General features: G+C 71.4%; 52 protein-coding genes and 1 pseudogene (2 of these 53 only partly in view). 33 read left to right on the top strand and 20 right to left on the bottom strand.

Annotated elements, in window-relative coordinates; genetic code table 11:
• From murJ to FLX07_RS20940, 6 genes are all read left to right on the top strand, one after another.
• Positions 1-135, top strand: the 3' portion of a protein-coding gene (gene murJ, locus FLX07_RS20965; protein WP_142572506.1) for a murein biosynthesis integral membrane protein MurJ. The gene continues 1,548 nt to the left of window position 1, outside the view; the window shows 135 of its 1,683 coding nt (coding positions 1,549-1,683); its start codon lies beyond the left edge, outside the window; it ends in the stop codon at positions 133-135.
• 91 nt (positions 136-226) lie between these two features.
• Entirely contained in the window at positions 227-1,399 is a 1,173-nt protein-coding gene (locus FLX07_RS20960; protein ID WP_142572505.1) for a glycosyltransferase family 4 protein, read from the top strand.
• A 344-nt stretch (positions 1,400-1,743) separates the two neighbouring features.
• Positions 1,744-2,742, top strand: coding sequence for a TerC family protein (locus FLX07_RS20955; RefSeq protein WP_167748334.1), 999 nt, complete (start codon positions 1,744-1,746; stop codon positions 2,740-2,742).
• A gap of 138 nt (positions 2,743-2,880) precedes the next feature.
• Positions 2,881-3,540 (top strand): phosphatidylserine decarboxylase, encoded by a 660-nt coding sequence (locus tag FLX07_RS20950; protein WP_142572546.1) that lies wholly within the window; start codon positions 2,881-2,883, stop codon positions 3,538-3,540.
• A complete protein-coding gene (gene pssA / locus FLX07_RS20945; RefSeq protein WP_142572503.1) occupies positions 3,527-4,366 on the top strand; it encodes a CDP-diacylglycerol--serine O-phosphatidyltransferase in 840 nt (279 codons plus the stop codon). Before FLX07_RS20950 ends, pssA begins: the two co-directional genes overlap by 14 nt.
• Before the next feature lie 100 nt (positions 4,367-4,466).
• The gene (locus FLX07_RS20940; RefSeq protein WP_030507339.1) at positions 4,467-4,763 is read left to right on the top strand and encodes a hypothetical protein; all 297 of its coding nucleotides are present in this window, start codon (positions 4,467-4,469) and stop codon (positions 4,761-4,763) included.
• Positions 4,764-4,867: 104 nt separating this feature from the next.
• Here FLX07_RS20940 and menC read toward each other — a convergent pair whose 3' ends face one another.
• From menC to FLX07_RS20920, 4 genes and pseudogenes are all read right to left on the bottom strand, one after another.
• Entirely contained in the window at positions 4,868-5,968 is a 1,101-nt protein-coding gene (menC, locus tag FLX07_RS20935; protein WP_142572502.1) for an o-succinylbenzoate synthase, read from the bottom strand.
• A 67-nt stretch (positions 5,969-6,035) separates the two neighbouring features.
• Positions 6,036-7,441 (bottom strand): annotated as a pseudogene (locus FLX07_RS20930) (GntT/GntP/DsdX family permease).
• A gap of 121 nt (positions 7,442-7,562) precedes the next feature.
• The gene (locus FLX07_RS20925; RefSeq protein WP_142572501.1) at positions 7,563-8,207 is read right to left on the bottom strand and encodes an MBL fold metallo-hydrolase; all 645 of its coding nucleotides are present in this window, start codon (positions 8,205-8,207) and stop codon (positions 7,563-7,565) included.
• 12 nt (positions 8,208-8,219) lie between these two features.
• Positions 8,220-9,020, bottom strand: a complete 801-nt coding sequence (locus tag FLX07_RS20920) for a maleylpyruvate isomerase family mycothiol-dependent enzyme (RefSeq protein ID WP_142572500.1) — start codon at positions 9,018-9,020, stop codon at positions 8,220-8,222.
• Between the two features lie 271 nt (positions 9,021-9,291).
• On the opposite strand from FLX07_RS20920, the gene uvrA reads away from it, so the two are divergent.
• From uvrA to FLX07_RS20860, 12 genes are all read left to right on the top strand, one after another.
• Positions 9,292-12,132 carry an excinuclease ABC subunit UvrA gene (gene uvrA, locus FLX07_RS20915; RefSeq protein WP_142572499.1) on the top strand — a complete coding sequence of 947 codons (2,841 nt, stop codon included), beginning with the start codon at positions 9,292-9,294 and terminating at the stop codon, positions 12,130-12,132.
• 165 nt (positions 12,133-12,297) lie between these two features.
• Complete coding sequence (locus FLX07_RS20910; protein ID WP_142572498.1) at positions 12,298-12,729, top strand: Rieske (2Fe-2S) protein; 432 nt, start codon at positions 12,298-12,300, stop codon at positions 12,727-12,729.
• A 57-nt stretch (positions 12,730-12,786) separates the two neighbouring features.
• Complete coding sequence (locus tag FLX07_RS20905) at positions 12,787-12,984, top strand: hypothetical protein (protein WP_142572497.1); 198 nt, start codon at positions 12,787-12,789, stop codon at positions 12,982-12,984.
• On the top strand, positions 12,965-15,046 hold the full coding sequence (uvrC, locus tag FLX07_RS20900; protein WP_167748328.1) for an excinuclease ABC subunit UvrC: 2,082 nt from the start codon (positions 12,965-12,967) through the stop codon (positions 15,044-15,046). The genes FLX07_RS20905 and uvrC overlap by 20 nt, the downstream gene beginning before the upstream one ends.
• 241 nt (positions 15,047-15,287) lie before the next feature.
• Entirely contained in the window at positions 15,288-16,157 is an 870-nt protein-coding gene (gene rapZ, locus FLX07_RS20895) for an RNase adapter RapZ (protein ID WP_142572495.1), read from the top strand.
• A 219-nt stretch (positions 16,158-16,376) separates the two neighbouring features.
• On the top strand, positions 16,377-17,336 hold the full coding sequence (locus FLX07_RS20890; protein WP_142572545.1) for a gluconeogenesis factor YvcK family protein: 960 nt from the start codon (positions 16,377-16,379) through the stop codon (positions 17,334-17,336).
• A 63-nt stretch (positions 17,337-17,399) separates the two neighbouring features.
• Positions 17,400-18,380 carry a DNA-binding protein WhiA gene (gene whiA, locus FLX07_RS20885; RefSeq protein ID WP_142572494.1) on the top strand — a complete coding sequence of 327 codons (981 nt, stop codon included), beginning with the start codon at positions 17,400-17,402 and terminating at the stop codon, positions 18,378-18,380.
• Positions 18,381-18,644: 264 nt separating this feature from the next.
• Entirely contained in the window at positions 18,645-19,649 is a 1,005-nt protein-coding gene (gap, locus tag FLX07_RS20880; protein ID WP_142572493.1) for a type I glyceraldehyde-3-phosphate dehydrogenase, read from the top strand.
• Complete coding sequence (locus FLX07_RS37870) at positions 19,649-20,836, top strand: phosphoglycerate kinase (protein WP_142572492.1); 1,188 nt, start codon at positions 19,649-19,651, stop codon at positions 20,834-20,836. Before gap ends, FLX07_RS37870 begins: the two co-directional genes overlap by 1 nt.
• The gene (tpiA, locus tag FLX07_RS37865) at positions 20,837-21,616 is read left to right on the top strand and encodes a triose-phosphate isomerase (protein ID WP_142572491.1); all 780 of its coding nucleotides are present in this window, start codon (positions 20,837-20,839) and stop codon (positions 21,614-21,616) included.
• Between the two features lie 124 nt (positions 21,617-21,740).
• On the top strand, positions 21,741-21,971 hold the full coding sequence (secG, locus tag FLX07_RS20865) for a preprotein translocase subunit SecG (protein WP_142572490.1): 231 nt from the start codon (positions 21,741-21,743) through the stop codon (positions 21,969-21,971).
• A gap of 75 nt (positions 21,972-22,046) precedes the next feature.
• Positions 22,047-22,394, top strand: a complete 348-nt coding sequence (locus FLX07_RS20860; protein ID WP_076441469.1) for an RNA polymerase-binding protein RbpA — start codon at positions 22,047-22,049, stop codon at positions 22,392-22,394.
• Positions 22,395-22,461: 67 nt separating this feature from the next.
• Here FLX07_RS20860 and FLX07_RS20855 read toward each other — a convergent pair whose 3' ends face one another.
• Positions 22,462-23,349, bottom strand: coding sequence for a LysR family transcriptional regulator (locus tag FLX07_RS20855; RefSeq protein WP_142572489.1), 888 nt, complete (start codon positions 23,347-23,349; stop codon positions 22,462-22,464).
• Between the two features lie 116 nt (positions 23,350-23,465).
• On the opposite strand from FLX07_RS20855, the gene FLX07_RS20850 reads away from it, so the two are divergent.
• Entirely contained in the window at positions 23,466-24,359 is an 894-nt protein-coding gene (locus tag FLX07_RS20850) for an MBL fold metallo-hydrolase (RefSeq protein WP_142572488.1), read from the top strand.
• Between the two features lie 54 nt (positions 24,360-24,413).
• Here FLX07_RS20850 and FLX07_RS20845 read toward each other — a convergent pair whose 3' ends face one another.
• Both FLX07_RS20845 and FLX07_RS20840 read right to left on the bottom strand, forming a co-directional pair.
• Complete coding sequence (locus FLX07_RS20845; protein ID WP_142572487.1) at positions 24,414-26,021, bottom strand: amidohydrolase; 1,608 nt, start codon at positions 26,019-26,021, stop codon at positions 24,414-24,416.
• 11 nt (positions 26,022-26,032) lie between these two features.
• Positions 26,033-27,448: an NAD(P)/FAD-dependent oxidoreductase gene (locus FLX07_RS20840; RefSeq protein WP_142572486.1), complete on the bottom strand. Its 1,416-nt coding sequence runs from the start codon at positions 27,446-27,448 to the stop codon at positions 26,033-26,035.
• Between the two features lie 196 nt (positions 27,449-27,644).
• Between FLX07_RS20840 and FLX07_RS20835 the strand changes: the two genes are divergently transcribed.
• Entirely contained in the window at positions 27,645-28,721 is a 1,077-nt protein-coding gene (locus tag FLX07_RS20835; protein ID WP_142572485.1) for a GNAT family N-acetyltransferase, read from the top strand.
• A gap of 84 nt (positions 28,722-28,805) precedes the next feature.
• On the opposite strand, the gene FLX07_RS20830 is transcribed toward FLX07_RS20835, so the two are convergent.
• A complete protein-coding gene (locus FLX07_RS20830; RefSeq protein WP_142572484.1) occupies positions 28,806-29,354 on the bottom strand; it encodes a YciI family protein in 549 nt (182 codons plus the stop codon).
• A 16-nt stretch (positions 29,355-29,370) separates the two neighbouring features.
• On the opposite strand from FLX07_RS20830, the gene FLX07_RS20825 reads away from it, so the two are divergent.
• Positions 29,371-30,345 carry a hypothetical protein gene (locus tag FLX07_RS20825; protein ID WP_142572483.1) on the top strand — a complete coding sequence of 325 codons (975 nt, stop codon included), beginning with the start codon at positions 29,371-29,373 and terminating at the stop codon, positions 30,343-30,345.
• A 310-nt stretch (positions 30,346-30,655) separates the two neighbouring features.
• Here the strand turns inward: FLX07_RS20825 and pgl are convergent, their stop codons facing one another.
• From pgl to tkt, 6 genes are all read right to left on the bottom strand, one after another.
• Entirely contained in the window at positions 30,656-31,435 is a 780-nt protein-coding gene (gene pgl / locus FLX07_RS20820; protein ID WP_142572482.1) for a 6-phosphogluconolactonase, read from the bottom strand.
• Entirely contained in the window at positions 31,432-32,355 is a 924-nt protein-coding gene (locus FLX07_RS20815) for a glucose-6-phosphate dehydrogenase assembly protein OpcA (RefSeq protein ID WP_142572481.1), read from the bottom strand. Before FLX07_RS20815 ends, pgl begins: the two co-directional genes overlap by 4 nt.
• A gap of 49 nt (positions 32,356-32,404) precedes the next feature.
• Positions 32,405-33,925, bottom strand: coding sequence for a glucose-6-phosphate dehydrogenase (gene zwf / locus FLX07_RS20810; RefSeq protein WP_142572544.1), 1,521 nt, complete (start codon positions 33,923-33,925; stop codon positions 32,405-32,407).
• A gap of 205 nt (positions 33,926-34,130) precedes the next feature.
• Entirely contained in the window at positions 34,131-35,756 is a 1,626-nt protein-coding gene (locus FLX07_RS20805) for a glucose-6-phosphate isomerase (RefSeq protein WP_142572480.1), read from the bottom strand.
• A gap of 7 nt (positions 35,757-35,763) precedes the next feature.
• Positions 35,764-36,867 (bottom strand): transaldolase, encoded by a 1,104-nt coding sequence (gene tal / locus FLX07_RS20800; protein ID WP_142572479.1) that lies wholly within the window; start codon positions 36,865-36,867, stop codon positions 35,764-35,766.
• 10 nt (positions 36,868-36,877) lie between these two features.
• On the bottom strand, positions 36,878-38,980 hold the full coding sequence (gene tkt, locus FLX07_RS20795) for a transketolase (RefSeq protein WP_223853908.1): 2,103 nt from the start codon (positions 38,978-38,980) through the stop codon (positions 36,878-36,880).
• A 253-nt stretch (positions 38,981-39,233) separates the two neighbouring features.
• Here tkt and FLX07_RS20790 point away from each other — a divergent pair, with 253 nt between their 5' ends.
• Positions 39,234-40,187: a heme o synthase gene (locus FLX07_RS20790; protein ID WP_189105026.1), complete on the top strand. Its 954-nt coding sequence runs from the start codon at positions 39,234-39,236 to the stop codon at positions 40,185-40,187.
• A 134-nt stretch (positions 40,188-40,321) separates the two neighbouring features.
• Here FLX07_RS20790 and FLX07_RS20785 read toward each other — a convergent pair whose 3' ends face one another.
• Positions 40,322-41,872: a N,N-dimethylformamidase beta subunit family domain-containing protein gene (locus FLX07_RS20785; RefSeq protein WP_142572478.1), complete on the bottom strand. Its 1,551-nt coding sequence runs from the start codon at positions 41,870-41,872 to the stop codon at positions 40,322-40,324.
• A 139-nt stretch (positions 41,873-42,011) separates the two neighbouring features.
• Here FLX07_RS20785 and FLX07_RS20780 point away from each other — a divergent pair, with 139 nt between their 5' ends.
• Complete coding sequence (locus FLX07_RS20780; protein ID WP_142572477.1) at positions 42,012-43,370, top strand: PrsW family intramembrane metalloprotease; 1,359 nt, start codon at positions 42,012-42,014, stop codon at positions 43,368-43,370.
• Between the two features lie 370 nt (positions 43,371-43,740).
• Complete coding sequence (locus FLX07_RS20775) at positions 43,741-44,838, top strand: lytic polysaccharide monooxygenase auxiliary activity family 9 protein (protein WP_142572476.1); 1,098 nt, start codon at positions 43,741-43,743, stop codon at positions 44,836-44,838.
• Between the two features lie 259 nt (positions 44,839-45,097).
• On the opposite strand, the gene FLX07_RS20770 is transcribed toward FLX07_RS20775, so the two are convergent.
• Positions 45,098-45,850, bottom strand: coding sequence for a SanA/YdcF family protein (locus tag FLX07_RS20770; RefSeq protein WP_189105027.1), 753 nt, complete (start codon positions 45,848-45,850; stop codon positions 45,098-45,100).
• A 57-nt stretch (positions 45,851-45,907) separates the two neighbouring features.
• Entirely contained in the window at positions 45,908-46,906 is a 999-nt protein-coding gene (locus FLX07_RS20765; protein ID WP_373292590.1) for a COX15/CtaA family protein, read from the bottom strand.
• Between the two features lie 169 nt (positions 46,907-47,075).
• On the opposite strand from FLX07_RS20765, the gene FLX07_RS20760 reads away from it, so the two are divergent.
• Positions 47,076-47,762 carry a GntR family transcriptional regulator gene (locus tag FLX07_RS20760; protein WP_229689842.1) on the top strand — a complete coding sequence of 229 codons (687 nt, stop codon included), beginning with the start codon at positions 47,076-47,078 and terminating at the stop codon, positions 47,760-47,762.
• Positions 47,763-47,847: 85 nt separating this feature from the next.
• Here the strand turns inward: FLX07_RS20760 and FLX07_RS20755 are convergent, their stop codons facing one another.
• The 3 genes from FLX07_RS20755 to FLX07_RS20745 all read right to left on the bottom strand — a co-directional run bounded on the left by FLX07_RS20755 (position 47,848) and on the right by FLX07_RS20745 (position 50,647).
• On the bottom strand, positions 47,848-48,756 hold the full coding sequence (locus FLX07_RS20755; protein WP_142572472.1) for an EamA family transporter: 909 nt from the start codon (positions 48,754-48,756) through the stop codon (positions 47,848-47,850).
• A gap of 161 nt (positions 48,757-48,917) precedes the next feature.
• Entirely contained in the window at positions 48,918-49,634 is a 717-nt protein-coding gene (locus FLX07_RS20750) for an ABC transporter permease (protein ID WP_142572541.1), read from the bottom strand.
• 56 nt (positions 49,635-49,690) lie between these two features.
• Positions 49,691-50,647, bottom strand: a complete 957-nt coding sequence (locus FLX07_RS20745) for an ABC transporter ATP-binding protein (protein ID WP_229689843.1) — start codon at positions 50,645-50,647, stop codon at positions 49,691-49,693.
• A 338-nt stretch (positions 50,648-50,985) separates the two neighbouring features.
• Here FLX07_RS20745 and FLX07_RS20740 point away from each other — a divergent pair, with 338 nt between their 5' ends.
• The 8 genes from FLX07_RS20740 to FLX07_RS20705 form a co-directional block, all read left to right on the top strand.
• On the top strand, positions 50,986-51,762 hold the full coding sequence (locus tag FLX07_RS20740) for a helix-turn-helix transcriptional regulator (protein WP_142572540.1): 777 nt from the start codon (positions 50,986-50,988) through the stop codon (positions 51,760-51,762).
• Positions 51,759-53,171: a Fe-S cluster assembly protein SufB gene (sufB, locus tag FLX07_RS20735; protein WP_142572470.1), complete on the top strand. Its 1,413-nt coding sequence runs from the start codon at positions 51,759-51,761 to the stop codon at positions 53,169-53,171. The genes FLX07_RS20740 and sufB overlap by 4 nt, the downstream gene beginning before the upstream one ends.
• Positions 53,171-54,295, top strand: a complete 1,125-nt coding sequence (gene sufD, locus FLX07_RS20730) for a Fe-S cluster assembly protein SufD (RefSeq protein ID WP_142572469.1) — start codon at positions 53,171-53,173, stop codon at positions 54,293-54,295. The genes sufB and sufD overlap by 1 nt, the downstream gene beginning before the upstream one ends.
• Positions 54,292-54,621, top strand: coding sequence for a non-heme iron oxygenase ferredoxin subunit (locus tag FLX07_RS20725; protein WP_142572468.1), 330 nt, complete (start codon positions 54,292-54,294; stop codon positions 54,619-54,621). The genes sufD and FLX07_RS20725 overlap by 4 nt, the downstream gene beginning before the upstream one ends.
• A 6-nt stretch (positions 54,622-54,627) precedes the next feature.
• Positions 54,628-55,377: a Fe-S cluster assembly ATPase SufC gene (gene sufC, locus FLX07_RS20720; RefSeq protein ID WP_142572467.1), complete on the top strand. Its 750-nt coding sequence runs from the start codon at positions 54,628-54,630 to the stop codon at positions 55,375-55,377.
• Positions 55,377-56,639: a cysteine desulfurase gene (locus tag FLX07_RS20715; protein ID WP_142572466.1), complete on the top strand. Its 1,263-nt coding sequence runs from the start codon at positions 55,377-55,379 to the stop codon at positions 56,637-56,639. Before sufC ends, FLX07_RS20715 begins: the two co-directional genes overlap by 1 nt.
• A gap of 3 nt (positions 56,640-56,642) precedes the next feature.
• Positions 56,643-57,080 (top strand): Fe-S cluster assembly sulfur transfer protein SufU, encoded by a 438-nt coding sequence (sufU, locus tag FLX07_RS20710; RefSeq protein ID WP_142572465.1) that lies wholly within the window; start codon positions 56,643-56,645, stop codon positions 57,078-57,080.
• A 67-nt stretch (positions 57,081-57,147) separates the two neighbouring features.
• A protein-coding gene (locus FLX07_RS20705; protein WP_142572464.1) for a metal-sulfur cluster assembly factor crosses the window boundary here: on the top strand, positions 57,148-57,491 show its 5' portion. 46 nt of this gene lie beyond the right edge of the window; 344 of the gene's 390 nt are visible here — the first part of the coding sequence; the start codon lies at positions 57,148-57,150; its stop codon lies beyond the right edge, outside the window.

Below are 57,491 nucleotides of genomic sequence, written 5' to 3'. Positions count from 1 at the left end.
GGTCTGGCGGCCCTGGTCGCGGGGGTCCTCGTCGCCGCACTCGTGGACCGTGGGGACCTGGCCGCCGCCCTGTCAGGAGTGCGGCGGGGGAGAGGCGCGAGCCCGGCGGACCCGCCGGCCGAGGAGGCGGTATGAGCGAGCGGATCGGTAGGCACTGCGGCTGGAGCGGCGCCGGATCGCCTGCCTCCGGCACAGCCGGACGCCGAGCCGGTGGCGAGGAGCAGGCATGAGTCGAATCGTGCTCGTGCTGGGGTCGAGCATGGGGGGCGTGGCGCGGCACGTGCGGATGCTCGCCGGCGGGCTCGTCACGCGGGGACACCGCGTGCTGGTCGCGGGTCCCGGCGGCACCGAGGAGGCTTTCTCCTTCACCGGCACCGGCGCGGGCTTCTCCGAGGTCGAGATCGCCGACCGGCCGCACCCCTCGCACGACCTGCGGACCGCACTGCGCCTGCGCGGGCTCGCCCGCGGCGCGGACGTCGTCCACGCCCACGGCCTGCGAGCCGGCGCGCTGGCCGCGCTCGCTCTCACGGGGTCGCGGGGCTGGCCGCGCCTCGTGGTCACCCTGCACAACGCGGTCACGGCGGGCGGCGCGATCGGCGTGGTCTACCGGCTGCTGGAGCGGATCGTCGCCCGGCGCGCGGACCGTGTCCTGGCCATCTCGCCGGATGTCGCGCAGCGCATGCGGGGCAGGGGCGCCCGGCGGGTGGACCTCGCGGTGGTGCCCGCGCCGCCGCTCGCGGAACCCGCCCGCCCGGCCGAGGACGTACGGGCCGAGATCGCCACGCGGCTGTCCGGCACGGGGTGGTCCGGCGCGGGGTTGTCCAGCACGGGGTTGTCCAGCACGGGGTTGTCCGGCACGGGACACGCGCCGCAGGCCGCGCAGGAGCGGCCGATCCTGCTCACGGTCGCCCGGCTGGCCCAGCAGAAGGGCCTGGAGACGCTGCTCGACGCGGCGGCCGGGCCCTACAAGGGGGATCCGGTCTTCGTGATCGCGGGCGACGGGCCACTGCGCGAGGAGCTTCAGGCGCGCGTCGACGCCGAGGAACTGCCCGTGGTCCTGTACGGCTGGGCCGAGCCGGCCGACCTGCTCCAGGTCGCGACGGCGGTGATCGTGCCCAGCAGATGGGAAGGGCAGCCGCTGAGCGTCCAGGAGGCGCTGCGGGCGGGCAGGCCGATCATCGCGACCCGGGTGGGCGGCGTGCCCGCGATGGTAGGCGAGGCGGCCCTGCTGGTGCCGCCGCAGGATCCCGGCGCGCTGAGCCGGGAGATCGGCCGTCTGCTCGGCGAGCCCGCCCTGGCCGCCCGCCTGGCGCAGGCGTCCGAACGCCGGGGCCGTGAGCTGCCTGACGAGGACGCGGCGCTGCGGGCGGTGCTCGCGGCGTACGGGCTGGCGTCCTAGCGGCGCCCGGGGAGTGGCGGCGACAGGGAGCGGCGGCGACAGGGGGTGGCGGCGACAGGGGTGGCGGGAGGGTGCGACTCCCCTCCCGAGCCGGTGACACAAGGCCGTCGGGCCGGTGAGCCGTCGCCTGTTCTCGCCGATCAGCGCCGACGTTCCGGCAAGGATTAGGTGAGGCTAAGTCTGATCCATATACTGGACGGGTTGGGGGGGAGTATCCCTTCGCGGCGGTTCCGTCATCACGGTGTCAGCACCCGGGGCCGTCGGTCCGCCGTGCGCGTACGGGCGGGAGAGACCTCCGGCAGTGTGTTCAGCGCGCGCCGGAGGTAGTCGTGGTACATGCACCCTTGTGGTTGTGGGCCCTGGTCATCGTGGGTCTCGTCGTTGTGGTCGCCATCGACCTGTTGATCGTCGATCGTGGTGAACCACGCGAGTTCTCCATGCGGCAGGCAGGCATCTGGGTGGGCTTCTACGTCTGCCTGGCCGTGTTGTTCGGCATCGGGTTAACGGTCTGGGCCGGTGCCGGAACAGGTGGCGAGTTCTTCGCGGGCTATCTGACGGAATACAGCCTCAGCGTCGACAACCTGTTCATCTTCTACATCATCATGACCCGCTTCGGGGTGCCCCGGATCTACCAGCACAAGGTCCTGCTGGTCGGTATCGTCCTCGCGCTCGTCATGCGCGGGATCTTCATCGCGATCGGGGCCGCCGCGCTGAGCCGCTTCGGCTGGCTGCTGTACGCGTTCGGGGCCTTCCTGGTCTACACGGCGTACACGCTGGTGCGGGACCACAACAGGCAGGACGAGGAGTTCAACGAGAACATCCTCCTGCGCTGGGCCCGGCGGGTCTTCCCGACCACTCCCGACTACGTCGGCTCCCGGGTGACCGTTCGGGTGGACGGCAAGCGCATGGTGACGCCCATGCTGATCGTGATGATCGCGATCGGCACCACGGATCTGCTGTTCGCCCTCGATTCGATCCCGGCCATCTTCGGCCTCACGAAGGCGGCCTTCATCGTGTTCTCCGCCAACGCGTTCGCCCTGATGGGGCTGCGTCAGCTCTACTTCCTGCTCGGCGGACTGCTGCAGCGGCTGGTCTACATCAGCTACGGATTGGCGTTCATCCTCGGTTTCATCGGGGTTAAGCTGATTCTTGAAGCACTTCATGAGAACGAGGTCTCCTGGGCCCCTCAGATCCCCATCTGGGTGTCGCTGGCGGTCATCGGCGTGACCATGGCCGTGACCACCGTCGCCAGTCTCATCAAAGCTCGTCGCGACGAGAGAACCATTAGTCCGGTGGAACCCTCCCAGACGGAGGCGTCTCAGGCCGAAGCCCCCCAGGGCTAGCAAAACGGGAACTCACCCTGTTTGCTTGTTCTCGTTGTGCCACGCATTGACTGCCGGATCGGTAATATCGATCGTTAGCTCGCATGCCGCTCCATAGTCGCCCGAAGAGTACAAAGGTCATCTGTGTCCAACGAATCGTTGCCCCGCGGCCCCGAATCCGGGCTCGCGGGAAGTGCCCGGGGCCGAGTCAGGCTCGCACGCGGCGTGTCCCCGTGGCTGGCTCCGACCGCCGCGGCGGCAGCCGCCACCGCCGTTCTCACCCGCAGGTCGCCCCGTTGGGCGCTGGCCGCGGCGCCGCTCGCCGCCCTCACCGGCGGGATGCTGTGGTTCTTCCGCGACCCCGAGCGGACGCTCGGCGAGGGCAGGCTCATCTCGCCCGCCGACGGTGTCGTGCAGAGCATCGACCCGTGGCCGGACGGCCGCACCCGGGTCGCGATCTTCATGAGTCCGCTGAACGTGCACGTCAACCGGGCGCCCGCGGCCGGCACGGTCACCGCGGTCGAGCACGTGCCCGGCGGCTTCGTGCCCGCGTTCAACAAGGACAGCGACAAGAACGAGCGCGTCGTGTGGCATTTCGACACCGCGCTCGGGGACATCGAGATGGTGCAGATCGCCGGCGCCGTCGCGCGCCGCATCGTGCCGTACCTGTTCGCGGGCGCGAAGGTCGTCCAGGGCGAGCGGGTGGGACTGATCCGTTTCGGCTCCCGGGTGGACGTCTACCTGCCCGAGGGCATCAGGCCGGCGGTCACCGTCGGCACCCGGACCGTCGCGGGGGTGACACGCCTTGACCACATCTGACCTCGGCGCCGAAGCCGCCTGGCCGGTGGAGGAGGTGGATGAGGAACCACGCGGGCCCGTCGGCAAGGCGTTCCGCCTGTCGGCCGCCGACTCCCTCTCGCTGGGCAACGCCCTCAGCGGCTTCCTCGCCGTCTGCGTGCTCGCCTGGTCGGCGATCAGCGACCTGCAGGCCAGCGGTAAGTTCGCCCCCGACCCGCGCTTCTTCGGCACGGCCGTGGTGCTGCTGCTCATCGGTGCGACCTGCGACCTGTTCGACGGCCTGGTGGCCAGGAAGTTCCGCGCGTCCGCGATGGGCGCCGAGCTGGACAACCTCGCCGACGTGATCAGCTTCGGCTTCGCGCCCGCCTTCATGGTGGTGATCTGGGCCGGCTTCTCCGGCAAGCTCCCGCTGTGGCTGGTGCTGTGCGCGGCCGGGTCCGTGCTGCTCGCCGGCGTCGTACGGCTGGCCCGGTTCGCCTGCGTGAAGACCAAGAGCGGCGACTTCATGGGCCTGCCGATCCCCATGGGCGCGATGACCGTGGTGTCGATCGTGCTGCTCTTCCAGCCGAACTACGTCACGCTCGCCGCCGTCTTCGCCGTGGCCTGGCTCATGGTCAGCCGGATCGAATACCCCAAGCCCAAGGGCAACCTGGCTGCCGTCGTGCTGGGCTGGATGCTGATCAACGTGGCCTGCCTGACGATCTGGGCGGCCGGTCTCGCGGGCGGTGACCAGCTCATCAAGGTGGGCGCCACGATGCAGATCGCGATCGTGTCCGCGATTCCGCTTCGCGTTCTCATGTTCAAAAAGCAGCAGCGCAGGGAACGACGCTCGGAGAACGCGGGCTGACGTCGTCGAACGGACAGGGCCCCGGTCGGCTGGGGCCCGTCATCTTGGGCCTGGCCAATGACGTGGAGAAAACGCCTAGTCCAATGGAGCCCTGGTCGCCATGCCTCGTGAGCACACCCGGACGTACTTCCTCGGCAAACTCGCCCGGGAGCTTGAGCTACGAGGGTTGGAGGCGTCCCTGCGCCCCGACCCGCCGTCGCTGAAGGTCCGCGACCCGGACGCGGCGCTGTTCACCGAGACCGTGGACTGCGTCGCGATGTCGGACGGCTGGTTCTACCGGTGGTCCTGGGGCGATGTGGTGGAGAGCGCGGAGGAGCCCGCTCTCGCGGCCGACCGCATCGTGAAGGTCTTCACCACCGGCGAGCCCCGGCCGCACCCTGCACTCGGCGACGCCTGACGGGTCGCACCCTGCACTCGGCGACGCCTGACGGGTCGCACCCTGCACTTGGCGACGCCTGACGCGTCGCACCTGCTCTCAGCGCCGTCTGACCGGTTCGGGTGTCACAGCCGGATCCACTCCGTCGCCGTGGTGACCTCGTCCAGAACGTCCGGGAGGGGATCCACGCCCAGCCCCGGGCCGTCCGGCACGTCGAGGTGCCCGCCGTCCAGTTCGAACGGCGGGGTCACGTCGGTGTGGAAGTAGCGCCGGGAGGCGGAGGTGTCGCCCGGCAGCGTGAAGCCGGGCAGCGCGGCCAGCGCGACGTTGGCCGCCCGGCCGATCCCGGTCTCCAGCATGCCGCCGCACCACACCGCGACGCCGTGGGCGCGGCACAGGTCGTGGATGCGCCGGGCCTCCAGATAACCGCCCACCCGCCCCGGCTTGATGTTGATCACGGAGCACGCGCCGAGGCTGATCGCCGCCGCCGCGTGGGCGGCCGACTCGATCGACTCGTCGAGGCAGATCGGCGTGCGGATCGACCGGGCGAGCCGGGCGTGCTGCACGAGGTCGTCGTCGGCGAGCGGCTGCTCGATCAGCAGCAGGTCGAAGTCGTCCAGCCGGGCCAGATGACGGGCGTCCGCGAGGGTGTAGGCCGCGTTGGCGTCCACCTGGAGCAGCAGGTCCTCCCCGAACCGCTCCCGGACCGCGCGCACCGGCGTCACGTCCCACCCCGGTCCGATCTTCAGCTTGACCCGTACGTACCCCTCCTCGACGTACGCCCCGACCGTGTCGAGCAGCTCGGCCACCGAGCCCATGATGCCGACCGAGACGCCGCAGGGGACGCGGTCGCGGGTGGCGCCGAGGTATCGGGCGAAGGACTCGCCGGTGGTCCGGAGTGACGCGTCGAGCACCGCGGCCTCCAACGCCGCCTTCGCCATCCGGTGGCCCTTGAACGGCGCGAGGGCGGGACCGACGGCCTGCGGGTTCGGCTCGCGGGGCAGCGCGGGGATCAGGAAGCGCCGCAGCACGTCGGCCGCCGCGTCCACGTACTCGGAGGAGTACAGCGGCTCGGCCATCGCCACGCACTCGCCCCAGCCCTCGGCCTGCGGCGTCACCACCCGCACCAGCAGGACGTCGCGGGTGGTCTCGGTGCCGAACGACGTCCGGAACGGCGCGACGAGCGGCATCGCGATCCGGCGCAGTTCGATTCCAGTGATCTCCATGAGGTGCCAGGGCTCCAGGGGAAGGACGATGTGCGCCGACCACTATACGGACGCGGTGCCGCGGTCCTCAGACCACCAGCCCGAGCAGGAGCACGCAGCAGAACGACACCACCGAGATGATCGCCTCCATGACCGACCAGCTCCTGATCGTCTCGCCGACGGACATCCCGAGATACTCCTTGACCAGCCAGAACCCGGCGTCGTTCACGTGGGAGAAGAACAGCGACCCGGCGCCGATGGCGAGCACGAGCAGGGCGACGTGGGCGGGGGAGAGCCCGGCCGCCAGCGGCGCGGCGATCCCGGCGGCGGAGATCGTGGCCACCGTGGCGGAACCGGTGGCCAGCCGGATCCCGACGGCGATCAGCCAGCCGAGCACCAGCACGGGCACGTTCGCGCCCTGCGCGGCCTCGCCGATGACCTTCCCGACGCCCGAGTCGACCAGGGTCTGCTTGAATCCGCCGCCCGCGCCCACGATGAGCAGGATGCCGGCGATCGGCGGCAGCGAGTCGGCGATCGCCGAGGAGATCCGGGCCCGGCCGAAGCCCGCGGCGCGGCCCAGGGTGAACATCGCCACGATCACGCCGATCAGCAGGGCGATCAGGGGCGTGCCGAGGACCTCGAACGCGGTGCGCACCGCGTGGCCCTCGGCAGGACGATCTCCGCGACGGCCCGGCCCAGCATCAGCACGACCGGCAGCAGGATCGTGGCCACCGTGACGCCGAACCCCGGCCTGGGGTGGTCAGCGTCCCCCGGTTCCGCGTTCTCGGACTCTGGGGTCTGCTCGCGTTCGAGCCGCTCCGGCGGCGCCGGCCGCACCCAGCGGGCGGCGAACCGGGCGAACAGCGGGCCGGACACGATCACGGTCGGGATGGCCACCAGCAGGCCCAGCCCGAGCGTGAGCCCGAGGTCCGCCTTGAGCGTGTCGATCGCGACCAGCGGCCCGGGATGCGGGGGCACCAGGCCGTGCAGGACGGACAGTCCCGCCAGTGCGGGGATGGCGATCAGCAGCAGCGGACGGCCGCCGCGCCGGGCCACCAGCAGGATGACGGGGATCAGCAGGACCAGCCCGATCTCGAAGAACATCGGCAGTCCGATGAGCACCGCGATGAGCGTCATCGCCCATGGCAGGGCCCGGTCGCCGCTGCGGCGCAGGATGCCGTCCACGATCTCCTCGGCCCCGCCCGAGTCGGCCAGCAGCTTGCCCAGCATCGCCCCGAGGGCGATGAGCACGCCGACGCCGGCCACGGTCGAGCCGAGCCCGGCGGAGAAGCTGTCGATCAGCTTCTCGGGGGCCATGCCGGCCCCCAGGCCGAGCACGCCCGAGCCGAGCGCGAGGGCGAGGAACGGGTGGGTCCGCAGCTTCGTGATCAGCAGCACGATGACCGCGATGCCGGCCAGGGCGGCCACGATGAGGCGGGTGTCGTGGCCGCTCCACGCGGCCGTGCTCGCGAGGTGGGTCACGAGGGGGGTCATTCGGGGCTCCTCCGACGGTCCGTGCGGTAGCCGCTGCCCGGCAGGAGCTCCCCGAATCACGTACGCCCGCCCACCGGATTAATCGCCCGGGGGGCGGGACACCGTCCGGGCGTGCGTCACGTCACCAGCCGCGGGCCTTCCACTCGGGCAGGTGCGGCCGCTCGGCGCCGAGCGTGGTGTCACCGCCGTGACCGGGATAGACCCACGTCTCGTCGGGAAGACGGTCGAAGATCCGTTCCACCACGTCCGTGAACAGCTGCTCGAACCGCGCCGGGTCCTTCTGGGTGTTGCCGACGCCGCCGGGAAACAGGGAGTCACCGGTGAACAGGTGGCGGTCCTGATAGAGCAGCGCGATCGAGCCGGGGGTGTGGCCGCGCAGGTGGATGACGTCCAGCGTCACCACGCCGACCGTCACCCGGTCGCCGTGCCCGACCTCCCGTGTGATCGTCACCGGCAGCTCGGGGGCGTCGAGGGGATGGGCGAGGGTCTGCGCGCCGGTGGCGCGGGCGACTTCCACCAGAGCCCCCCAGTGGTCGCGGTGCCGGTGGGTGGTCACGATCGAGCTGATCGGCATGTCGCCGATGAGATCGAGGAGCCGCTCGGGCTCGGCCGCCGCGTCGATCAGCAGCCCGTCGCCGGTCTCGGTGCAGCGGAGCAGGTAGGCGTTGTTGCCGAAGTCGCCGACCTCGATCTTCGAGATCGTCAAGCCCGGGACCTCGCGTACGTCGGCGGGCCCGCCCTTGGCGACGTTTCCGGTGTAGGTCATGATCGTTCCTCTCTAGTTGTCGGCGGGCGGCCAGGACGAGGGTGGTTCGGCGGGCAGCCCCGCCGGGGACGGCTTCGGCCAGGGCGGCGGGGACGGCAGTGTCCCGGCCTGCTGGAGGTGGCCCCGTGGGGAGGTGAGGCGCAGGCCCGCGCCGTCGGTCCTGCCCGCGAGCCAGGCGACCAGCTCGCGCGGAGTGCCCTCCACGACCGGGCCGTCGCCGAGGCCGGTCCACGTCCTCAGGACCCGGCCGGTGCCCGGGTCGAGCGCGACGACCTCGCCCACCGGGCACTCGTCGCCGAGCCAGAGCATCGTGTCGTACAGCTCTCGTCTCACGTACGTCTCGGGCCAGTCGGCCCATCCGTAGCCTGCCCCGAGGTCGGCGTGGTGCACCTCGACCTCCCTGAGCCGGCGGATCGGAACGTACCAGGCGGGGTGGTCGGGCGGGTTCATCCCCGAGACCGGCGCGGTCCACGCCTCGGCGGGCATCCGCCCGGCCGCCGCCGCGAACCGCTCCGCACTGTCGCGCAGGTCGGCGAGCTGTTCGCCCGGCCGGCGGCCGGCGCCCGCCTCGATGCCGGCCTCGCGGGCCCGTGCCGACGCGTACTGCGGGGTGCGCACCCCCGTACGCGCCCAGGTCAGCAGGTTGACGTAGCTGTCGGCGTTGCGGGCGACGTGCGCGAGCACGTGTCCCCTCGTCCACCCCGGCAGCAGGGACGGCGCGCGGAGATCCTCGTCGGTGAGGCGGGCGGCGGTCGCCAGCAGGCGCTCGGTCGCCTCGGCCAGCTCCCGCTCGATCTCGTCGATGAAGGGCATGGGAAGAATCATGGACCCTGAAGGCCCCGGCCGGCGTCCCCGTCACCCCGTGGGAAGAGGACGGCTCCCCCGGCGGTTGTATGAGCAGGGGTTTCGCACGGATGCCGGGCGCGGGTTTGACGAAGCTCATACTCTGGTTCACGGAGCGTGTCCCACGATGCACGCGGGGCCGCCCTCTCCGGCCGCCGGACGATGCCCCCCGAAATTGTCGGTGGCTCTGGATAGCCTGCCCGTGCACCTCCATTCACCTCATCGACCTATCGGGACCACCGTGGCTGACCGCCTGATCGTGCGTGGCGCACGCGAACACAACCTCAAGGACGTCTCGCTCGACCTACCGCGAGACGCTCTGATCGTTTTCACCGGGCTCTCGGGCTCCGGCAAGTCCAGCCTGGCCTTCGACACGATCTTCGCCGAGGGACAGCGGCGATACGTGGAGTCCCTGTCCGCGTACGCCCGGCAGTTCCTGGGTCAGATGGACAAGCCCGACGTGGACTTCATCGAGGGCCTTTCCCCGGCCGTCTCCATCGACCAGAAGTCCACCAGCCGCAACCCCCGTTCGACCGTCGGCACGATCACCGAGGTCTACGACTACCTGCGTCTGCTCTGGGCGCGTATCGGCAAGCCGCACTGCCCGCAGTGCGATCGCCCGATCGCCCGCCAGACACCGCAGCAGATCGTGGACCGTGTGCTCGAACTTGAGGAGGGCACCCGCTTCCAGGTGCTCGCCCCGATCATCCGCGGCCGCAAGGGCGAGTACGCCGAGCTGTTCCGCGAGCTGCAGACCAAGGGATACGCCCGCGCCCGGGTGGACGGCACGATCGTGCGCCTGGAGGAGCCGCCCACCCTCAAGAAGTACGAGAAGCACGACATCGAGGTGATCGTCGACCGGCTGTCGGTCAAGGAGGGCGCGCGGCGCAGGCTCACCGACTCGGTGGAGACCGCGCTGCAGCTGTCCGGCGGCACGATCACGCTCGACTTCGTCGACCTTCCCGACGACGACCCCAACCGTGAGCGCTTCTACTCCGAGCACCTCTACTGCCCCTACGACGACCTGTCGTTCGAGGAGCTGGAGCCCCGGTCGTTCTCGTTCAACTCGCCCTTCGGGGCCTGCCCCGAGTGCACCGGCCTCGGCACCCGCATGGAGGTCGACCCCGACCTCCTCGTGCCCGACCCCGAGCGCACGCTGGGCGACGGCGCGATCAGTCCGTGGGCGAACGGCCACACCAGCGACTACTTCGTGCGGCTGCTGGAGGCGCTGGGCAACGCGCTCGGCTTCGACCTCGACACCCCGTGGGAGCGGCTGCCGAAGAAGGCGCAGAAGGCGATCCTGCACGGCCACGACGAGCAGGTCCACATCCGCTACAGCAACCGGTACGGCAGGCAGCGGTCCTACTACACCGAGTTCGAGGGTGTGATCCCCTGGGTCCAGCGCCGGCACGCCGAGTCGGAGAGCGACGCCAGCAGGGAGCGGTTCGAGGGCTTCATGCGCGAGGTGCCCTGCCCGGCCTGCAAGGGCCGCCGCCTCAAGCCGGTCTCGCTGGCCGTGACCGTCGGAGACGCCTCGATCGCCGAAATCTCGGGCATGTCGATCGCCGACTGCGCGAAGTTCCTGTCCGGCCTGCGGCTGTCCGAGCGGGACATGCACATCGCCGAGCGGGTGGTCAAGGAGATCAACGCCCGGCTGGGCTTCCTGCTCGACGTCGGCCTCGACTACCTCACGCTCGACCGCGCCGCCGGCACGCTGGCGGGCGGTGAGGCGCAGCGGATCCGGCTGGCCACCCAGATCGGCTCCGGCCTGGTCGGAGTGCTCTACGTGCTGGACGAGCCGTCCATCGGCCTGCACCAGCGCGACAACCAGCGCCTGCTGGAGACGCTGGTCCGGCTGCGCGACATGGGCAACACGCTGATCGTGGTCGAGCACGACGAGGACACGATCGCCGCCGCCGACTGGGTGGTCGACATCGGCCCCGGCGCGGGCGAGCACGGCGGCCAGGTCGTCGTGTCCGGCACCGTGCAGGACCTGCTCGCCAGCGAGGAGTCGCTGACCGGCGCGTACCTGTCGGGCCGCAAGGCGATCACCGCGCCGGAGGTCCGGCGCCCGCGGGACAAGAAGCGGCAGCTCGTCGTCAAGGGCGCCCGTGAGCACAACCTCAAGGGAGTGGACGTCGAGTTCCCGCTCGGCGTCTTCACGGCGGTCACCGGCGTTTCGGGGTCCGGCAAGTCGACGCTGGTCAACGACATCCTGTACGCCGCGCTGGCCAAGGAACTGAACGGCGCGAAGACCGTGCCCGGACGGCACTCCCGGGTCGTCGGCACGGACCTGGTGGACAAGGTCGTCCACGTCGACCAGTCGCCGATCGGTCGCACGCCGAGGTCCAACCCCGCGACGTACACGGGCGTCTTCGACCATGTGCGCAAGTTGTTCGCCGCCACGGCCGAGGCGAAGGTCCGCGGTTACCTGCAGGGCCGGTTCAGCTTCAACGTCAAGGGCGGGCGCTGCGAGGCGTGCTCCGGCGACGGCACCATCAAGATCGAGATGAACTTCCTCCCGGACGTCTACGTCCCCTGTGAGGTCTGCCACGGCGCCCGATACAACCGGGAGACGCTGGAGGTCCACTACAAGGGCAAGACGATCGCCGAGGTCCTCGACATGCCGATCGAGGAGGCGCTGGAGTTCTTCGAGGCGATCCCCGCCATCCGCCGTCACCTGCAGACCCTCAACGACGTCGGCCTCGGCTACGTACGGCTCGGCCAGCCCGCGACCACGCTGTCCGGCGGCGAGGCGCAGCGGGTGAAGCTCGCCTCCGAGCTGCAGCGGCGCTCGACCGGCCGCACCGTGTACGTGCTGGACGAGCCCACCACCGGCCTGCACTTCGAGGACATCAGGAGGCTTCTCGGCGTGCTCAACCGGCTCGTGGACGCAGGCAACACGGTGATCGTGATCGAGCACAACCTCGACGTCGTCAAGACCGCCGACTGGATCGTCGACATGGGGCCCGAGGGCGGGTCCGGAGGTGGCAGGGTCATCGCCACCGGCACGCCCGAGCAGGTCGCCCGGGTCGAGGAGAGCCACACCGGCGCGTTCCTGCGCAAGATCTTGGGTGTATGAGTATTCGTCTCATTATTTCTCCCTACTCTTCTGCTTCCGACCGCGTCACCCCCCACCGGCCACGGGGTGATGGCCGTACCTGAGGACACACAGGGTGACGCGTCGCGCAGGGGAAGGACCCGGGACCGTGGACGTCCCGGGCCGTCGCATCAGGGAAGGATGAGCATGACGGATACGACACGCCGGGCCGTGATCTTCAGCGCGGGAGGCGCCGGGCTGGCGGCGGCGCTGAGCGCGTGCGGCGCCTCCGGGGGGGACGACACGACGGCGTCGGCGGACCAGGGCGGCCAGTCCCAGGGGGCACAGGGCGAGGGCGAGCTCGCGAAGACCTCCGACATCCCCGAGGGCGGCGGCAAGGTCTTCAAGGACCAGGACGTCGTCGTCACGCAGCCGGCGGCCGGCGAGTTCAAGGCGTTCAGCGCGACCTGCACCCACCAGGGCTGCCCGGTCGGCAGCGTCTCGAACAACGAGATCGTCTGCCCGTGTCACGGCAGCAGGTTCAGTGCGAAGGACGGCTCCGTGGTCAACGGCCCGGCGGCCAGGCCGCTCGCCGAGAAGAAGATCACGGTGAGCGGCGAGAGCATCACCCTCGCCTGACGGCGGCTGCCGGGTCCGGCGCCGGCTCGGGCTCGATGGCTGGTGGCCGTGGCGGTGATGTCCACGGCCGCTGGCGGGCGAGCCCCCGCGCCTGAGGGGTGGCACGAGGCGCCGCCGCCCTACATCGCGTGCGAGCCCGGCGCGATGGCGGGCGGCCCGCCCGGCGGCGAGGCGCTGGCGGCTCTCGCCGTCGCCGGGTCCGCCGGGTCCGCCGGGGACGGCGGGGACGGCGGGAATGTCGGCGGGGGCCAGTAGTCTTTTGAACGTGGCGGATCCGGCAACTTATCGACCGGCGCCCGGATCGATTCCCGAGTCGCCAGGCGTCTATCGCTTCCGCGACCCGGGCGGCCGGGTGATCTACGTGGGCAAGGCGAAGAGCCTGCGGCAGCGGCTCAACTCGTACTTCGCGGACTTCGCCGGTCTGCACCCGCGGACGCAGACCATGCTGACGACCGCGGCGTCCGTGGACTGGACGGTGGTCGGCACCGAGGTCGAGGCGCTCCAGCTCGAATACTCCTGGATCAAGGAGTTCGACCCCCGGTTCAACGTCAAGTACCGCGACGACAAGTCGTATCCGTACCTGGCCGTGACCATGGGGGAGGACTTCCCCCGGGTGCAGGTGATGCGGGGGGCCAAGCGGAAGGGCACGCGTTACTTCGGCCCCTACTCGCACGCCTGGGCCATCCGGGAGACCGTCGACCTGCTGCTGCGCGTCTTCCCCGTGCGGACGTGCTCGGCGGGGGTCTTCAGGCGGGCAGGCCAGATCGGGCGGCCCTGCCTGCTGGGATACATCGACAAGTGCTCCGCGCCCTGCGTCGGCCGGGTCACCCCCGAGGAGCATCGCGCCCTCGCCGAGGACTTCTGCGACTTCGTGGCCGGCAACACCGGCCGCTTCATCAAGCGGCTGGAGCGCGAGATGCGCGAGGCGGCGGCCGTGGAGGAGTACGAGCGGGCCGCGCGACTGCGCGACGACGTCCAGGCGCTGCAACGGGCCCTTGAGAAGCAGACGGTCGTGCTCGGCGACGACACCGACTGCGACGTGATCGCCCTCGCCGAGGACCCGCTTGAGGCGGCGGTCCAGGTCTTCTATGTGCGCGGCGGCAGGATCCGCGGGCAGCGTGGCTGGGTGGTCGACAAGGTCGAGGAGGCCGGCCCCGGCGAGCTGGTGGAGCAGTTCCTGCTCCAGATGTACGGCGAGGCGACGATTCCCCGCGAGATCCTCGTGCCGGCGCGGCCCCCGGACGAGGCCGCGCTGATCGAGCTGCTGAGCGAGCAGCGGGGGTCCCGCGTCGACCTGCGCGTTCCCCAGCGCGGCGACAAGAAGAGCCTCATGGAGACCGTGGAGCGCAACGCGAAGGAGTCGCTCGCCCAGCACAAGCTGCGCCGCGCGAGCGACCTGACCACCCGCAGCCGTGCCCTGCAGGAGATCGCGGACGCTCTCGACCTGGACCAGGCGCCGCTGCGGATCGAGTGCTACGACGTGTCGCACATCCAGGGCGAGAACGTCGTGGCCTCGATGGTGGTCTTCGAGGACGGCCTGGCCCGCAAGAGCGAGTACCGCCGCTTCTCCATCAGGACCGGGGAAGGCGACGTCGCCTCGATATACGAGGTCATCTGCCGGCGGTTCAAGCGCTACCTGGAAGAGCGGGCGGCGACGGGCGAGCTGGACGCGGGGACGGAGGACGCGGCGGCTCACGACGGAACGACTCACGGCGGGGCGGGGCGCGATGCGGCGGAGAACGGCGAGGTGGCGCATAACGGGGCGGCGCACGACGAGGACGGGTACGGCGCGGCCGAGCGCGGAGGCGCCGGGACGCCGATCGACCCGGAGACAGGCCGTCCCCGCAAGTTCGCCTACCCGCCCAACCTCGTGGTGGTGGACGGCGGCCCTGCTCAGGCGGCGGCGGCCCAGCGCGCCCTGGACGAGCTCGGGATCGACGACATCGCGGTGTGCGGGCTGGCCAAGCGGCTGGAGGAGGTCTGGCTGCCCGGCGACGACCAGCCGGTGATCCTGCCGCGAAGCAGCGAGGGCCTCTATCTGTTACAGCGCGTCCGCGATGAAGCACACAGGTTCGCTATCACCTACCATCGGACGAAGAGGTCGAAATCGCTTAAAGAGAGCGCGCTCGACCACGTGCCGGGCCTGGGCCCGGCACGCCGTCAGGCCCTGCTGCGGCACTTCGGCTCGGTGAAGCGGCTGCGGGAGGCGAGCGCGGAGGAGATCCGTGAGGTCCCCGGCATCGGCCGTGCGACCGCCGAGGCCATCGTCGCGGCGCTCCGCGGTGAGAGCCCGTCCCCGGCGGAGCAGGGGTCGTGAGGTGCTCGCGAGAGCGCCTCGGCGTGTCCCGTCCCGGGCGGGGCTGCGGGGAGGGCGCCGCCGGAGCCGCGCGGCGTGGCGGTGGCGCGACCAGGTGAAGAGGTGTCATGCTCCGGCACCAGATGGTTCCTCCCGCGCGGAGCGGGCCCCGTCCCGGCGGGCGGGGCGGCCACCCCGGCATGGGGGTGGACGGGGCTGACGTTGGGCGGGCTGACATGGGCGGCAAGGCGGTGAGCGGGCGATGAGCACGACTGAGCCGGCATTCGTGGTGATCACCGGAATGTCGGGGGCGGGGCGCAGCACCGCCGCGAAGGCTCTGGAGGACCTCGGCTGGTTTGTGATCGACAATCTGCCGCCGGGGCTGCTGTCCTCGCTCGCCGAGGAGGCAGGCCGGGTGAACATGGCGACCGACCGCGTCGCCGCGGTCGTCGACGTGCGCAGCCTCGCCTTCACCACCGACCTGAACGCGGCGATCGAGGAACTGGTCGGGCGCGGCGTCGGCGTCCGGGTGATGTTCCTGGAGGCGAGCGACGAGGAACTGGTCCGCAGGTTCGAGAACGTCCGGCGTCCCCACCCCCTCCAGGGTGACGGGCGGCTCGTCGACGGGATCGACCGCGAGCGCGGCATCCTGCGCGAGGTCCGCGCCAACGCCGACCTCGTCGTCGACACGTCCCTGCTGAACGTCCACGAGCTCCGCAAGAAGATCGTGTCGTTCTTCGGCGGCGAGGACCGTCCGGGGCTGAAGGTGAACGTGGTGTCCTTCGGCTACAAGTACGGCCTGCCGGTCGACGCCGACCTCGTCGTGGACTGCCGGTTCCTGCCCAACCCCCACTGGGTGCCGGAACTGCGGCCCATGAACGGGCTCGACGCCCCCGTGCGCGACTACGTGCTCGGCCAGCCGGGGGCCAAGGAGTTCCTCGACGGCTACGAGGAGGTCTTCGGCATCGTGGCCGCCGGATACGCGCGCGAGGGCAAGGGCTACGCCACCCTCGCCGTGGGCTGCACCGGAGGCAAGCACCGCAGTGTCGCGATGGCCGAGCAGCTCGGCGCCCGCCTGCGCGAGCGCGGCATGGACGTCCAGGTCAGCCACCGGGACACGGGCCGAGAGTGACGGCCCCCGCCCGGCCCGCGGGCGGGTCCGCGGGCGGTATCCCGTACGGCCGGCCCCGGCGGGCCCCGGGGCCGGGCCGATCGGCACGACATGAGCGCCACGGCTCCGCAGGGCGGTGCTCGTGGCGAGGCGAGGAGGACGATGAAGGACCCCGCCCCGGAAAGACCCGCGGACCCCTCCGCCCCCGATCCCCTGAAGTCCCCCACCCCCGGCAGCCCGATGCTTTCCCCGCGCCCCGCCGCCCCCGCGAGCGGTCCCAAGGTCGTCGCGCTCGGCGGCGGCCACGGCCTGTACGCCTCCCTGTCGGCCCTCAGGACCGTCACCGACGACCTGACGGCCGTGGTGACGGTCGCCGACGACGGCGGCTCCAGTGGGCGTCTCAGGCGCGAGCTGGGGGTTCTGCCGCCCGGTGACCTGCGGATGGCTCTCGCGGCCCTGTGCGGCGACGACGAGTGGGGCCAGACATGGAGCGAAGTCGTCCAGCACCGTTTCAGAAGCGAGGGCGATCTGCACGGCCACGCCGTCGGCAACCTCCTCATCGTCGCGCTCTGGGAGCTGCTGGAGGACCCCGTCGTGGGCCTGGAATGGGTGGGCCGGCTGCTCGGCGCGCACGGCCGGGTGCTCCCCATGGCCTCCGTGCCGCTCGACATCCAGGCGGAGGTCGAGCTGGACGGGACGGTCACGACGGTGCGCGGGCAGGTCGCCTGCGCGCTGACGCCCGGGCGGGTGCGCTCCATCTCGCTGGTGCCGTCCGATCCGCCCGCCTGCCCCCAGGCGATCGAGGCGATCGAGGCGGCCGACTGGGTGGTCTTCGGGCCGGGCTCCTGGTTCACCAGCGTGCTGCCGCACCTGAAGGTGCCCGGACTCGCGCGGGCGCTGCACGAGACGAGCGCCAGGCGGCTGGTGATCCTCAACCTCGCGCCGCAGGCGGGGGAGACCGACGGTTTCTCACCCGAACGGCACCTGGAGGTGCTCAGGGAGCACGCCCCCGCGCTGGTCGTCGACGCGGTGATCGCCGACGGCGGTGTGGTCGCCGACCCGAAGGCGCTGGAGAAGGCGGCCTGGTCGATGGGCGGCCGGGTCGTTTTGGCCGATGTGGCCGCCCCTGACGGATCTGTGCGGCACGACGGACCACGTCTTGCCACTGTCCTGGATGAGATTTTCCGTGAGAAGCGGTGATTGCGTGCTCGCCTGGTGCGAGAGACTGACGGGCAGAGTCTGTCTGGGGGAGGACACGAGCTGATGGCCATGACGGGTGTGGTGAAAGACGAGCTGAGCCGCCTTCCGGTGCTCAAGCCCTGCTGCCGAAAGGCGGAGGTCTCGACGCTGCTGCGGTTCGCCAGCGGGCTGCACCTGGTGGGCGGGCGCATCGTGATCGAGGCCGAGCTCGACACCAACGCCACCGCCCGCAGGCTGATCAAGGACATCGGCGAGGTGTTCGGCCACAAGGCCGAGGTGCTGGTCCTGGCCCCCGCCGGGCTGCGCAAGGGCTCGCGCTACGTCGTGCGCGTCTACAAGGACGGCGAGGCGCTGGCCCGGCAGACCGGCCTGATCGACAACCACGGGCGTCCCGTGCGCGGGCTGCCCCGGCAGGTCGTCTCCGGGGCCACCTGCGACGCCGAGGCGGCCTGGCGGGGCGCGTTCCTCGCGCACGGCTCGCTGACAGAGCCCGGCCGGTCGATGTCGCTGGAGGTGACCTGCCCCGGGCCGGAGGCGGCGCTGGCCCTGGTCGGCTCGGCCCGGCGGCTCAAGATCCACGCCAAGGCCCGCGAGGTGCGCGGCGTCGACCGCGTGGTCGTGCGCGACGGCGACGCGATCAGCGCGCTGCTGACCCGGCTCGGCGCCCACGACAGCGTGCTGGCCTGGGAGGAGCGGCGGATGCGCCGCGAGGTGCGGGCCACCGCCAACCGCCTGGCCAACTTCGACGACGCCAACCTCCGCAGGTCGGCCAGGGCGGCCGTCGCCGCGGGCGCGCGGGTGCAGCGGGCGCTGGAGATCCTCGGCGACGACGCTCCCGAGCACCTGGTGATCGCCGGTCGGCTGCGGGTCGAGCACAAGCAGGCGTCCCTGGAGGAGCTCGGCCAGATCTCCGACCCGCCGCTGACCAAGGACGCCATCGCCGGGCGCATCCGGCGACTGCTCGCGATGGCCGACAAGCGCGCCCAGGATCTCGGCATCGCCAACACCGAGGCCAACCTCACCGCGGACATGCTCGTGCAGTAGCGACCGCCACCCCGGTCCCGTCGCGGCGCCTCCCGGCCGGTCGGCGGCGCGCCGGCGGGCGCCCGGGCGAGGGCGCGGTGGAACGGTGCGACGGGGGCGTCGTCGTGCGGGAAGGGCCCGCTCACCGGCTCGGACGGGCTGACACGCCGTCAAAGCGCGGCCCGGTGGTCTACACCAATTTGGGTCCGATAAGGTCTGTCATTGAGGTTTAACACAGCCCTGGCGCCGGTACTCCGGCGCACGACGTACGAGGAGATCGGATCCGTGAGCATCCGCGTAGGCGTCAACGGCTTCGGCCGTATCGGCCGTAACTTCTGGCGCGCTGTGGCGGCCAGCGGCAAGGACATCGAGGTCGTCGCCGTCAACGACCTCACCGACAACGCCACGCTGGCCCACCTGCTGAAGTACGACAGCATCCTGGGCCGCCTGCCGTACGAGGTGAAGGCCTCTGCGGACGAGATCACCGTTGACGGCAAGGCGATCAAGGCGTTCGCCGAGCGCGACCCCGCCAAGCTGCCCTGGGGCGACCTCGGCGTGGACGTCGTCGTCGAGTCGACCGGCCTGTTCACCGACGCCACCAAGGCCAAGGTGCACGCCGACAACGGCGCGAAGAAGGTCATCATCTCCGCGCCGGCGAAGAACGAAGACGTGACGATCGTCATGGGCGTGAACCACGAGAAGTACGACCCCGCCGCTCACACGATCATCTCCAACGCCTCCTGCACCACCAACTGCCTGGCCCCGATGGCCAAGGTCATCAACGACACCTTCGGTATCGAGAAGGGCCTGATGACCACCATCCACGCCTACACGCAGGACCAGAACCTGCAGGACGGCCCGCACAAGGACCTGCGCCGCGCCCGCGCCGCCGCGCTGAACATCGTCCCGACCTCCACCGGCGCCGCCAAGGCGATCGGCCTGGTCCTGCCGGAGCTGAAGGGCAAGCTCGACGGCTACGCGCTGCGTGTGCCGATCCCGACGGGCTCGGCCACCGACCTCACGGTCGAGGTCGGCCGCGAGACCACCGTCGAGGAGGTCAACGCCGCGCTCAAGGCCGCCGCCGAGGGCTACCTCAAGGGCTACCTCAGCTACACCGAGGACGAGATCGTCTCCAGCGACATCGTCACCGACCCGTCGTCCTGCATCTTCGACGCCGGCCTGACCAAGGTCATCGGCAACCAGGTGAAGGTCGTCGGCTGGTACGACAACGAGTGGGGCTACTCCAACCGCCTCGTGGACCTCATCGAGTACGTGGGCGCCTCCCTCTGATGATCGGAATCGACGAGCTCGACGTGAAGGGCCGGCGCGTGTTCGTGCGCGCCGACCTCAACGTCCCCCTCGACGGGGAGACGATCACCGACGACGGTCGCATCCGGGCGTCGGTGCCGACGATCAGGAAGCTGATCGAGCGCGGCGCGAAGGTCGTCGTCGCGGCCCACCTCGGCCGTCCCAAGGGCTCCGTCACGCCGAAGTACTCGCTCGCCCCGGTCTCCCGGCGGCTGGCCGAGCTGCTCGGCGAGGACGTGGCGTTCGCCACCGACGTGGTCGGCGAGTCCGCGCAGAGCGTGGTGGCGGGCCTGCAGGACGGGCAGGTCGCCCTCCTGGAGAACCTGCGCTTCGAGCCCGGCGAGGAGTCCAAGGACGACGCGGTCAGGGGCGAGTTCGCCGGCAGGCTGGCCGACCTCGCCGAGCTCTACGTCGGCGACGGCTTCGGCGCGGTGCACCGCAAGCACGCCAGCGTCTACGACCTGCCCAAGCGGCTGCCGCACGCGGCGGGCGACCTGGTCCTCGCCGAGGTCGAGGTGCTGCGCAAGCTCACCGAGGACCCGGCCAGGCCGTACGTCGTCGTGCTGGGCGGCGCGAAGGTCTCCGACAAGCTCGGCGTGATCGCGAACCTGCTGTCCAAGGTGGACCGCCTGCTCATCGGCGGCGGCATGGCCTACACGTTCCTGAAGTCGCAGGGCTACGAAGTGGGCAAGTCGCTGCTGCAGGAGGACCAGATCGACCAGGTCAGGGGCTTCCTCGACGAGGCGGCCTCCCGCGGGGTCGAGCTGGTGCTGCCGGTGGACGTGCTGGCCGCCACGGAGTTCGGCGCCGACGCGCCGCACGAGGTCGTGGACGCCACCGCGATCCCGGCCGACCGCGAGGGCCTCGACATCGGCCCCCGCACCCGGGAGCTGTTCGCCTCGAAGCTGGCCGACGCCCAGACCGTGTTCTGGAACGGCCCGATGGGCGTGTTCGAGTTCGACGCGTTCTCCGGCGGCACCCGCGCGGTGGCCGAGGCGCTGGTCAACTCCAAGGCGTTCACCGTGGTCGGCGGCGGCGACTCGGCCGCGGCCGTGCGCAGGCTCGGCCTGCCCGAGGACGGCTTCTCGCATATTTCCACCGGTGGCGGCGCGAGCCTCGAGTACCTCGAAGGCAAGACGCTGCCCGGACTCGCGGCGCTGGAGGAGTAGATGGCTCGCAAGCCGCTGTTCGCCGGCAACTGGAAGATGAACCTCAACCACCTTGAGGCCATCAACCTGGTGCAGAAGCTGGCGTTCACGTTGACCGACCGCGACTACGACAAGGCGGACGTCGCGGTCATGCCGCCGTTCACCGACCTGCGCAGCGTGCAGACGCTCGTGGACGCCGACAAGCTCCGCATCACCTACGGCGCCCAGGACCTGTCCGCGCAGGACTCCGGGGCGTACACCGGGGAGATCTGCGGGAGCATGCTGAGCAAGCTCGGCTGCACGTACGTGCTGGTGGGGCACTCGGAGCGGCGGGAGTACCACGGCGAGGCCGAGATGCTGTGCAACGCCAAGGTCAAGGCCGCCTACCGGCACTCGCTGACGCCCATCCTGTGCGTGGGCGAGGGGCTGCCGGTGCGCCAGGAGGGCCGCCACGTCGAGCACACGCTGGCGCAGCTCGACGGCGCGCTGGAGGGCGTGACCGCCGAGCAGGTGAAGTCCATCGTGATCGCGTACGAGCCGGTCTGGGCGATCGGCACCGGCGAGGTCGCCACGCCGAAGGACGCCCAGGAGGTGTGCGGCGCAATCAGGACGCGACTCGCCGAGCTCTACGGTGACGATGTAGCCTCCGTTGTCCGTATCCTTTACGGTGGCTCGGTGAAGTCGGGCAACGTCGCCGGCATCATGGCGGAGGCCGACATCGACGGCGCCCTCGTGGGAGGGGCCAGCCTCGACGCGGGAGAGTTCGCCAAGATCTGCCGACTCGGCGAGACCGCCGGCTAGCTGAGCCGTTTGGGGGGTACGACTTGACATGACGTCGTACCCTCAAAGAACACAATTGAATCGTCACGCCGATGGCATCGTGCACAACGCGTCGTGCACGCCCGGACATAGGAACAGGTCTACGGTGACAATCGGAATCTCCATCGCCCTCATCCTGTCGAGCGCTCTGATGGTGCTGCTCGTCCTGCTCCACAAGGGCAAGGGCGGCGGCCTGTCCGACCTGTTCGGCGGCGGGTTCACGTCTTCTTTCGGCGGTTCGTCGGTGGTGGAGCGTAACCTGGACCGTCTCACCGTCATCACCGGCGTCGTCTGGTTCGTCTGCATCATCGCGCTGGGCCTGCTGCTCAAGCCGTAGCGGACGGCCTCCGGCCACGCGTGGCAGAGATTCACCTCCCCCCGTCCGCGGGGCGATCGAGCAAGGAGTTCATCGGTGGGTAGTGGCAACGCGATCCGTGGTAGCCGAGTCGGCGCCGGCCCCATGGGAGAGGCCGAACGCGGCGAGGCCGCCCCCCGTGTGCGGGTCTCGTTCTGGTGCGCGAACATGCACGAGACGCGCCCGAGCTTCGCCAGTGACGCGGCCGTCCCCGAGTTCTGGGACTGCCCGCGGTGTGGGCTGCCGGCCGGGCAGGACCAGTCGAGCCCGCCTGCTCCGCCGAAGAACGAGCCGTACAAGACGCACCTCGCATACGTGAAGGAGCGCCGTAGCGACAAGGACGGCGCGCAGATTCTCGCCGAGGCGCTGGAGCGGCTGCGCTCCTCCTCCCGCCCGATCTACTGATCCGGACTCCCGGTTCATCGATCCGGACAACCGTGCAGGCCCTTTCCGCTCAGGCGGGGAGGGCCTTTCACGTATCCGCATGCCCCCGCTCGGCGGCGCGGTAAACGCTCGTGGCGATGTGGGCGAACGAGCGGATCAGCGGGCCGGCGTCGGCGCTGTTCCAGGCCAGGACGAGGCGGCTGGGCGGCATGTCCGCCAGCGGCACCGACGCGAGCCCCTCGGGGAGCGGATGGGCCGCCGGCGCGAGCCCGACCGTGCCGTTCCACAGAACCGCCTGCAGGCACTCGTGGACCGTGCGCACCACCGGGCCGTCCCTGAGCTCGCCGCCCGGTGTGGTGGCGTTCCAGTAGGCGCGCCAGACGGGATCGGTGCCGTCGGGCAGCCGGAACCACGGGCGGCCGGCGAGATCGCTCAGCCGCAGGGTCTCGCGACAGGCGAGCGGATCGTCGGCACGCAGGACCACGCCCATGGGGTCGGAGCGCAGCAGGCGGGTGGTGATCCCGGCGTCGTCGAACGGCTCCCTGGTGATGGCGACGTCGACGAGTCCGGCGCGAAGGCCCGTGGTCGGGTCGGTGAAGTCGGCTTCGCGGACGCGTACCTGGACTCCCGGGTGACGCCGGCGGAAGGCCGCGGCGAGCCGGGCCCCGGCCTGCTCGGCGCTGTCCGCGAGAGTGCCGATGGTCAGGGTGGCGGCGCCGGCCGCGGCGGCGACCCGGGCGCGCACCCGCTCGGCCTGCTCCAGCAGCGCGCGTGCCTCTTCGTAGAGCGCGGCCCCGGCGGGGGTCGGCGTGACGCCGGTGGGCGATCGGTGCAGCAGGAGAGTGCCGAGATCGGCCTCCAGCTGCCGGACGGCGCGGCTCAGCGGCGGCTGGGTCATGTGCAGGCGCGCGGCGGCCCGCCCGAAGTGGCGCTCCTCGGCGACCGCCACGAAGTAGCGCAGCGAGCGTAGGTCCATCACCGGCGACGATACCGGGACGGTATCGGGCGTGCGCAACCGGTGTTGGACGCGGCACAGCATCCGGTAATGGACTGGAGCGGCCAGATTGCCAGGCTCTCCGGAAAGTGGATGTCATGTCGAAATTCGTGCTGCCCGAGCCCGTCGTGCGGATCGAGGATGTGCGGGAGCTCGCCCGCGACCTGCTGGTGATCCCCAATCGCCGGGTGCCGCTGGTGCCCAACATCGGCGTCGTCGGCGGCGCCCATTCCGTGCTGGTCGTCGAGACCGGCATGGGCCCGCGGAACGCCGAGGCCGTGCTCGCGTTCGCGGCGGAGTACGCGGCAGGTCGCAGGCTCTATCTGACCACGACGCATTTCCACCCGGAGCATGCGTTCGGGGCGCAGGTGTTCGCCGGGAAGGCGACATTCCTGGTCAACCGGGCGCAGGCCGAGGACTTGGCCGCGAAGGGCGCCGCCTACCTCGAAATGTTCCGGGGGCTCGGCGAGCCGGTCGCCCGGCAGCTGGAGGGCGTCGAGATCGCCAGTCCGGACGTCGTCTACGACGACGCGTACGACCTCGACCTGGGAGGGCGGGTGGTGCGGCTGCGAGCCGCCGGCCGGGCGCACAGCAGGGGCGACCAGGTGATCACGGTCCCCGACGCCGGGGTGATGTTCACCGGCGATCTCGTGGAGGCCGGGCAGTTCGCCATCTTCCCGTGGTTCCCGCCGTACGACACCGACGTCTCCGGCATCCGCTGGATCAGCGTGATGAGGCGGCTGGCCGACGCGTCGCCGCAGGTGGTGGTGCCCGGTCACGGCGACGTCGGCGGCCCGCAGCTGCTCGCCGACGTCCGCGACTACCTCGAGCTGCTGCGCGACGAGACCTGGGCGCGCCGGGACTCGGCCGTGAGCGAGCAGACGATCGTCGAGGAGGTCAGGGCGCTCATGATCGAGCGGCACCCGGAGTGGGCCGGCCCGGAATGGATCGATAAGGGCGTCGGCTGCCTGTGCGCCGAGCACCCCGTATGAGCTCGCGGGCCGTCGGCGTCACCGCCTGCGTCCGGCCGCGGGCGCCGGCAACGGTCATCCGCCGTGCACGGGCTCGCCGTCGAGGAACGTCATGACGACCCCGGTCGTCCAGATGTCCTTCGGATCGAGGGCGAAGGGGTCGCGGTCGAGCACGACGAGGTCGGCCGGGCGGCCCTCCTCGATCACCCCGGCGGGGGAGCGGTTGATCCAGGCCGAGCCCTCGGTGTAGGCCGTCATGATGGCACGCAGGTCGAGGCTCTGCTCCGGCAGGAACGGGGTCTGGGCCGTCGGGTACGTCGCGTGGACGGAGCTGCCCGGCTCGGTGCGGTTGACCGCCACGTGCATTGCCTCCAGTGGGTTGGCCGAGGAGACCGGCCAGTCCGAGCCGCCGGCGAAGCGGGTGCCGTGCCGCAGGAGGTCGGCGAAGGGATACTGCCAGGAGGTGCGCTCCTCGCCGAGGTAGGGGATGCACAGCTCGTCCATCTGCAGGTGGTGGGTGGCCCACAACGCCTGCAGGTTGGCCGTCACACCGAGCTCGGAGAAGCGCGGCACGTCCTGCGGCGTGATGATCTGGACGTGCGCGATGTGGTGCCGGTTGGCGGGGTCGGTGCCGGTGAGCGCGTCGAGCGCCTCGCGCACGGCACGCTCACCGATCGCATGGAAGTGCACCTGGAAGCCCAGGGCGTCGAGCTCCTTGACGTACCCGCCGAGCAGCGCGGGGTCGATGTACGACAGGCCGGTGCCGCCGCAGCGGCAGTAGGGCTCGATGACGGCGGCGGTGAAGTTCTCCGGGATGCCGTCCTGCATGATCTTGACCGAGGTCGCCCGGAACCGGTCCAGGCCCTCGGTCGCCGCGCGCCGCTCGATCAGGCTCGGAATCTGCTCCGCCCCCTGCGCGCGGTCCCACCACAGGGCGCCGACCACGCGCGCCTTCAGCCGCCCGGAGGCGGCCGTGCGGACGTAGGCGGGCAGCGGGTCGTCCGACCCGGCGTACGACCCGACGATGGCGTCCTGCCAGCCGGTGATGCCCAGCGAGAACAGGTGGGCCTGTGCGTCCATCAGGGCGGCGTCGACGTCGGCCGGGGTCGGGCGCGTGGTGAGCAGGCCGACGAGGTCCATGGCGCCCTCGTGCAGCACGCCGCTCGGCGTGCCGTCCGGGTCGCGCTCGATGCGGCCGTCCGCGGGGTCGGGGGTGTCCTTCGTGATGCCGGCGAGCTCCAGAGCCCGCGTGTTGACCCAGGCGGCGTGGTGGTCGCGCTGCACGAAGTACGCCGGGCGGTCGAGGAAGTCGAGCTGGGAGCGGTGGGGGAGGCCGCCGGGGAAGGCCGACATGTCCCAGCCGCCGCCGTCGATCCACGCCTTGTCCGGATTGCTCACGGCGTAGCCGCCGATCTCCGCCGTGTAGGCGTCGAGCCCGTACACCTCGGCCAGGTCGCACTTGGCCCGCTCCAGCCCGGCCTGCACGGGGTGGATGTGGGCGTCGGTGACTCCCGGGGTCAGCAGGCCGCCGCCGAGGTCGATCGGCTCGGCGTCCCGCGCCAGCCGTACGAGGTCGGACTCGGGGCCGACGGCGGCGATGACGCCGTCGCGGACGAGCACCGCCTCGGCGAACCCGCCGGGGACGAAGACGCGGCCGCCGCGGAACAGGAGGGAGGAACTCACAAATCAGCCTTTCAGTGCCCGGTGATCTTGTCGGCGATCCTGGCCAGTACGGACGTCCTGGCCATGCCCCTGTTCTCGCGGGCGTCGGCCAGGCGGTAGAGACGGTACATCGAGTGGACGCCGAGCCAGCGCAGCGGCTCGGGCTCCCAGGCGCGCACCCGCCGGTCCACCCACGGCATCCGGGTCAGGTCGGTGTCGCGGCGCAGCGCCAGGTCGCACAGCGTGCGGCCGGCCAGGTTGGTGGTGGTCACGCCGTGGCCCGTGTAGCCGCCCGCCCAGCCGAGGCCGGTCACGGGGTCCAGGTGGACGGCCGAGCACCAGTCGCGCGGCACGCCGAGCACGCCCGACCAGGCGTGCTCCACCCGCGACCCGGCGACGGCCGGGAAGAACGCGACCAGCAGGTCCCACAGGGCGTCCACGGTCCAGTCGTGCGTGTGCCCCCGCTCGTCGATCCGCGATCCGTACAGGTAGGGCCTGCCACGCCCGCCGAAGGCGATGCGGTCGTCGGCCGTGCGCTGGGCGTACATGTAGTAGTGCGCCATGTCGCCGAGCAGCTCATGGCTCTGCCAGCCGATCTCCGCCCAGACCCGCTCGGGCAGCGGCTCGGTGACGATCATGGAGCTGTTCATGGGCAGCCAGTCGCGGTGGTGACCGGTGATGGTGGCGGTGAATCCCTCGGTGCAGCGCAGCACGTGGTCCGCCCGCACGGTCCCGTACGGCGTGACCGCCGCCGCCGGGTGTGTCCTTCCACCCGGCGTGATCGCGGTCACCGGGGTCTGCTCGTAGATCTCGACGCCCAGGTCCCGTACGGCCCGCGCCAGACCGCGGACGAGCTTGGCCGGCTGGATCCTGGCGCAGTGCGGGCTCCAGGTGGCCCCGGTGGCGCCCGCCACGCGCAGCCGGTCGTTCATCTCGTCGGTGGTCAGCAACCGGACGTCGTCGGCGTCCCAGCCCCAGGCGCGCTGGCCCGCCAGCTCCTCGCGCAGCCGCAGGTCCTGCGCCGGGCCGCGGGCGACGGTGAGCAGGCCGCCCTTGACGATGTCCGCGTCGATGCCCTCCCCGTGGGCGACGCGGATGACCTCGTCGACGGCCTCGAACATCGCGCGCTGCAGCAGCCGGGCCCCGTCCCGTCCGTGGGTCTTGGCGTACCGCTCGGGTGAGCCGGCCAGCGCGCCGGTCAGCCAGCCGCCGTTGCGTCCCGACGCGCCGAACCCGGCGAACTCCTTGTCCAGCACGACGATCCGCAGCGACGGGTCGGCCTTCTTCAGGTAGTAGGCGGTCCACAGTCCGGTGTAGCCGGCGCCGACCACGGCCACGTCGGCCCGCAGGTCGCCGCCGAGCGGTTCTCCAGGCGCGGGCATCCCCGGCGACCGGTACCAGAAGGACACCTCGCCGTTGACGAAACCGGGGGACAGGGGAGCGGTCATGGTGCACATCCTGCTGTATCCGTACTCATCCCGCCATTCGGCGACGGATGTCGTGGAGATTCACGAAGACACATGCGGATAACAGTATTCGTAACGTCCTCCATCGGAAGGAAACCATCGGCTCACCGCCGTGTAGCAGGCGCGTAACAGCGCTCCGGCAGGCTGAAGGCCGGCACAACGGAGGGAGCGGGTAGCGATGGGGTTCTTCCGGATCCGTACGACCGTGGACGAGCGTCCCGGGCGCCTGGCGTCGCTGGCGACCGCCCTGGCCGGCAAGGGCGGCAACATCCTGGGCCTGTCGGTGCAGCCCGACACGGACGGCACGGTCGACGAGTTCGTCACGGACATCCCCGCCTCCCCCGAGGCCGTACGCGCGGCGCTGGAGGCCGCGGGCGGGAGGCGGGTGCGGATCGTGCCGGCCACCGCGCACGAACTGACCGATGAGCCGACCCGTACGCTGCTGCTGGCCGCCCGGCTGCGCTCGGCTCCCTGGCGCCTGCCGGAGATCCTGGGCGAGTTGCTGCGCGCCGACGACGCCCGCTGGGTGTACGGCGCGAGCGCCGTGCGCTCGCGGGAGGAGGACGGCGACCGGGCCGACGGAGAGGCACTGGAGCTGCCCGACCCGACCCTGCTCGTGGTGCCCGTGGCGCCGCGGCGGTCCATCCGGCTGCGCCGCTCCGGGCTCCCGTTCACCCTGACCGAGGCGGCCCGCGCCGCGGCGATGGTGCGGCTGACGCAGCCGCCGGCGGAACCGTCCGCGGCCGAGGGGCCGGTGCGGCTCGCCGACGGCGCGGAGGTGCAGGTCAAGCCGCTGACCTCGCTCTACCGCGAGGCGCTGCGCGACCTGCATGAGCGCTGCTCACCCGAGACGCGCAGGTTCCGCTACTTCACCGCCAACCCCACCCTGCCGCCGCGCGTCTTCGACCGGCTGTGCGATCGGGCCCGCGGCCAGTCGCTCGTCGTCGGGCACGACGGCCAGGTGGTGGCGCTCGCGTCGCTGACGTTCTCCGCGGACCCGGGCATCGCGGAGATCGCCTTCCTCGTGGAGGACCGCTGGCAGGGCCGGGGGCTCGGCGGCCGGCTGGCGCGGATGCTCCTCGCCCAGGCCAGGGACCTCGGCTTCGCCGAGGTGCGGGCGACCCTTCTGCACGACAACACGCGCATGCGCAGGCTGCTCGGCTCCCTCGGCGCGACGCTCACCCACACCGAGGATCCCGGTGTGATGGAGGCGCGGATCGCCGTGGGCGTGATGGCGACGGCTTCCCCGAGCTGACGTCATCACAGGTGATCCTCCTGGTCCGGTGTTGCTCAGGGCACCGGACCAGGACGGGTCGCCGTGCTTGGTCGCCGCGGTGCGTCAGCGCCGCCCGCCGAACTCCCAGTCGTGCACCTCGATGTCGGCGTACCGGCCCTGGGTCAGGACGGCGCGTGCCGCGTCCGGGTCAGGCGCCCTGACCAGCACCGCCGTACCCAGCCAGGTGGTGCCGTCATCGGACAGCAGCGGCCCGTAGGCGATCAGCTCGTCCCGGCCGGGCGGCGGGACGAGGTCGGCCGCCTCCCCGGCGCCCAGGCCCAGCACCAGGTATCGGTTGCCGCCGTCCCTGCCGCCGGGGAAGTCCCACATGGTGCGACCCAGCACGTTGCGCCAACGCCGTACCATCACGTCCCGATACACACCGGCCTGGTAGTTGGGCTCGTTGAAGGCGAACGCACGCGCCGTGGCGGGATCCGGTAGGTCCACGATGTGCACGCTGCCGGTGGCGACGTCGGTGACGCAGTCGAAGGTCGGGCCACGGGCGATCATCTCCGCGTCGTACCGGTCCATGTAGGACCAATGCTCTTCCAGCAGTTCGTCGCGCAGCGCCCCCGAGCCGGGCCGGTCGCGGTGATAACAGAAGAACTCCATGGGAGGAGTACCTACCATGGTGGAACGCGGCGGAGAAGTCGGGTACACGTGGTCTGTGGACGTCGACGAGGCCGCCGACCGGCTCTACGGCATGGTGCCCGAGGAGTTCACCTCGGCCCGCGACGCGCTGGCCAAGGAGGCGAAGGCGGCGGGCGACGCGGCGCTGGCCAAGCGGATCAAGGCGCTGCACAAGCCGACCGTCGTGGCCTGGGCCGTCAACCGGACCGCCCGGGAGCGGAGCGAGGAACTCGGCCGGCTGCTCGACCTCGGCCGGCGGCTGCGGGACGCGTGGCGGGCCCAGGACGCCGACGCCCTGGCCGAGGCGGGCCGCGAACGGACCCCGCTCATCGCCCGTCTCGTCCGGTCCGTGCGCGAGACGGCGGAGGAGGCCGGGCGTCCGCTGGCCCCGGCCGCCGACCTGGAGATCGAGCAGACCCTCGACGCCGCCGTGGTGGACGAGGACGCGGCCGAGCAGGTGCGTCTGGGCCGGCTGACCCGCCCTCTGGGCTACAGCGGCTTCACACCCGCGCCGATCGTACGGACCGCACCCGAACCGGCAGCGCGGAAGAAGCCCGGACGCCGGGAAGCCGAGCAGGAACGGCACACAGCAGAGCGGGAACAGCACACTGCGGAGCGGGAACAGCACACAGCGGAGCGGGAACAGCACAGTGCGGAGCGGGAACGCCGGATCAAGGAGCTGGAAGGCGCTCTCGCCGAGGCTGAGCGGGCCGCACTGGAGGCGGAGCGTGGCCGCGCCGACTGGGAAGCCGAGCGAGCAGAGGCCGCACGCGAGCGCGAGCGGCGGACGGCCAGGGTCGAGACGCTCAACGCGAAGCTGGCCAAGGCCAAGGACAAGCTGAACGCGGCCGAGCACCGGCTGGAGGTCGCCCGCCGCGAGGAGACGAACGCCGAACGCGCCGCCCGCTCGGGCTGTACACGTGTCGATGAAGCGCGTGCCGCCCTGGACGAGGCCCGATCAGGCCACGAATGAAGGCACGGCGGGGAGGAGCGGGCGGGAGGGAGGCCCACAGCGAAGGCCCTGCGCAGCGGGCTTCGCGAAGGCCGGACCTCACGCCCGGCGCAGTGGGCTTCGCGAGGGCCGGACCTTCTGCCCCGAGCGGCGGGTTTCGCGAGGGCCGGACCTCACGCCCGGGGAAGCGGGCTTCGCGAGGGCCGGACCTCACGCCCGGCGCAGTGACGTCGGTCAGCGGGCGGTGCTGCCTCACCTTGGTGACGTCTCACACCGGAACGGCCGGGCCGGGGCGTAGGCCCCGGCCCGGCCGTTCCGGTGTGATCTCCCGTCAGGGGGAGGCGATCCGCCCCAGCGATGGTGGGATCTTGTGTGCGGCGGCGCGGTCGAGCAGGAACAGCGTCCGCTGCCGCCCACGCGCCCCGGCGGCCGGAATCTGGAACGGCCCGGCGTCGGACAGCGCCATCCTGACCGCCTGCGCCTTCTCCTCGCCCGCCGCGACGACCCAGACCTCCCTGGCGGCCCGCAGAGCGGGGAACGTCAGCGACAGCCGGGTCGGCGGCGGCTTGGGGGAGCCGTGCACGGACACGACCGGCCGCTCCTCCTCGTATACGGCCGGTTGGCCGGGGAACAGCGAGGCCACGTGGCCGTCGGGGCCCATGCCGAGCATCAGCACGTCGAACGACGGCACCGGCCCGTGGTCCTCCGGCCTGGCCGCCTTGGCCAGCTCCACCGCGTACGCGTCGGCGGCCTCCTCGGCGGTCATCCCCGAGTCGGGGCCGGGCATCGGGTGCACCCGCGCCGGGTCCACGTCGACGTGGTCGAGCAGGGCCTGACGCGCCCCGGTCTCGTTGCGCTCGGGATGACCGGTCGGCAGGAACCGCTCGTCGCCCCACCAGACGTCGAGCGCCCGCCAGTCGATGGCGTCGTGCGCCGCCGTCCCCGCGAGGGCGGCCAGCGTCGCGATGCCCACGGTGCCGCCGGTCAGCACCAGGTGCGCGGAACCGCGGGCCGCCTGCGTGTCCACCAGCCGCGTGATGAGGCGGGCGGCCACGGCCTGGGCCAGCAGTTCGGCGTCGCGGTGGACGAGGACGGTGGGAACGCCGGTCACGCCCGTCCCCGCCCCTTCATCTCCGCCAGCCGGCGGATCGCGGCGGCGTAGATGTCGTCGGGGTCGAGCCTGCGCAGCTCCTCGGACAGCAGCTCCGAGGTCGGCCTGCGGGCCAGGGCGACCCGCCGGTCGGGGTTGCCGGGCCGCGACAGCGTGGCGAGCCTGGCGTCGGTCCTGCTCACCGTCAGCTCGCCGCCGCCCTCGATGGACAGCCGCACGCCCGTCAGGCCGGGGCCGGCGGAGTCGGCGATCTCGATCGGCGCCTCCAGCCGGTCGCACAGCCAGGCGGCCAGCAGCGGCGCGCTGGGGTTGCCCGCCGCGGCCTCGACCACGCCCCCGGTGATCTTCCCCATGGGCTGGTCGAAGGCGGCGGCCAGCAGGCTGCGCCACGGCGTGAGCCGGGTCCAGGCCAGGTCGGTGTCGCCGGGGACGTAGCTGCCGGCCCGCGAGGAGATGGCGGCGACCGCCTCCCCGGCCGATCTGGCGTCCAAGATCCGGCGGCTGCCCAGGTGCCCGATCGGGTGCTTGGCGGGAATCTCCGGGCACTCGCCCGGCCACCACACCACCACCGGCGTGTCGGTGAGCAGCAACGGCGTGATCACCGAATCGGCGTGCTCGGTCAGCTCGCCGTACAGGCGCAGCAGCACGACCTCGCCCGGTGCCGACTCGCCCACGCGGATCTCCGCGTCCAGCCGGTTGGGCTCGGCCGGGTCGCGGATGATCACCATGAGGATGCGCGAGGGGTGCTCGCGCGCCGCGTCGGTGGCCGCGCGCAGGGCGTCGTACTGTCCCGCCTCGTCCACCACCACGACGAGGGTCAGCACCATGCCGACGGCGGGCGCGCCCATCTGGTGCCGCAGCCGGGTGAGCGTCGAGGAGATCCTCGACGCGGTCGTCTCGGTCAGGTTGAAGGTCGTCACACCGCTCTCCGCTCGCTTGACCCCAGATGCGCCGTGCTGACAGCCGCGTTCACAGCCGCCTCCAGGCGCGTCCGTCCCTGGCCAGCATCGCGTCGGCCGAGGCGGGACCCCAGGAGCCGGACGCATACCCCTCGGGCTGGCCCTGGGAGGCCCAGAACTCCTCGATCGGGTCGAGGATGTTCCACGACAGCTCCACCTCCCGCTGGTGCGGGAACAGCGGCGGATCGCCGATGAGCACGTCGAGCAGCAGCCGCTCGTAGGCCTCGGGGGAGGACTCCATGAACGACTCGCCGTAGGCGAAGTCCATGTTGACGTCCCTGACCTCCATGGCCGTGCCCGGCACCTTGGAGCCGAAGCGCACCGTGATGCCCTCGTCCGGCTGGACGCGGATGACCAGCGCGTTGTGCCCGAGGATCTCGGTGTCGTCCTTGCTGAACGGCAGGTGCGGCGCCCGCTGGAAGACGATGGCCACCTCGGTCATGCGGCGGCTGAGCCGCTTGCCCGTACGCAGGTAGAACGGCACTCCGGCCCACCGGCGGTTGGCCACCTCCAGCTTGACCGCGGCGTACGTCTCCGTGGCGGAGTCCGAGGAGATGCCCTGCTCCTCCAGGTAGCCGACGACGGGCTCACCGCCCTGCCAGCCCCGGACGTACTGGCCGCGGGCGGTGCCGGTGGCCAGGTCGGCGGGCAGCTTGACGGCCCGCAGCACCTTCTCCTTCTCCCGGCGCAGCGCGTCGGCGTCGAAGGAGGTGGGGTCCTCCATCGCGACCAGCGCGAGGAGTTGGAGCAGGTGGTTCTGGATCACGTCACGGGCGGCGCCGATGCCGTCGTAGTAGCCGGCCCGGCCGCCGATGCCGATGTCCTCGGCCATCGTGATCTGGACGTGGTCGACGTACCCGCGGTTCCAGATCGGCTCGTACAGCGTGTTGGCGAAGCGGAGCGCCAGGATGTTCTGGACGGTCTCCTTGCCGAGGTAGTGGTCGATCCGGAAGACCGAGCTCTCCGGGAACACCGCGCTGGTGATCGCGTTGAGCTCCTGGGCGCTCTTCAGGTCGTGCCCGAACGGCTTCTCGATGACGACCCGGCGCCAGGAGCCGTCGGGGCCCTTGGCCAGGTTCGTCCGCTTGAGCTGCTCGATCACGAGCGGGAAGAACTTCGGCGGCACCGACAGGTAGAACGCGTAGTTGCCGCCGGTGCCCCGGGTCTCGTCGATCTCCCTGAGCATCATCGCGAGCACGTCGAAGGCGCCGTCGTCGCCGAACTCGCCCGGGCAGAAGTGGATGCCCTCGCTGAGCTGCTTCCAGACCTCCTCGCGGAACGGCGTCCGCGCGTGCTCCTTGACCGCCTCGTACGTGACCTGGGCGAAGTCCTCGTGTGCCCAGTCGCGGCGGGCGAAGCCGACCAGGGAGAAGCCCGGGGGCAGCAGCCCCCGGTTCCCCAGGTCGTAGATCGCCGGCAGCAGCTTGCGCTTGGCGAGGTCGCCGGTGACGCCGAACAGCACGAGCACGCACGGCCCGGCGACCCGGGGCAGGCGCCGGTCGCGCGGGTCGCGCAGCGGGTTGGCGGCCATGGTCAGCTCGGTGGTCGCGGTCGTGGCGGCCTGAGCGGCGGCCAGGATCGCCCGCTCCGCATTCGTCAACTCGTCCCCCGCCTCCTGCGCGACGCCGGACGAGTCCGGCGCCTGCAGAGCGTCGTCGGCGGGGGCCTGCGGCTCCTGTTGCTCCGTCATGTGTCCTCCCTGCGGACGGGCCCTTCGCCAGTAACGCATCGCATGGTCAGAGCTCCTCCGCCACGGAGAGCAAATGCCTGATCCCGGCGACGCGGTCGGTGAGGTGCAGGCGCACGGCCGGCCGGCCGCGGGAGGTCAGGGCTCCCAGGTCGCCCAGCGCCTGCGCGAGTTGCAGCCGGCCCAGCGTGTAGGGCTTGCCGGGGACCTCGACGTCGTCGGTCACCACCCCGGTGATCTGCAGGAACACCCCGGCCTCCGGCCCGCCCTTGTGGTACTGGCCGGTGGAGTGCAGGAAGCGCGGGCCCCAGCCGAACGTGATCGCGTGGTCGGTGCGGTAGTCGAGCAGCGCCCGCAGGGTGGCGACGTCGGCGCTCGCCCAGGTCTCGGTCATCTCCTCGAAGGACGCATCGCCGATGACCGCCGCGTCGAACGCCGCCTCGCGGTCGAGGTACGCCATGATCGCCAGGTAGCCGCGCTCGGGAATCGCGCGCAGCAGCCAGGTGAGGACGTCGGCCAGGTTCTTGAGGTCGCCGGGCAGGTCGCCGTACACCTCGACCGGGCCGTCGGTGAGCACCGGGGTGCCGGTCGGCAGCGGGCCGTCCCCGGCCTCCTGCAGGATCCGGGTGGTGTTCTCCTTCGACTCGGCGACGTTGGGCTGGTCGAACGGGTTGATCCCGAGCACCCGGCCCGCGATCGCCGTCGCGTACTCCCAGACGAGGAACTGCGCGCCGAGCGGGCCGTCGACGGTCGTGCCGCTGTCGGGCCCGATGGTGACGAGGAACTGGTCGCGGGCCTCGGCGGCCTCGGCGCCGACGACGGGCAGGATGCCCTTGCCCTCCTTGCCGGTCGACTCGGCGATGAGCTGCTCGATCCAGTCGGGCAGGCCGGTGATTTCGGAGGGCGCGTCGCGCAGGATGAGCTTGTCGCGCCCCTGCAGCGCCCGCGCGCCGAGCAGCGCGCCGAGCTCCAGGCCCGGGTTGCCCTCGTCCTGCGCGAGCAGCGGCGCCACCGCGGCGGCGTCGTCGAGCAGCCCGGCCACGTCGGCGCCCGCCAGGGCGCTCGGGACCAGGCCGAACGCGGTGAGCGCGCTGTAGCGGCCGCCCACGTTCGGGTCGGCGAGCACGACCGGATATCCGGCCTCGATGGCCGTCCGCTCCAGCGGCGAGCCGGGGTCGGTGACGACCACGATCCGCTCGGCAGGGTCGATCCCCGCGTCGCGGAACGCCTGCTCGTAGATGCGCCGGTGGCTGTCGGTCTCGATCGTGCCGCCGCTCTTGCTCGCCACCACGACGATCGTGCGGTCGAGCCGGTCGGCGAGCGCGCGCCGCACCTGGTGCGGGTCGGTCGTGTCGAGGACGGTCAGCGGCACGTCCCCGGTGGCGCAGATCACCTCGGGAGCGAGGGAGGAGCCGCCCATGCCGGCGAGCACCACGTGGTCAAGGCCCTCGGCGCGGGCCCGCTCCACCAGCGTGGCGATCTCCGGGAGCAGCTCCCGGCTGCTGCCGGGCAGGCCGAGCCAGCCCAGCCGGATCGCGGCCTCCGGCTGCGCCTGCGGGCCCCACAGCGCGGAGTCGCCCGCGGCGAGAGCCGCGGGCACCCCCTCGGCCACGAGCTTGTCCTTGACCGCCGCGACGGCGTCCGCCTCGTCGCCGAGGGTCACCTCGATTGACATATGCAGCTCAGGCCTTCCGCAACTCGCTGTCGACGGTTTCGAGAAGCTCGGTCCAGGACGCCTCGAACTTCTCGACGCCCTCCTCCTCCAGCGCGCGGACGACGTCGTCGTAGTCGATGCCGGCCTGCTTCAGCGAGGCCATGACGTCCCACGCCTGCTGGTAGAAGGGGCGGATCGTGTCGCCCGAGATCCGGGCGTGGTCGGCCGAGGAGTCCAGCGTCTTCTCCGGCATGGTGTTGACGATCCCGGCCGTGACCAGCTGCTCCACGTACAGCGTGTCGGGGTAGTCGGGGTTCTTCACACCGGTGGAGGCCCACAGCGGGCGCTGCGGGCGCGCGCCCGCCGCGCGCAGCGTCTGCCAGCGCGGCGAGTTCACGACCTCCTCGTACGCGGCGAACGCGAGGCGGGCGTTGGCCACGGCGGCCTTGCCCTTCAGCTCGGCGGCCTCGGGCGAGCCGATCTTGTCGAGGCGCTTGTCGATCTCGGTGTCGACGCGGCTGACGAAGAACGACGCGACCGACTCGATCGTGGCCAGGTTGAGGCCGTTGGCCTTCGCCTTCTCCAGGCCGCTCAGCCAGGCGTCCATCACCTGGCGGTACCGCTCCAGCGAGAAGATCAGCGTGACGTTGACGCTGATGCCCTCGGAGATGGCCTGGGTGATCGCCGGCAGGCCCTCGACGGTCGCCGGGATCTTGATGTGCAGGTTGGGCCGGTCGACCAGCCACCACAGCGCACGGGCCTCGGCGATCGTCGCCTCGGTCCTGCGGGCCAGGCGCGGGTCCACCTCGATCGACACGCGCCCGTCGACGCCGCGGGTGGCGTCGAAGACCGGCCGCAGCACGTCGGCCGCCCAGCGGATGTCGAACGTGGTGATCGCGCGTACGGCCTCCTCGACCGTCACGCCGCGGGTGGCGAGGTCGCGCAGCTGCGCGTCGTAGGCGTCGCCCTTGCTCAGCGCGGAGGCGAAGATCGTGGGGTTGGAAGTGACTCCAGTCACGTTCTTGTCGCGGATCAGGGCGGCGAGGTTGCCGGAGCGCAGGCGCTCCCGGCTGATGTCGTCGAGCCAGATGGAGACTCCGGCGTCAGTCAGCCGCTTCAGATTCTCATTCATCCTTCGTCCCTCAGTTTCCGGTCGTCTCGCCCTTGTCGGCGCCCGTCTTGGCCAGGCTGGCCTTGGCGGCGGCGACGACGCGGTCGGCGGTGAGGCCGAACTGCTCGTAGATCGTCTTGTACGGTGCGGACGCGCCGAAGTGCTCGAGACCCAGGACCTCGCCCGCATCTCCCACGAACTCGCGCCAGCCCAGCGTGATTCCCGCCTCGACCGCGACCCGGGCCTTGACGGCGGGGGGCAGCACGGTCTGCTTGTAGGCGGCGTCCTGCTCCCGGAACCACTCCACGCACGGCATCGAGACCACGCGGGTCGGGATGCCCTGCGACTCCAGGATCGTGCGGGCCTCGACGGCGAGCTGGACCTCGCTGCCGGTGCCGATGATCACGACGTCGGGCTGGCCGTTGGACGCGTCCTGCAGGACGTAGCCGCCGCGCGCGACGGCGTCGGGGTCGCCCGCGCCGTCCAGGGTGGGAACGTTCTGCCGGGTCAGCGCGAGGCCGGCCGGGCGGTCGTTGTGCTCAAGGACGGCCTTCCACGCGGCCGCCGTCTCGTTGGCGTCGGCGGGGCGGACGACGTCCAGGCCGGGGATCGCGCGCAGCGCCCACAGGTGCTCGATCGGCTGGTGGGTCGGGCCGTCCTCGCCGAGGCCGATCGAGTCGTGCGTCCAGACGTAGGTCACCGGCAGCTTCATCAGCGCGGCCAGCCGCACCGACGGCCGCATGTAGTCGCTGAACACCAGGAACGTGCCGCCGTACGGACGGGTGCCGTTGTGCAGCGCGATGCCGTTCAGGATCGCGCCCATGCCGTGCTCCCGGATGCCGAAGTGCAGCGTCCGGCCGTACCGGTTCCCTGGGAACTCCTTGGTCTGGTACTCGTCCGGGATGAAGGACGGCTCGCCCTTCATCGTGGTGTTGTTGGACTCCGCGAGGTCGGCCGAGCCGCCCCACAGCTCCGGCAGCACCGGCGCGAGCGCGCTCAGCACCTCGCCGGACGCCTTCCGGGTCGCGACCTGCGAGCCGATCTCGAACGACGGCAGCGCCTTGTCCCAGCCCTCCGGCAGCCTGCGCTTGGAGATCCGGTCGAACAGCTCCGCCCGCTCGGGGTTGGCCTCGCGCCAGCTCTGGTAGCCCTTGTCCCATTCGGCGCGCAGGGCCCGGCCGCGCGCGACGACCTCACGCGCATGGTCGAGCACGTCGGCGGGCACGTCGAAGCTCTTGTCGGGGTCCATTCCGAGGACGCGCTTGGTCGCGGCGACCTCGTCGGCGCCCAGGGCCGAGCCGTGGATCTTGCCGGTGTTCTGCTTGTTCGGCGCGGGCCAGCCGATGATGGTGCGGAGCTTGATGAACGTCGGGCGCTCGGTCTCCGCGCGGGCCGCCTCCAGCGCGTCGTACAGCGCCTGGACGTCCTCCTTGTACTCCCCGGTCGTGGTCCAGTCGACCTCCAGGACGTGCCAGCCGTACGCCTCGTACCGCTTCGCGATGTCCTCGGACAGGGCGATCTGGGTGTCGTCCTCGATGGAGATGTGGTTGGAGTCGAAGACCACGGCCAGGTTGCCGAGCTTCTGGTGGCCGGCCAGAGCGCTGACCTCGTGGCTGATGCCCTCTTCCAGGTCGCCCTCGGAGGCGAAGCACCAGATCATGTGGTCGAACGGCGAGGCGCCGGGCGCGGCGTCCGCGTCGAACAGGCCGCGCTCGCGGCGGGCCGCCATGGCCATGCCGACCGCGTTGCCGAGGCCCTGGCCGAGCGGGCCGGTCGTGGTCTCCACGCCGGCCGTGTGGCCGTGCTCGGGGTGGCCCGGGGTGAGGCTGTCCCACTGCCGGAGCGCCTTGAGATCGTCCAAGGTCAGGCCGTAGCCGGACAGATAGAGCTGAATGTAGAGCGTCAGGCTCGAATGCCCACAGGAAAGGACGAACCTGTCTCGTCCCGCCCACTTGGGATCCGAGGGGTCGTGACGCAGGATCCGCTGGAACAGAAGGTAGGCGGCGGGCGCGAGGCTCATCGCGGTGCCGGGGTGACCCGATCCCGCCTTCTCCACGGCGTCCATCGCCAGGGCCCGCACGACGTCGACCGCCTGCCGGTCAAGATCACTCCACTCAAGGCTTGCGCTGCTCAACTGCTCGATCCCCTCTTGTTTTTCGCGCCGGTTCTGGCATTTCCCGCCCACAGGGGACCCTAACGGGTTCCTCGTAATACCGTTTGGTAGCCACCTCGGTAACAGCGCCTGCGGCTTCGGCCCCGGTTCGGGGACCACCTGCGGTGGCGACTACAGTGATTGACCAAGTGCCGGCTGCCGCCCGCAGACAGGCTGCCCGGAGATCCGCCCTAATCAGAGGTTACGCGTTGACCCCGCATGTGATGGAAGCGCCTTGACGGTCCTGACGAACAAGCAGACGGTGACCCCCCTCGGGTCCGCCGCGACGGCCACGGCTCCCCGCTCCATCGGGGCGCTCGTGAAGGCCTACGTGGCGCTCACCAAGCCCCGGATCATCGAGCTGCTGCTGATCACGACCCTGCCGGTCATGTTCCTCGCGGCGCATGGCCTGCCCGACCTGTGGACCGCGACCGCCACCATGGTCTTCGGCACCCTGTCGGCGGGCAGTGCGAACGTCCTGAACTGCTACATCGACCGGGACATCGACCGGACGATGCGGCGCACCCGCAGGCGGCCGCTCGCCAAGCACGACGTGTCGCCGGCCGGCGCACTGGTCTTCGGTGTGATTCTCGGCACTCTTTCCACGCTCGGGCTCGCGCTCACGGTCAACGGACTGGCCGCCGCGCTGTCGCTGGGCGCGATCCTGTTCTACGTCTTCGTGTACTCGCTGGTGCTCAAGCGGCGCACGTCGCAGAACATCGTGTGGGGCGGCATCGCCGGCTGCATGCCGGTGCTGATCGGCTGGGCCGGCATCACCGGCGGGCTGTCGTGGGCCCCGGTCGTGCTGTTCGGCGTCGTGTTCTTCTGGACGCCGCCGCACACCTGGACGCTCGCCATGCGCTACCGCGAGGACTACGCGGCGGCCGCCGTGCCGATGCTTCCGGTGGTCACCACCGAGCGCCGGGTCGTCCAGCAGGTCGTCGTCTACACCTGGGCCACCGTGCTGTGCTCGCTGCTGCTGTGGCCGATCGCCGGCACCTCCCTGCTCTACCCGGCCGCCGCGCTCGTGCTCGGCGCGGTCTGCCTGGTGGAGGTCTACCGCCTGCTCGGCCGGGTCAACGCCGGCAAGACCGGCGTCGACCTGCGCCCGATGCGGTTCTTCCACTGGTCGAACATCTACCTGGCGCTGCTGTTCCTCGCCGTCGCGCTCGACTCCCTGTTCGCCTGATTCGCTCGCTTCACCCAGGAGGTCCCGTCCGGGGTTCGGACGGGACCTCGTCTGTGCGTCGGCTCTGAGCGGGCGGGCGGTCAATCCGGCCCAACCCGCGAAGACTCGGCGAACCCCCGGCGACGCCCTGAGCGTCAGGCGCGATAAGTGCGGCGGACGTTGTCGTCGGGGGCGGGCAGGCGCTCGGCGGCCGGTCCCTCGGCGAAGCCCTTCAGCAGGTTGGTCGTCGCCGCGGTGACGAAGGCCCGCGTACGCGCGTCGATGCCGTGGGCCCGCGGCAGGTCGCGGGTGCGCGCCATGAGCGTCTCGGCCCACCGCATGGTCCCCGAGGCGAACACCCCGGCCCCGCCCGGGGCCGTGTAGTAGGCCGCGTCGGCGAAGCTGGGCCGCCCCACGCAGGTCACCGGCGAGTGGGCGAGGATCTGCAGCGGCCTGGGCGTCGGCACGTCGGTGTTCACCCGGTCGTACTCCACGCCCACGAGGTGCGCGAACGCGTCGCCGCGGCGCACGCCGGTGCCCGCGAAGATCCAGTGACGGGGCTCGTGCACCACGAACGGCGCGTCCACCGGATATCCGTCGTAGTAGACCCCGATGAGCGACGACTCGGGATCGGCCTTCGGCGCCGCGCGGAAGTCGGTCGTCGCCAGCGACGGGCGCGTCCGGACGAGCGGGTCGCGGTCCACCGCCGTCTTGTAGCAGACCACCAGCTTGCCGTCCTCTTCCATCCGGACGCGGCGGTAGCAGGTGTTGGCGCCGAGGAAGGCCAGGTTGGCGCCGGCGTCGCGGGCCTCGGTCACCGTGCGGCGCATCCCGGGCGTCCAGTACTCGTCGTGCCCGAGGAAGATCACCGCGGAGGCGCCGGTGAGCACGTCGTCGCCGGCCTCCAGGTCGCCGCCCGTCGTGTACGCCAGGGGCAGGCCGAGCCGTTCGGCGAGGGCCACCACCGGCCGTTCGTGGATGAGGAACTTCTCCATCCCGGTGCTGTCGTAGGGCCGGTCGAAGCTGACCGCGAGCGAGCGGCTCTCGTAGCGGCCGTCCTCGCCGTAGTAGAGGCTGTAGCCGCCCCACCGGTTGTACGCCTGCCAGGTGGGGGTGGCGTGGACCAGGACCGTCCGGCCGGCCGCGGAGGCCGAGCGCACGACCAGCGGCACATACCGCTGGTGGCCGCGCTCGGTGTCCAGACGCAGCAGGTAGGCCCCCTCCGGCCAGCCTTCCGTGGACACGCTCAGGGAGCGCCGCCACCCGGCCCGTACGGTGCGGGTGTCGCCGGCGAGCCGTCCGCGGCCCTGGTCGCGTCCCCTCATCCACCCTGAACGCCACACCCGGCGGGCTAGTGTCCCGCCGTACCAGCCCATCCGGTAGGCCGTGACCCGGTAGCGGCCCTCGGTGGTGGAGACGTGCAGCCCGAACGACTCCCCGGGCAGCACGCTGGCGCGGTCGCCGTAGCCCTCGATCGCCTCGTCCGGGCCCCGCCTGCGCAGCCGCCAGTCCGCGTCGCCGGGGAGCAGCCGTTCCGCCGTCGCCTTCCTGGCCGGCGACGAGGAGGTGGCAGAGGGCGAAGGGGAGGCGGGAGTGGAGCCTTCCCGGGACCCGGGCGCGCATGCGGCGACCGAGCCGACGGCGGCGGCGCACGCGACACGGAGGAAACCGCGTCGTCCGAGCCCCTCACGTGGTGCGACATCCATGATCGCCCATTGTGCCCGCAACCGGCACGTGCTCGGGACGACCGCGTGCCTGCGGGATACTTGCCATGGCACGGAATGCGTAGGGATCTTTTGAGGCCGGAGGAGGACCGCGGCGGGCGTGGTCGGTTACAGTCGCACAGTGGCAGGCCTCGACCCCCGCGCCGTTCTCAGAGAGCGTCCGTCCATCGGCCTCATCGTGGGTCTGGTCGTCGCCGGAATCTGCGCCCTGGTGTCGTTCTCCTTCGACATCATCAACGGCGATCCGGTCCAGTTCTTCATCGCGCTCGGGCTCGCCGTGGCCCCCGTGCCGCTGCTGCTCGCTGGCGTGCTCGCCCTCGACCGCATGGAACCCGAGCCGCGCACCAACCTGATCTTCGCGTTCGCCTGGGGCGCGGGCATCGCCGTGCTGCTCGCCGGCGTGCTCAACTCGCTCAACCTCGTCTACGTGGCTCATCAGCTCGGGGACGCGACGAGCGCGCGCAACCTGGTCGCCACCTTCGGCGCCCCGCCCGTGGAGGAGACGGCCAAGGGGCTGGTCCTGCTCGGGCTGCTGTGGTTCCGGCGGCAGGAGCTGGACGGGCCCACCGACGGGATCATCTACGCCAGCATGGTCGGGCTCGGCTTCGCCATGTCGGAGAACGTCAGCTACTACCTGGCCGCCCTGGAGGAGAACGGCGCGCAGGGGCTCGCCGCGACGCTCGTGCTGCGGGCCGTGCTGTCGCCGTTCGCCCATCCGCTGTTCACCTCTCTGATCGGCATCGCCGTCGCGTACGCCGCCCAGCGCGGCGGCGCGGTGGGGGTCGTCGTCATCGTCATCGGGTGGATCGGCGCGATGGTGCTGCACGGCCTCTGGAACGGCTTCGCCACGTTCGCCGGCCTCGGCGGGCTCGCCATCGCCTACCTGCTGCTGATGATCCTGCTCATCGTCGAGCTCATCGTGATCTTCCGGGACAGACGGCGGATCGTCGGCCTGATCCACCACTACCTGCCGCCGTACGAGCGCAACGGGCTGATCAACCAGGCCGACATCTTCATGCTGTCGTCCCTGCGCCGCCGTCGGCAGGCCAGGGTGTGGGCCAAGGCCCACGGCGGCAGGGCCGGGGCGCGGGCGATGATCGACTACCAGGTCGCCTCCACCGAGCTCGGGCTGCTGCACGCCCGCGCGGCCCGGGGCGGGGTGGACGAGGAGGCCTTCCGCGCCCAGCAGCGCTCGCTCGCGGACCTCATGGCCTACGCCAGGCTGTCGTTCCCGCTGCCGGAGCGCCACCAGGCGAACGCCGCGCGGGGGGTGCCTCCGCCGGGGTACGCGCCGGGCGCCCCGCCCCCGGGCCGATGGCAGGGCGGTGGCCCCGCCGTGCCGCCCTGGTACGGACAGCCGCCGGGCCCGACGCAGGGCCCGACACAGGGCCCGACACAGGAGCCGACAAGGGGTCCGTCACAGGGCGGCCCCGGGCCGGGTGCCGAGCCGGGCGCCGGGCCCGGTGACCCGCGGCGCTGAGTCCACGCCGCGCTGAGTCCACGCCGCGCTGAGTCCACGCCGCGCTGAGTCCACGCCGCGCTGAGTCCACGCCGCGCTGAGTCCACGCCGCGCTGAGTCCACGCGGCGGCACGATCGCGGTGCCGCTTGGCCCAGGCGGGCGGTGCGTGTTTCAATCACAGTGCGCGGTGGCCACTTGATGGGTGGGCTCCAGGAGGGCGTGTGGCGATGCCGCATGCGTTCTTCTCGTACGACAGCCCGAGACGGCGCGACCTTCCCGCGAAGGCGTGCCCGCCCACCATGAGGAGAACCCCCCACCATGGGAACCCCCAGCGAGAAAACCCCCGGCACGAGAGTCACATGGCAGTCCGCGCGTGTGAGATCGCTGTCGATGACATCCGGGCGAAAATTCGCCGTCCTCGCCGCCGTCGCGGCCGTGCTCGCCGGTCTCATCGCGGTCCTGACGCAGACCGCGGCCGAGGCGCACGGCGCCCTGCAGGCCCCCGCGAGCCGCACCTACGCCTGCTACACCGACGGCCTCACCGGCGGCCAGATCATCCCGAACAACCCCGCCTGCAAGGACGCCGTGGCGGCCGGCGGCACCCAGCCTCTCTACGACTGGTACGGCGTGCTCCGCTCCGACGGAGGCGGCCGCACCCGGGGCTTCATCCCCGACGGCCAGCTGTGCAGCGGTGGTTTCAGCAAGTACGCCGCCTACGACGCGCCACGGACCGACTGGCCGACCACCACGCTGAAGGCCAACAGCACCTACAACTTCGTCTACGGCGCCTGGGTGCCGCACCCCGGTGGCTTCAAGCTCTACGTCACCAAGGACGGCTGGGACCCGACCCAGCCGCTCACGTGGGACGACATGGAGGAGCAGCCGTTCCTCACGGCCGACCCCGAGCCTGAGGTCAGCAACGGCGCCTACCGCTTCTCCGGCAAGCTGCCCGACAAGAGCGGCCGGCACATCATCTATGCGGTCTGGTACCGGTCGGACAGCCAGGAGACCTTCTACGGCTGCTCGGACGTGAACTTCCTCCGCGACGGCGCCTCGCCCAGTCCCTCGCCGAGCGCCTCGCCCACCAGGAGCCCGTCGCCCGGCCCGTCGCCCACCAGGAGCCCGTCGCCCGGCCCGTCGCCCACCAGGAGCCCGTCGCCGAGCCCCTCGGCCTCCCCGACGTCCGGGAACCCGGCGTGCACGGCCACGGTGAAGCTGACCAACACCTGGCAGGGCGGCTTCCAGGGCGAGGTCACGATCAAGAACACCGGCACGGGCCCGCTCAACGGCTGGTACATCCAGTGGCAGATGTCGAACGGCGCGACGATCACCCAGGCCTGGAACGGGACGTCCATGCAGAGCGGGCCGTTCGCGATGATCCACGCCCCGGAGTGGAACTCCTCGCTGGCTCCTGGGGCCTCGGCCACGGCCGGGTTCCTCGGCAGCGGGTCGGCCACGCCGTCGATCAGCGACATCAGCTGCGGCTGAGCGAGGCCTGACCTCGCCGGGCACGGCCCGGCGCCGACTCCGCGGGAGACGCCCGGGGGACCGTCATGGCGGCCCCCCGGGCGTTGCGCGATGGGTGGACGGAGGAGGATCCGCCTCGTACCCGCGGTGCGATAGCCACTGTGGGTGTGGCCTCACCTCCCTCTGGGGATGGTGGGAGCGCTCCCACGTCGCCCGGACCCTAACGCGTCACGCCGTCACCGGCCAGTGGACGGACCTCCGCCCGTCCCGTCGGCCCAGCTCAGGGCGGGCCGCCCGGTGAAAGTTTCGCGCGCCGCCCGCCGCGCCCCGGCGAGACGGGGAGTCGGCCGGCCAGCGCGCGGTCGAGCGCGGTCTCGCGACGGCCGAGGAAGCGTGGTGAGGAGTGCAGGATCACGCTGTCCAGCAGGCCCTTGGCGGAGGCGGGAAACTCCCTGACGGCGTAGACCACCGTCTCGAGCGGCCAGTCGCGGCTGGAGTCGTCGCCGACGCCGAACGCGTCCAGCCCGGCCGCGCGGCACAGCGCGACGGCCCGGGGAAGGTGGAACACCTGGGTCACGACGAGGAGGCGGGACGCGCCGAAGACCTCCTTGGCCCGTACGCAGGAGTCCCACGTGTCGAATCCGGCGTAGTCGAGCACGATCTTTGCGGCCGGGACGCCGTGCGCGATCAGGTAGTCACGCATGATCGAAGGCTCGTCGTAGTCCTTGCGGCTGTTGTCGCCGGACAGCAGCAGGGCCCGCGCCTTGCCCGTGCGGTACAGCTCGGCGGCGATGTCGAGCCGGGCGCCCAGCATCGCACTGGGTTTCCCGTTCCAGACGCCCGCGCCGAGCACGAGCGCGGCCGGCATCGCGGGCACCTCGGCGGTCCAGCGCGTGCCCGGCTCGGCCGTCACCCGGTGGGCAGCGCTCGTCAGCCAGGCCCAGGTCATCGGTGTCAGCGGCAGCACGGTCAGGGCGACGAGCCCCTGGAACCCCCGGCGCAGGCCCGTACGCGACCAGGTCCAGGGGCGCACGACCCGAGACAGGAGACCTCCGCGCGACGAGGAGCCCGGTGACCCCTCCACCTCGGGTCACACCCCCGCGTGGTGCGGCTCCGGCTGCTCGGGAGCGGGGACGGGCGCGGGGCCCCGGCTCCGCATGAGGAAGACGACGCGCAGCGCGCAGATCCACACGAGCGTGGCTCCCAGCACGTGCAGGAGCACCAGGGCCGCGGGGACGGCGAGGAAGTACTGCACGTAACCGATCACGCCCTGGGACAGCTCCACCCCGAGCAGCACGAGCGCGCCGCGCCGGGCGCGGACGGGGGAGCCGGTGACGTGCAGGGCGAACAGCAGGGCGAACGTCAGCCCGACGACGACGTAGACGATGTCGGTGTGCAGCCGCACCACGCTCTGGATGTCGAAGCCGAAGCGGGAGGCCGCCTCGTCTCCCGAGTGCGGCCCGGTGCCGGTGACCACGACCCCGGCCAGCAGCAGCACGAAGGCCGCCGCGGCCAGCACGTACGCGAGCGTGCGGATGTCCTTGTGGACCAGCCGCCGCGCCGGGGCGTCGCCCTCGCCCGCCCGGGCGAACAGCACGACGGCGGCGGCGGTCATCCCGATGGACAGCAGGAAGTGGACGCTGACGGTCACCGGGTTGAGCAGCGTGCGTACCACGACCCCGCCCCACAGGGCCTGGACGAGGACGCCGGCCGGCTGCACCAGCGCGAGCCGCAGCAGGACCGGCCGGCCGCGCTCGCCCCGCGACAGTCGCCACGCGGCGATCACGCACGCGACCGCGACCGCGAGCACGAGGAACGACAGCAGTCGGTTGCCGAACTCGATCGCCATGTTGACCGGCGCGTGCGTGTCGATCCTCGCCGGCACGAAACTGTCGGGCGTGCAGCGCGGCCAGGTCGGGCAGCCCAGGCCCGAGCCGGTGACGCGGACGGCGGCGCCGGTGACGGTGATGCCGATGTTGACCACGATCGCCGCCAGGGCCCACCGCCGCATCGACTCGCTCGTCGGGAACATGAACGAGCGGTAGAAGGCGAGCAGCGTGCCGCGGATCCGGTCAGTCGTGGGATTCACGGAATTCATCGTAGGCGGCCCTGTGGGCGGTCCCTCTCCCGGGCCGCGCGCGCCTCCGCCGCCTCGGGCCCGCCGCGTCCGCGCTGATCGTTTTCCTGGCAGGGCCGGTACGATCGGCCGTACGGGACCGAGGAGGGGCCGGTCGATGGGCGGGGCGGGGAACGGACCGGTGGACCGCGCGTGTGACGACCTCCATGCGCCGGGCGCCGGAGCGCGGCAGAACCTGCGCGAGCGCGTGGCGCAGGCGCTGCGCGACGCGTTGGTGGCCGGGGAGATGCGGCCCGGCGTCGTCTACTCGGCCCCCGCGCTGGCGGCCAGATTCGGGGTCTCGGCCACGCCGGTGCGCGAGGCGATGCTCGATCTCGCCAAGGAGGGCCTGTTCGAGGCCCTGCGCAACAAGGGATTCCGGGTCGCGGAGGTGTCCGAGCGCGACCTCGACGAGATCATCGAGATCAGACGGCTGCTCGAGGTGCCGACGGTGGCCCGGCTCGCCGGTCAGTGCCCGGCTGCGGAGGCCGAGGCGCTGCGCCCGATCGCCGAGGAGATCGTCTCGGCCGCCGGAAGGGGCGACCTGCTCGCCTACGTGGCCGCCGACCAGCGGTTCCATCTCGCGCTGCTGGCCCTGTCGGGCAACGCCCGGCTGGTCGAGACGGTCAGGGACCTGCGCGGCAGGGCCCGGCTCTACGGGCTGCGCGGGCTGCCCGACGCGCGGATGATGGCGGCCTCGGCGTGCGAGCACCTCGACCTTCTCGACGCCCTCGTACGCGGCGACGCCGCGGCGGCCGAGAGCCTGATGAACCACCATCTCCGGCACGTGCGCGCGATCTGGTCGGGCGGGCCGGCGTCGCCCTGGTGACCGCGTCGGACGCGGGGTCGGACACCGGGTCGAACGCCGGGTAGAACACCGCGTCGAACGCGCGATCCCGCGGCCGACCGGACGCTCAGGCGTCGGCGCGGGTGGCGCCGATGGAGGCGACGACCACGCAGCCGATCGCCGCCCACTCGCGAATCTGGAGCACCTCGTGCAGGACGAACAGGCCGACGAGCGCGGCGGCGGCGGGCTCCAGGCTCATCAGGATGCCGAAGACCCGCTTGGGCATCCGGCGCAGGGCCTCGAGTTCCAGCGAGTAGGGGATGACGGAGGAGAGCAGGCCCACCCCCGCGCCGACCAGCAGGATCTCGGGCCGCAGCAGATCGCTCCCGCCCGCGGTGACCCCGATGGGCGCGACGACGATCGCGGACACGATCATGGCGAACGACAGCCCGCTCGCGCCGGGGAAGCGGGCGCCGGTGGCCTGGGAGAACACGATGTAGGCGGCCCAGAACGTCCCCGCCAGCGCGGCGAAACCGATTCCCGCCCAGCTCACGGTCCCCGCCTGTCCCCAGGGGGCGAGCAGGATCACGCCCGCGGCGGCCAGCGTCACCCACAGCAGGTCGACCCGGCGGCGGGAGGACACCACGGCCAGGGTGAGCGGCCCGAGGAACTCGATGGCCACCGTGACCCCGATCGGCAGCCGGGCGAGGGCCTCGTAGAACGACAGGTTCATCAGCCCGAGGCTGAGCCCGAACGCGACGCCGACGGTGACGTCGCGCCACGACAGCCCGCGCACCCTGGGCCGGACGACGGCCAGCAGCATGACGGCGCCGGTGGCGATGCGCAGGAAGACCACGGCCGAGGGGGGCAGCTGCGTGAACAGGTTCTTGGCCAGTCCGGCGCCCACCTGGACCGACAGGATGCCCAGCAGCACCAGCCCCGACGGGGGTATCGCGTCCGAGGCGGCCCGTAGGGCCCTGCCCGGCGACGGCCTCATGCGATACGGCTCGGCTCCCGGAAGGGATTCAGCGGTCATGCCGGCGGCCCCACAAAATGGCATAGATCACGAGTAAACGCCCGCAATCATATGCGCTGAGCAGCAGCTCGCCGGTGCGGCCCCCCGGCGTCGCTCCCGCGCCGTCACTTTCGGAGCCCGGGGTCGTTCAGGCCGCCCGGTGGCAGTCCCGGCGGCTCGCGTCACTCCCAGCGGAAGGTGCGGGCGGCCAGGACGAGCCCGGCCACCGTCCAGCACAGCAGCACGAGCAGCGCGCCGCCGGGGAAGCCGCCGCCGGCGCTCAGGACGGTCCGCAGGCCGGAGGTGAGCGCGCTGATCGGCAGCAGTCCGAGCACGTGCTGCACCCCGGCGGGGAACCGGTCAAGCGGGAAAAGCACGCCGCCGAGCCCGAGCAGCACCAGGTAGACGAGGTTGGCCCCGGCCAGCGTCGCCTCCGCCCGCAGTGTGCCGGCCATGAGCAGGCCGAGGCCGCTGAAGGCGGCCGTGCCCAGCAACAGGAGCGGCACCGCCCACAGCGGGTCGCCGTGTGGCGACCAGCCGAGCGCGAGCGCCACCGCGACGATCACCACGACCTGCAGCGCCTCCACGGCGACGACCGCGACGGTCTTGGCCAGCAGCAGCCCGGTCCGCGACAGCGGGGTCGCGCCCAGGCGCTTGAGCACGCCGTACCTGCGCTCGAAGCCGGTCGCGATCGCCTGCCCGGTGAACGCGGTCGACATGACCGCGAGCGCGAGGATGCCGGGGGCGACGAAGTCAATGCGCGCGCCGGCGCCGACGTCCACCAGCGGGACGGTGGAGAAACCGACGAGCAGCAGGATCGGGATGATGAGCGTGAGCAGGAGCTGCTCGCCGTTGCGCAGCATGGCGCGGATCTCCGCGCCCGCCTGGGCGAGGACCATCCGGTGCAGCGGTGCGGCTCCCGGCCGTGGCGTGAGGTCCAGCGTGGCGATCGCGGTCACCGCAGCTCCCTGCCGGTCAGTTCGAGGAAGACGTCCTCCAGCGTGCGCCGCTCGATGCGCAGGTCCTCGGTGGTGACGCCCTCGGTGGCGCACCAGGCGGTGACGGTGGCGAGCAGCTGCGGGCCGACCTGCCCCTCGATGATGTAGTGCCCCGAGGGCGACTCCTTGGCGGCGCTGCCCGGCGGCAGCGCGGCCAGCAGTTCCTCCAGGTCGAGTCCCGGGCGCGCGCGGAACCTGAGCTGACGCTCGGCGCCGGTCAGCGACTCGGGCGTGCCTTCGGCCACGACCCGGCCGTGGTCGATGATCACCACGTGGTCGGAGAGCTTCTCGGCCTCGTCCATCTGGTGGGTCGTCAGCACCACCGACACTCCGGCCGCGCGCAGCGCGGCGACCAGGTCCCAGCAGGCGTGCCGTGCCTGCGGGTCGAGCCCGGCGGTCGGCTCGTCGAGGAAGACCAGTTCGGGCCGTCCGATCACCGCCGCCGCGAGCGACAGGCGCTGCTGCTGGCCGCCCGACAGCCGCCGGTACGGCGTGCGCGTGTGGTCGGTCAGGCCGAGCACGCCGAGCAGGGCGCCGGGGTCGAGCGGGTGGGCGTGGAACCCCGAGACCACCCGCAGCCACTCGCCCGCGCGGGCGGCGGGAGGCACCCCTCCCGTCTGCGGCATGATTCCCAGGCGCGGCCTCAGGGCGGGGTCGGCCGGTTCCAGGCCGAGCACGCGCACGGTCCCGCCGTCCGGCCGCCGGAAGCCCTCACAGATCTCGATCGTCGAGGTCTTGCCCGCGCCGTTCGGCCCGAGGATCGCGGTGACGGCGCCCCGCGCGCAGGTGAGGGTCAGCCCGTCGACGGCCGTGGTGCTTCCGTAGCGCTTGACCAGCCCGTCGATCTCGACCGCCGGCGCGACGTCGCCCGCGCCGCCGAGCGTGCTGTCGAACGCGCTGTCAACCTCCGGCACTCCCACCGGCCCCCCCTCACAGGACCGACCGCCGGAGCGGGCCGGATGCGGGCCGCCCTGGTCGGTCGTCGACGGCATCGAGTCTAGGGAGCGGGAGGCGCGCTCTCGTCGGCGAGTGCCTCCATTCCAGCCCCGGGAGGCAAAGGATGCGGAAAAGTCTCATCGTCGCAGGTTAGGTAAGGCTTGCCTGCGTGAGAAATTGCATCTCCATCGACCCCATCTTGGGTTTGTCGCCGGGGAAGGAATTACGGCACACTGATGTTGTGAAAAACGTGCAGGGGAAGCAGAACGCCGAGAAGGCCGTGGTGACGCGGCCCGTTTCGGCGTCCCCCGTGCACATGGACATCGGTGCCGAGCGCGGCACCCGGGCCAGGGTGGCGCGGCTCATCCTGGAGCACGGCCCGGTGAGCGCGGCGGCGCTCGGTGAGCGGCTCGGGCTTACCCCTGCCGCGGTGCGCCGCCATCTCGACGCGTTGCTGGCCGAAGGCATGATAGAGCCGCGTACGGCCCGCCCGCGCGGCCAGCGGGGGCGCGGCAGGCCGGCGAAGATGTTCGCGATCACCGACGCGGGCCGCAGCGCCTTCGTCCACGCCTACGACGACCTCGCCGGCAGCGCGCTGCGCTTCCTGGCCGAGCGCCTGGGCGGTGAGGCGGTGTCGGAGTTCGCTCAGGCGCAGGTGTCCGGGCTGGTCGGCCGGCTCGAGGCGCTGATGCGCGAGGTCCCCGCCGACCAGCGGGTCCGCGTGCTGGCCGAGGCGCTGTCCACCGAGGGCTACGCGGCCTCGGCGTCCGCGATGGGCAAGGGCGGCGAGCAGCTGTGCCAGCACCACTGCCCGGTCGCGCACGTCGCGGAGCAGTTCCCGCAGTTGTGCGAGGCGGAGACCGAGGCCTTCGCCCGGCTGCTGGGCACGCCGGTGCAGCGCCTGGCGACGATCGCCAACGGCGACGGGGTCTGCACCACCCACGTGAGTTCACACGCGCTCGCCGCCCGGCACGCGCGTCCCGATCTATCAGCCGCCGATTCATCGACCGCCGATTCATCGACCGCCGATCTATCGGCCGCACATCCATCGAGCACATCGAGCACATCGACGAGCAAGGAGTCCGGAAGGTGACTGTCACCGACCGCCCGGAGCTGGAAGGCCTCGGGAATTACAAGTTCGGCTGGGCCGACGCGGACGTGGCCGGGGCCACCGCCCGGCGTGGGCTGTCCGAAGAGGTCGTCCGCAACATCTCCGCGCTCAAGAACGAGCCGGAGTGGATGCTCGACCTGCGCCTCAAGGGCCTTCGGCTGTTCGGGAAGAAGCCGCTGCCGACCTGGGGTTCCGACCTCACCGGCATCGACTTCGACAACATCAAGTACTTCGTCCGTTCGACCGAGAAGCAGGCCGCGTCCTGGGACGAGCTGCCTCCCGACATCAAGAACACCTACGACAAGCTCGGCATCCCGGAGGCGGAGAAGCAGCGCCTCATCGCCGGCGTCGCCGCCCAGTACGAGTCCGAGGTCGTCTATCACAAGATCCGTGAGGACCTCGAGGAGAAGGGCGTCATCTTCGTCGACACCGACACCGGTCTGCGCGAGCACGAGGAGCTCTTCAAGGAGTACTTCGGCACGGTGATCCCGGTGGGCGACAACAAGTTCGCCGCGCTCAACACCGCCGTGTGGTCGGGCGGCTCGTTCATCTACGTGCCGCCGAACGTGAACGTCGAGATCCCGCTGCAGGCCTACTTCCGGATCAACACCGAGAACATGGGCCAGTTCGAGCGGACGCTGATCGTCGTGGACGAGAACTCCTACGTCCACTACGTCGAGGGCTGCACCGCGCCGATCTACTCGTCCGACTCGCTGCACTCGGCGGTCGTCGAGATCATCGTGAAGAAGGGCGCCCGCTGCCGCTACACGACGATCCAGAACTGGTCGAACAACGTCTACAACCTGGTCACCAAGCGCGCCGTGGCGTACGAGGGCGCGACCATGGAGTGGATCGACGGCAACATCGGCTCCAAGGTCACGATGAAGTACCCGGCCGTCTACCTGATGGGCGAGCACGCCAAGGGTGAGACGCTGTCGGTCGCCTTCGCCGGTGAGGGCCAGCACCAGGACGCGGGCGCCAAGATGGTGCACCTCGCGCCCAAGACGTCCTCGACGATCATCTCCAAGTCCGTGGCGCGCGGCGGCGGCCGCACGTCCTACCGGGGCCTGGTGCAGATCGAGGAGGGCGCGGCCGGCTCGGCCTCGACCGTCAAGTGCGACGCGCTGCTGGTCGACCAGATCAGCCGTTCCGACACCTACCCCTACGTGGACGTCCGCGAGGACGACGTGTCGATGGGCCACGAGGCCACGGTCTCCAAGGTCTCCGAGGACCAGCTTTTCTACCTGATGAGCCGCGGCCTCGGCGAGGACGAGGCGATGGCCATGATCGTGCGAGGCTTCGTCGAGCCGATCGCCCGCGAGCTGCCCATGGAGTACGCCCTGGAGCTCAACCGCCTGATCGAGCTGCAGATGGAAGGAGCGGTCGGCTGATGGGCCTGGACACCAAGCCGCTGTCGACGTTGCACGAGAAGTCGTCGTACGACGTGGCCGACTTCCCGGTGCCGACGGGCCGCGAGGAGGAGTGGCGCTTCACGCCGCTGTCGCGGCTGAAGGGGCTGCACAACGGCACGGCCGCCGTCACCGGCGGCGTCGTGGTGGACGTCGAGGCAGCACCCGAGGTGCGCGTCGAGACCGTCGGCCGCGACGACGCCCGGCTCGGCCGGGCCTACACGCCGGCCGACCGGGTGAGCGCGCAGGCCTACTCGTCGTTCGAGAAGGCCACCGTCGTCACGGTGCCGAAGATGACGGCCGCCTCCCGGCCCACCGTGGTCACGCTGCGGGGATCCGGGGCGGGGGCCACCGCCTACGGGCACATCCTCGTGTCGGTGGAGCCGCTGGCCGAGGCCGTGCTGGTCCTGGACCACCGCGGCAGCGCCGTCTACGCCGACAACGTCGAGTTCGACGTGGCCGAGGGAGCGACGCTCAAGGTCGTCAGCGTGCAGGACTGGGACGACGACGCCGTGCACGTCTCCCACCACCACGCGCGGCTCGGCAAGGACGCGACGTTCCGCTCGTTCGTGGTCACCCTCGGCGGCGACGTCGTACGGCTGTCGCCCTCGGTGTCGTACACCGCGCCGGGCGGCGACGCCGACCTGACCGGCCTGTACTTCGTGGACGCGGACCAGCACCTGGAGCACCGCCTGCTGGTGGACCACAGCGTGCCCAACTGCCGCAGCAACGTGACCTACAAGGGCGCGCTGCAGGGCGACGGCGCCCACGCGGTCTGGATCGGCGACGTGATCATCCGGGCCGAGGCCGAGGGCACCGACACCTATGAGCTGAACCGCAACCTCATCCTCACCGACGGCGCCCGCGCCGACTCGGTGCCCAACCTGGAGATCCTCACCGGCGAGGTCGCGGGAGCGGGCCACGCGTCCGCCTCCGGCCGCCTCGACGACGAGCACATCTTCTATCTGCAGGCCCGCGGCATCCCGTTCGACGAGGCCCGCCGCCTGGTCATCCACGGCTTCTTCACCCAGATGCTGGAGAAGATCGAGGTGCCGGAGATCCGCGAGCGGGTCCTGTCCGCGATCGAGGCGGAGCTGGCCCGATGAGTGCCGACACCGCCCACTGGGAGAAGGTCTGCCAGGTCGGCGACATCCCCGACGGCGGCGTCATCGGCCTGGAGGTCGGGGAGACGCCGGTCGCGCTGGTGCGGACCGGCGATGAGGTCTTCGCCCTGCACGACGTCTGCTCGCACGCCGAGGTCCGCCTCAGCGAGGGCGAGGTCTACGACCACACGCTGGAGTGCTGGCTCCACGGCTCCTGCTTCGACCTGCGCAGCGGCAAGCCCACCGGGCCGCCCGCCACCAGGCCCGTCAACGTCTACCGAGTCAAGATCGAAGGCGACGACGTGTACGTCTCGCTCTCGAAGGAGTAAATACAAGTGTCCACCCTTGAGATTCGTGACCTGCACGTCGCCGTGGGCGACAAGGAGATCCTGCGCGGCGTCGACCTGGCGATCCGCAGCGGCGAGACGCACGCCATCATGGGCCCGAACGGCTCGGGCAAGTCGACGCTGGCCTACGCCGTCGCCGGCCACCCGAAGTACACCATCACCTCCGGCTCCGTGCTGCTCGACGGCGAGGATCTGCTGGAGATGTCGGTGGACGAGCGCGCCCGCGCCGGCCTGTTCCTGGCCATGCAGTATCCGGTCGAGGTGCCCGGCGTCAGCGTGTCGAACTTCCTGCGCTCGGCGATCACCGCGGTCCGCGGTGAGGCGCCCAAGCTGCGCGAGTTCGCCAAGGAGCTGAAGGCGGGCATGGACGCGCTGTCCATCGACCCGGCCTTCGCCCAGCGCAACACCAACGAGGGCTTCTCCGGCGGTGAGAAGAAGCGCCACGAGATCCTCCAGCTCGAACTGCTGAAGCCCAAGATCGCGGTGCTGGACGAGACCGACTCCGGCCTCGACGTCGACGCCCTGCGCGTGGTCTCCGAGGGCATCAACCGGTTCCGCGCGAGCGGAGACACCGGCGTGCTGCTGATCACCCACTACACCCGCATCCTGCGCTACGTGAAGCCGGACTTCGTCCACGTCTTCGCCGGCGGGCGCGTGGTGGAGGAGGGCGGCCCCGAGCTGGCCGACAAGCTGGAGGCCGAGGGCTACGAGGCGTACACGTCGAAGGTGTCCGCCTGATGAGTGCGCCCGGCTTCGACGTGGAGAGGATCAGGAAGGACTTCCCGGTCCTCGGCCGCGAACTGCCCGGAGGCAGGTCACTGGTCTACCTCGACTCGGGCAACTCCTCCCAGAAGCCGGCCCAGGTGGTCGAGGCCATGCGCGACCACCTGACCTGGCACTACGGCAACGTCGGCCGGGCGCTGCACGTGCTGGGCAGTGAGTCGACCGAGGCGTACGAGGGCGCGCGCGACAAGATCGCCGCGTTCGTGCAGGCCCCGTCGCGCGACGAGATCGTCTTCACCAAGAACGCATCCGAGGCCCTCAACCTCGTCGCGTACGCCTTCGGCAACCCCGTCGGCGAGGACGAGCGGTTCCGGATCGGCCCCGGCGACGAGATCGTCATCTCGGAGATGGAGCACCACTCCAACATCGTGCCGTGGCAGCTGCTCGCGCAGCGGACCGGCGCGACGCTGCGCTGGTTCCCCGTGACCGACGAGGGCCGCCTCGACGTCGGGGGCCTGGAGGAGCTGGTCAACGAGCGCACGAAGATCGTGTCGATCACGCACCAGTCGAACGTGCTCGGCACGGTCAACTCGGTCTCGCCGATCCTGGCGCGCGTGCGCGAGGTCGGCGCGCTGATGATGCTCGACGCGTCGCAGTCGGTGCCCCACCAGCCCGTGGACGTGACCGAGCTGGGCGTCGACTTCGTCGCCTTCACCGGCCACAAGATGGTCGGGCCGTCCGGCATCGGCGTGCTGTGGGGCCGCCGCGAGCTGCTCGACGCCATGCCGCCCTTCCTCGGCGGCGGCGAGATGATCGAGGCGGTCTGGATGGACCACTCGACGTACGCGCCGGTGCCGCACAAGTTCGAGGCGGGGACGCCGCCCATCGTCGAGGCGATCGGTCTCGGCGCGGCGGCCGACTACCTGACCGCCGTGGGCATGGACCAGATCAAGGCGCACGAGAAGGAGCTGGTCGCGTACGCGCTGGAGGCGCTGCCGGAGGTCCCCGGGCTCAGGATCATCGGCCCGCACACCCCCATCGCCCGCGGCGGCACGATCTCGTTCACGCTGGAGGGGATTCACCCGCACGACGTGGGGCAGATCCTCGACGACGTGTACGGGATCGCGGTGCGGGTAGGTCATCACTGCGCCCGGCCGCTCCACCTCAGGTTCGGAATTCCGGCCACCACGCGGGCGTCTTTCTACCTGTACAACACGACGGCCGAGATCGACGCACTGGTCCGCGGCCTCCACCACGTGCAGAAGGTGTTCGGCTGACCCATGATCGGTGAATCCATGTACCAGGAGCTGATCCTGGAGCACTACAAGCATCCCCAGGGGCGGGGACTGCGTGATCCGTACGACGCGGAGGTGCACCACGTCAACCCAACTTGCGGCGACGAGGTGACGCTGCGCGTGAAGGTGGCCGACGGCGGCAAGGTGCTCGACGTGTCCTACGACGGCCAGGGTTGCTCCATCAGCCAGGCCGCCGCCTCGGTGCTGCACGAGCTCGCCACCGGCTCCACGGTGGAGGAGTCGCTGTCGGTGGTGGACGAGTTCACCCGGCTCATGCAGGGCAGGGGCCAGGTGGAGCCCGACGAGGACGTGCTGGGTGACGCGGTGGCGTTCGCCGGTGTGGCGAAGTTCCCCGCCCGCGTCAAGTGCGCGCTGCTGGCCTGGATGGCCTACAAGGACGCGCTGATGAGGAGCCAGGGATGACCGGCCGCCCCGGCCGCGTTGCGATGGACGGCGCCGCGCCGCGGGCGCCGAGAGGTGAGGAGACGACGTGAGCAAGCCGACCGAGACCCCCACGGGAACCGCGACCGACGCGGCGACCGGAACCTACGACGAAGAGAGCTCCCTTGACGACGTGCTCGAGGCGCTGAAGGACGTCGTCGACCCCGAGCTGGGGATCAACGTGGTGGACCTCGGCCTCGTCTACGGCGTCAACCTCGACCCGGCCGGCGAGGGCGAGCGTCCGATCGCCACCATCGACATGACGCTGACCAGCGCCGCCTGCCCGCTGACCGACGTGATCGAGGACCAGGCCAACTCGGCCCTCGCCGATCTGGTCTCCAACGTGGTCATCAACTGGGTCTGGCTGCCGCCGTGGGGTCCCGACAAGATCAC

Source organism: Microbispora bryophytorum, from assembly GCF_006874465.1.
In the GTDB taxonomy this organism is placed as follows: domain Bacteria; phylum Actinomycetota; class Actinomycetes; order Streptosporangiales; family Streptosporangiaceae; genus Microbispora; species Microbispora bryophytorum.
This window is presented reverse-complemented; position numbering and strand designations above follow the sequence as displayed.

Coding starts and splice junctions, on each gene's coding strand:
- menC (WP_142572502.1), bottom strand. CDS start 5,968: ATGGAGATCACTGGAATCGAACTGCGCCGGATCGCGATGCCGCTCGTC.
- FLX07_RS20940 (WP_030507339.1), top strand. CDS start 4,467: ATGCCTCGTGAGCACACCCGGACGTACTTCCTCGGCAAACTCGCCCGG.
- sufU (WP_142572465.1), top strand. CDS start 56,643: ATGATCGGTGAATCCATGTACCAGGAGCTGATCCTGGAGCACTACAAG.
- FLX07_RS20750 (WP_142572541.1), bottom strand. CDS start 49,634: ATGGTCCTCGCCCAGGCGGGCGCGGAGATCCGCGCCATGCTGCGCAAC.
- FLX07_RS20840 (WP_142572486.1), bottom strand. CDS start 27,448: ATGACCGCTCCCCTGTCCCCCGGTTTCGTCAACGGCGAGGTGTCCTTC.
- FLX07_RS20775 (WP_142572476.1), top strand. CDS start 43,741: ATGACATCCGGGCGAAAATTCGCCGTCCTCGCCGCCGTCGCGGCCGTG.
- FLX07_RS37870 (WP_142572492.1), top strand. CDS start 19,649: ATGATCGGAATCGACGAGCTCGACGTGAAGGGCCGGCGCGTGTTCGTG.
- FLX07_RS20905 (WP_142572497.1), top strand. CDS start 12,787: ATGTCCACGGCCGCTGGCGGGCGAGCCCCCGCGCCTGAGGGGTGGCAC.
- sufD (WP_142572469.1), top strand. CDS start 53,171: ATGGGCCTGGACACCAAGCCGCTGTCGACGTTGCACGAGAAGTCGTCG.
- uvrC (WP_167748328.1), top strand. CDS start 12,965: ATGTCGGCGGGGGCCAGTAGTCTTTTGAACGTGGCGGATCCGGCAACT.
- FLX07_RS20910 (WP_142572498.1), top strand. CDS start 12,298: ATGACGGATACGACACGCCGGGCCGTGATCTTCAGCGCGGGAGGCGCC.
- whiA (WP_142572494.1), top strand. CDS start 17,400: ATGGCCATGACGGGTGTGGTGAAAGACGAGCTGAGCCGCCTTCCGGTG.
- FLX07_RS20740 (WP_142572540.1), top strand. CDS start 50,986: ATGGACATCGGTGCCGAGCGCGGCACCCGGGCCAGGGTGGCGCGGCTC.
- FLX07_RS20925 (WP_142572501.1), bottom strand. CDS start 8,207: ATGACCTACACCGGAAACGTCGCCAAGGGCGGGCCCGCCGACGTACGC.
- FLX07_RS20855 (WP_142572489.1), bottom strand. CDS start 23,349: ATGGACCTACGCTCGCTGCGCTACTTCGTGGCGGTCGCCGAGGAGCGC.
- FLX07_RS20805 (WP_142572480.1), bottom strand. CDS start 35,756: ATGTCAATCGAGGTGACCCTCGGCGACGAGGCGGACGCCGTCGCGGCG.
- FLX07_RS20825 (WP_142572483.1), top strand. CDS start 29,371: ATGGTGGAACGCGGCGGAGAAGTCGGGTACACGTGGTCTGTGGACGTC.
- FLX07_RS20715 (WP_142572466.1), top strand. CDS start 55,377: ATGAGTGCGCCCGGCTTCGACGTGGAGAGGATCAGGAAGGACTTCCCG.
- FLX07_RS20960 (WP_142572505.1), top strand. CDS start 227: ATGAGTCGAATCGTGCTCGTGCTGGGGTCGAGCATGGGGGGCGTGGCG.
- FLX07_RS20920 (WP_142572500.1), bottom strand. CDS start 9,020: ATGCCCTTCATCGACGAGATCGAGCGGGAGCTGGCCGAGGCGACCGAG.
- zwf (WP_142572544.1), bottom strand. CDS start 33,925: ATGGCCGCCAACCCGCTGCGCGACCCGCGCGACCGGCGCCTGCCCCGG.
- FLX07_RS20785 (WP_142572478.1), bottom strand. CDS start 41,872: ATGGATGTCGCACCACGTGAGGGGCTCGGACGACGCGGTTTCCTCCGT.
- rapZ (WP_142572495.1), top strand. CDS start 15,288: ATGAGCACGACTGAGCCGGCATTCGTGGTGATCACCGGAATGTCGGGG.
- tpiA (WP_142572491.1), top strand. CDS start 20,837: ATGGCTCGCAAGCCGCTGTTCGCCGGCAACTGGAAGATGAACCTCAAC.
- FLX07_RS20830 (WP_142572484.1), bottom strand. CDS start 29,354: ATGGAGTTCTTCTGTTATCACCGCGACCGGCCCGGCTCGGGGGCGCTG.
- tal (WP_142572479.1), bottom strand. CDS start 36,867: ATGAATGAGAATCTGAAGCGGCTGACTGACGCCGGAGTCTCCATCTGG.
- FLX07_RS20755 (WP_142572472.1), bottom strand. CDS start 48,756: ATGACCGCTGAATCCCTTCCGGGAGCCGAGCCGTATCGCATGAGGCCG.
- FLX07_RS20850 (WP_142572488.1), top strand. CDS start 23,466: ATGTCGAAATTCGTGCTGCCCGAGCCCGTCGTGCGGATCGAGGATGTG.
- FLX07_RS20890 (WP_142572545.1), top strand. CDS start 16,377: ATGCTTTCCCCGCGCCCCGCCGCCCCCGCGAGCGGTCCCAAGGTCGTC.
- FLX07_RS20835 (WP_142572485.1), top strand. CDS start 27,645: ATGGGGTTCTTCCGGATCCGTACGACCGTGGACGAGCGTCCCGGGCGC.
- FLX07_RS20725 (WP_142572468.1), top strand. CDS start 54,292: ATGAGTGCCGACACCGCCCACTGGGAGAAGGTCTGCCAGGTCGGCGAC.